At 69.9% G+C, this 57,671-nt stretch carries 47 protein-coding genes and 1 pseudogene (1 of these 48 running past the window's edge); 28 read left to right on the forward strand and 20 right to left on the reverse strand.

Annotated features, from left to right (window positions below):
- Positions 1 to 180 precede the first annotated feature (180 nt).
- A complete protein-coding gene (locus ACIHCL_RS21410) occupies positions 181 to 1,857 on the reverse strand; it encodes a fumarate hydratase (RefSeq protein WP_399863975.1) in 1,677 nt (558 codons plus the stop codon).
- 206 nt (positions 1,858 to 2,063) lie between these two features.
- Here ACIHCL_RS21410 and ACIHCL_RS21415 point away from each other — a divergent pair, with 206 nt between their 5' ends.
- Both ACIHCL_RS21415 and ACIHCL_RS21420 read left to right on the forward strand, forming a co-directional pair.
- Positions 2,064 to 2,723 carry a DUF1707 domain-containing protein gene (locus ACIHCL_RS21415; RefSeq protein ID WP_399863976.1) on the forward strand — a complete coding sequence of 220 codons (660 nt, stop codon included), beginning with the start codon at positions 2,064 to 2,066 and terminating at the stop codon, positions 2,721 to 2,723.
- Positions 2,724 to 2,968: 245 nt separating this feature from the next.
- On the forward strand, positions 2,969 to 3,352 hold the full coding sequence (locus tag ACIHCL_RS21420; RefSeq protein WP_399863977.1) for a WhiB family transcriptional regulator: 384 nt from the start codon (positions 2,969 to 2,971) through the stop codon (positions 3,350 to 3,352).
- 521 nt (positions 3,353 to 3,873) lie between these two features.
- Here the strand turns inward: ACIHCL_RS21420 and glpX are convergent.
- On the reverse strand, positions 3,874 to 4,905 hold the full coding sequence (gene glpX / locus ACIHCL_RS21425; RefSeq protein ID WP_399863979.1) for a class II fructose-bisphosphatase: 1,032 nt from the start codon (positions 4,903 to 4,905) through the stop codon (positions 3,874 to 3,876).
- A gap of 142 nt (positions 4,906 to 5,047) precedes the next feature.
- Here glpX and ACIHCL_RS21430 point away from each other — a divergent pair, with 142 nt between their 5' ends.
- Positions 5,048 to 5,569 carry a DUF4245 domain-containing protein gene (locus tag ACIHCL_RS21430; protein WP_399863980.1) on the forward strand — a complete coding sequence of 174 codons (522 nt, stop codon included), beginning with the start codon at positions 5,048 to 5,050 and terminating at the stop codon, positions 5,567 to 5,569.
- A gap of 248 nt (positions 5,570 to 5,817) precedes the next feature.
- Here the strand turns inward: ACIHCL_RS21430 and ACIHCL_RS21435 are convergent, their stop codons facing one another.
- The 4 genes from ACIHCL_RS21435 to ACIHCL_RS21450 form a co-directional block, all read right to left on the reverse strand.
- Entirely contained in the window at positions 5,818 to 6,408 is a 591-nt protein-coding gene (locus tag ACIHCL_RS21435) for a malonic semialdehyde reductase (protein WP_399863981.1), read from the reverse strand.
- 321 nt (positions 6,409 to 6,729) lie between these two features.
- Positions 6,730 to 6,993 (reverse strand): exodeoxyribonuclease VII small subunit, encoded by a 264-nt coding sequence (locus ACIHCL_RS21440; protein WP_399863982.1) that lies wholly within the window; start codon positions 6,991 to 6,993, stop codon positions 6,730 to 6,732.
- 254 nt (positions 6,994 to 7,247) lie between these two features.
- Entirely contained in the window at positions 7,248 to 8,459 is a 1,212-nt protein-coding gene (gene xseA, locus ACIHCL_RS21445) for an exodeoxyribonuclease VII large subunit (RefSeq protein WP_399863984.1), read from the reverse strand.
- A gap of 182 nt (positions 8,460 to 8,641) precedes the next feature.
- Positions 8,642 to 8,767, reverse strand: a complete 126-nt coding sequence (locus tag ACIHCL_RS21450; RefSeq protein WP_399864219.1) for a hypothetical protein — start codon at positions 8,765 to 8,767, stop codon at positions 8,642 to 8,644.
- Between the two features lie 107 nt (positions 8,768 to 8,874).
- Here ACIHCL_RS21450 and ACIHCL_RS21455 point away from each other — a divergent pair, with 107 nt between their 5' ends.
- Together ACIHCL_RS21455 and ppgK are read left to right on the forward strand one after the other, a co-directional pair.
- Positions 8,875 to 9,858, forward strand: coding sequence for a 4-hydroxy-3-methylbut-2-enyl diphosphate reductase (locus tag ACIHCL_RS21455; RefSeq protein WP_399863986.1), 984 nt, complete (start codon positions 8,875 to 8,877; stop codon positions 9,856 to 9,858).
- Positions 9,859 to 10,147: 289 nt separating this feature from the next.
- Positions 10,148 to 10,918 carry a polyphosphate--glucose phosphotransferase gene (gene ppgK, locus ACIHCL_RS21460; protein WP_399863987.1) on the forward strand — a complete coding sequence of 257 codons (771 nt, stop codon included), beginning with the start codon at positions 10,148 to 10,150 and terminating at the stop codon, positions 10,916 to 10,918.
- Positions 10,919 to 11,099: 181 nt separating this feature from the next.
- Here the strand turns inward: ppgK and ACIHCL_RS21465 are convergent, their stop codons facing one another.
- Entirely contained in the window at positions 11,100 to 11,705 is a 606-nt protein-coding gene (locus tag ACIHCL_RS21465; protein WP_399863988.1) for a DUF6542 domain-containing protein, read from the reverse strand.
- Between the two features lie 686 nt (positions 11,706 to 12,391).
- Here ACIHCL_RS21465 and ychF point away from each other — a divergent pair.
- Positions 12,392 to 13,498 carry a redox-regulated ATPase YchF gene (ychF, locus tag ACIHCL_RS21470; protein ID WP_399863990.1) on the forward strand — a complete coding sequence of 369 codons (1,107 nt, stop codon included), beginning with the start codon at positions 12,392 to 12,394 and terminating at the stop codon, positions 13,496 to 13,498.
- Between the two features lie 47 nt (positions 13,499 to 13,545).
- Complete coding sequence (locus tag ACIHCL_RS21475) at positions 13,546 to 14,637, forward strand: hypothetical protein (RefSeq protein ID WP_399863991.1); 1,092 nt, start codon at positions 13,546 to 13,548, stop codon at positions 14,635 to 14,637.
- Positions 14,638 to 14,922: 285 nt separating this feature from the next.
- Here ACIHCL_RS21475 and ACIHCL_RS21480 read toward each other — a convergent pair whose 3' ends face one another.
- A complete protein-coding gene (locus ACIHCL_RS21480) occupies positions 14,923 to 15,084 on the reverse strand; it encodes an ArsR family transcriptional regulator (protein ID WP_399863993.1) in 162 nt (53 codons plus the stop codon).
- A gap of 3 nt (positions 15,085 to 15,087) precedes the next feature.
- On the opposite strand from ACIHCL_RS21480, the gene ACIHCL_RS21485 reads away from it, so the two are divergent.
- From ACIHCL_RS21485 to ACIHCL_RS21500, 4 genes and pseudogenes are all read left to right on the forward strand, one after another.
- Entirely contained in the window at positions 15,088 to 16,020 is a 933-nt protein-coding gene (locus ACIHCL_RS21485; protein WP_399863994.1) for an MFS transporter, read from the forward strand.
- 153 nt (positions 16,021 to 16,173) lie between these two features.
- Positions 16,174 to 16,524, forward strand: coding sequence for a nuclear transport factor 2 family protein (locus ACIHCL_RS21490; RefSeq protein ID WP_399863996.1), 351 nt, complete (start codon positions 16,174 to 16,176; stop codon positions 16,522 to 16,524).
- Between the two features lie 281 nt (positions 16,525 to 16,805).
- Positions 16,806 to 17,765: a restriction endonuclease gene (locus ACIHCL_RS21495; protein WP_399863997.1), complete on the forward strand. Its 960-nt coding sequence runs from the start codon at positions 16,806 to 16,808 to the stop codon at positions 17,763 to 17,765.
- Between the two features lie 37 nt (positions 17,766 to 17,802).
- Positions 17,803 to 17,958, forward strand: a pseudogene (locus tag ACIHCL_RS21500) (winged helix-turn-helix domain-containing protein); the annotation flags it as partial.
- Positions 17,959 to 18,355: 397 nt separating this feature from the next.
- On the opposite strand, the gene ACIHCL_RS21505 reads toward ACIHCL_RS21500, so the two are convergent.
- The 3 genes from ACIHCL_RS21505 to ACIHCL_RS21515 form a co-directional block, all read right to left on the reverse strand.
- A complete protein-coding gene (locus ACIHCL_RS21505; RefSeq protein ID WP_399863998.1) occupies positions 18,356 to 18,562 on the reverse strand; it encodes a hypothetical protein in 207 nt (68 codons plus the stop codon).
- Positions 18,563 to 18,819: 257 nt separating this feature from the next.
- The gene (locus tag ACIHCL_RS21510; RefSeq protein ID WP_399863999.1) at positions 18,820 to 19,032 is read right to left on the reverse strand and encodes a helix-turn-helix transcriptional regulator; all 213 of its coding nucleotides are present in this window, start codon (positions 19,030 to 19,032) and stop codon (positions 18,820 to 18,822) included.
- A gap of 2 nt (positions 19,033 to 19,034) precedes the next feature.
- Positions 19,035 to 19,313 (reverse strand): hypothetical protein, encoded by a 279-nt coding sequence (locus tag ACIHCL_RS21515; protein ID WP_399864000.1) that lies wholly within the window; start codon positions 19,311 to 19,313, stop codon positions 19,035 to 19,037.
- A 176-nt stretch (positions 19,314 to 19,489) separates the two neighbouring features.
- Between ACIHCL_RS21515 and ACIHCL_RS21520 the strand changes: the two genes are divergently transcribed.
- Positions 19,490 to 21,250 carry an AAA family ATPase gene (locus ACIHCL_RS21520; protein WP_399864001.1) on the forward strand — a complete coding sequence of 587 codons (1,761 nt, stop codon included), beginning with the start codon at positions 19,490 to 19,492 and terminating at the stop codon, positions 21,248 to 21,250.
- A gap of 109 nt (positions 21,251 to 21,359) precedes the next feature.
- Here the strand turns inward: ACIHCL_RS21520 and ACIHCL_RS21525 are convergent, their stop codons facing one another.
- A complete protein-coding gene (locus ACIHCL_RS21525; RefSeq protein ID WP_399864002.1) occupies positions 21,360 to 23,999 on the reverse strand; it encodes a glycosyl hydrolase family 65 protein in 2,640 nt (879 codons plus the stop codon).
- A 385-nt stretch (positions 24,000 to 24,384) separates the two neighbouring features.
- A complete protein-coding gene (locus tag ACIHCL_RS21530) occupies positions 24,385 to 25,482 on the reverse strand; it encodes a threonine synthase (protein WP_399864003.1) in 1,098 nt (365 codons plus the stop codon).
- A gap of 253 nt (positions 25,483 to 25,735) precedes the next feature.
- On the opposite strand from ACIHCL_RS21530, the gene ACIHCL_RS21535 reads away from it, so the two are divergent.
- The 6 genes from ACIHCL_RS21535 to ACIHCL_RS21560 all read left to right on the forward strand — a co-directional run bounded on the left by ACIHCL_RS21535 (position 25,736) and on the right by ACIHCL_RS21560 (position 32,884).
- Positions 25,736 to 27,319 carry a S8 family peptidase gene (locus ACIHCL_RS21535; protein WP_399864004.1) on the forward strand — a complete coding sequence of 528 codons (1,584 nt, stop codon included), beginning with the start codon at positions 25,736 to 25,738 and terminating at the stop codon, positions 27,317 to 27,319.
- A gap of 303 nt (positions 27,320 to 27,622) precedes the next feature.
- Positions 27,623 to 28,375, forward strand: a complete 753-nt coding sequence (locus ACIHCL_RS21540; protein WP_399864005.1) for a GntR family transcriptional regulator — start codon at positions 27,623 to 27,625, stop codon at positions 28,373 to 28,375.
- A gap of 350 nt (positions 28,376 to 28,725) precedes the next feature.
- Complete coding sequence (locus ACIHCL_RS21545) at positions 28,726 to 28,908, forward strand: SPOR domain-containing protein (protein ID WP_399864007.1); 183 nt, start codon at positions 28,726 to 28,728, stop codon at positions 28,906 to 28,908.
- Between the two features lie 94 nt (positions 28,909 to 29,002).
- Complete coding sequence (locus tag ACIHCL_RS21550) at positions 29,003 to 29,413, forward strand: (deoxy)nucleoside triphosphate pyrophosphohydrolase (RefSeq protein ID WP_399864009.1); 411 nt, start codon at positions 29,003 to 29,005, stop codon at positions 29,411 to 29,413.
- Positions 29,414 to 29,695: 282 nt separating this feature from the next.
- Positions 29,696 to 30,124 (forward strand): ATP-binding protein, encoded by a 429-nt coding sequence (locus tag ACIHCL_RS21555; protein WP_399864010.1) that lies wholly within the window; start codon positions 29,696 to 29,698, stop codon positions 30,122 to 30,124.
- Between the two features lie 198 nt (positions 30,125 to 30,322).
- Positions 30,323 to 32,884 carry a SpoIIE family protein phosphatase gene (locus tag ACIHCL_RS21560; protein WP_399864205.1) on the forward strand — a complete coding sequence of 854 codons (2,562 nt, stop codon included), beginning with the start codon at positions 30,323 to 30,325 and terminating at the stop codon, positions 32,882 to 32,884.
- 222 nt (positions 32,885 to 33,106) lie between these two features.
- On the opposite strand, the gene ACIHCL_RS21565 is transcribed toward ACIHCL_RS21560, so the two are convergent.
- The 6 genes from ACIHCL_RS21565 to ACIHCL_RS21590 form a co-directional block, all read right to left on the reverse strand.
- The gene (locus ACIHCL_RS21565) at positions 33,107 to 33,460 is read right to left on the reverse strand and encodes a hypothetical protein (RefSeq protein WP_399864012.1); all 354 of its coding nucleotides are present in this window, start codon (positions 33,458 to 33,460) and stop codon (positions 33,107 to 33,109) included.
- Between the two features lie 197 nt (positions 33,461 to 33,657).
- Positions 33,658 to 35,181 carry a glucoamylase family protein gene (locus ACIHCL_RS21570; RefSeq protein WP_399864013.1) on the reverse strand — a complete coding sequence of 508 codons (1,524 nt, stop codon included), beginning with the start codon at positions 35,179 to 35,181 and terminating at the stop codon, positions 33,658 to 33,660.
- A gap of 242 nt (positions 35,182 to 35,423) precedes the next feature.
- Positions 35,424 to 36,626, reverse strand: a complete 1,203-nt coding sequence (locus ACIHCL_RS21575; RefSeq protein ID WP_399864015.1) for a glycoside hydrolase family 1 protein — start codon at positions 36,624 to 36,626, stop codon at positions 35,424 to 35,426.
- A 282-nt stretch (positions 36,627 to 36,908) separates the two neighbouring features.
- Entirely contained in the window at positions 36,909 to 37,817 is a 909-nt protein-coding gene (locus tag ACIHCL_RS21580; protein ID WP_399864017.1) for a carbohydrate ABC transporter permease, read from the reverse strand.
- Positions 37,814 to 38,806, reverse strand: a complete 993-nt coding sequence (locus ACIHCL_RS21585; RefSeq protein ID WP_399864018.1) for a carbohydrate ABC transporter permease — start codon at positions 38,804 to 38,806, stop codon at positions 37,814 to 37,816. Before ACIHCL_RS21585 ends, ACIHCL_RS21580 begins: the two co-directional genes overlap by 4 nt.
- A 34-nt stretch (positions 38,807 to 38,840) precedes the next feature.
- A complete protein-coding gene (locus ACIHCL_RS21590; protein WP_399864020.1) occupies positions 38,841 to 40,091 on the reverse strand; it encodes a sugar ABC transporter substrate-binding protein in 1,251 nt (416 codons plus the stop codon).
- Positions 40,092 to 40,361: 270 nt separating this feature from the next.
- On the opposite strand from ACIHCL_RS21590, the gene ACIHCL_RS21595 reads away from it, so the two are divergent.
- Positions 40,362 to 41,351, forward strand: coding sequence for an acetylxylan esterase (locus ACIHCL_RS21595; protein WP_399864021.1), 990 nt, complete (start codon positions 40,362 to 40,364; stop codon positions 41,349 to 41,351).
- A 503-nt stretch (positions 41,352 to 41,854) separates the two neighbouring features.
- Here the strand turns inward: ACIHCL_RS21595 and ACIHCL_RS21600 are convergent.
- Complete coding sequence (locus ACIHCL_RS21600; RefSeq protein WP_399864022.1) at positions 41,855 to 42,910, reverse strand: LacI family DNA-binding transcriptional regulator; 1,056 nt, start codon at positions 42,908 to 42,910, stop codon at positions 41,855 to 41,857.
- 560 nt (positions 42,911 to 43,470) lie between these two features.
- Between ACIHCL_RS21600 and ACIHCL_RS21605 the strand changes: the two genes are divergently transcribed.
- The 9 genes from ACIHCL_RS21605 to ACIHCL_RS21645 form a co-directional block, all read left to right on the forward strand.
- Complete coding sequence (locus ACIHCL_RS21605; RefSeq protein ID WP_399864023.1) at positions 43,471 to 45,837, forward strand: ABC transporter family substrate-binding protein; 2,367 nt, start codon at positions 43,471 to 43,473, stop codon at positions 45,835 to 45,837.
- A gap of 735 nt (positions 45,838 to 46,572) precedes the next feature.
- The gene (typA, locus tag ACIHCL_RS21610) at positions 46,573 to 48,477 is read left to right on the forward strand and encodes a translational GTPase TypA (protein ID WP_399864025.1); all 1,905 of its coding nucleotides are present in this window, start codon (positions 46,573 to 46,575) and stop codon (positions 48,475 to 48,477) included.
- A gap of 556 nt (positions 48,478 to 49,033) precedes the next feature.
- On the forward strand, positions 49,034 to 50,677 hold the full coding sequence (locus tag ACIHCL_RS21615; protein ID WP_399864027.1) for an ABC transporter substrate-binding protein: 1,644 nt from the start codon (positions 49,034 to 49,036) through the stop codon (positions 50,675 to 50,677).
- 152 nt (positions 50,678 to 50,829) lie between these two features.
- On the forward strand, positions 50,830 to 51,756 hold the full coding sequence (locus ACIHCL_RS21620) for an ABC transporter permease (protein WP_399864207.1): 927 nt from the start codon (positions 50,830 to 50,832) through the stop codon (positions 51,754 to 51,756).
- Entirely contained in the window at positions 51,749 to 52,699 is a 951-nt protein-coding gene (locus ACIHCL_RS21625) for an ABC transporter permease (RefSeq protein WP_399864028.1), read from the forward strand. The genes ACIHCL_RS21620 and ACIHCL_RS21625 overlap by 8 nt, the downstream gene beginning before the upstream one ends.
- Before the next feature lie 11 nt (positions 52,700 to 52,710).
- Positions 52,711 to 53,769 carry an ABC transporter ATP-binding protein gene (locus ACIHCL_RS21630; RefSeq protein ID WP_399864030.1) on the forward strand — a complete coding sequence of 353 codons (1,059 nt, stop codon included), beginning with the start codon at positions 52,711 to 52,713 and terminating at the stop codon, positions 53,767 to 53,769.
- Positions 53,762 to 54,913, forward strand: a complete 1,152-nt coding sequence (locus ACIHCL_RS21635) for an ABC transporter ATP-binding protein (protein WP_399864032.1) — start codon at positions 53,762 to 53,764, stop codon at positions 54,911 to 54,913. Before ACIHCL_RS21630 ends, ACIHCL_RS21635 begins: the two co-directional genes overlap by 8 nt.
- A gap of 489 nt (positions 54,914 to 55,402) precedes the next feature.
- Positions 55,403 to 57,028 carry an ABC transporter substrate-binding protein gene (locus tag ACIHCL_RS21640; protein WP_399864033.1) on the forward strand — a complete coding sequence of 542 codons (1,626 nt, stop codon included), beginning with the start codon at positions 55,403 to 55,405 and terminating at the stop codon, positions 57,026 to 57,028.
- 183 nt (positions 57,029 to 57,211) lie between these two features.
- Positions 57,212 to 57,671, forward strand: the start of a protein-coding gene (locus ACIHCL_RS21645; protein ID WP_399864035.1) for an ABC transporter permease. 464 nt of this gene lie beyond the right edge of the window; 460 of the gene's 924 nt are visible here — the first part of the coding sequence; the start codon lies at positions 57,212 to 57,214; the stop codon falls past the right edge of the window.

Below are 57,671 nucleotides of genomic sequence, written 5' to 3' on the forward strand. Positions count from 1 at the left end.
GCCCGAACGTGAGTGCGTACGACGGAAGAAGAGGCGGCCGCGTGCGGTGGGAGAGAAAGCGAGTGTGTACGACGGAAGGGAGAGGGCGCACGCGGCGCCCGGGGTGGCGGCGTCACGTGCGCACGCGGGGGCGTACTCCTCCGCGGCCGGGTGTGTGCTCCGTCTGGAGCCGGTGATGGGTCAGGCGAGACCCGGGCCCCGCACCGGAATGCTGGTGAACGTCGGCGCGGCGGCGGGCTCGGTGAAGAAGTCGTTGCCCTTGTCGTCGACGACGATGAACGCGGGGAAGTCCTCGACCTCGATCTTCCACACCGCTTCCATGCCGAGCTCCTCGTACTCGACGACCTCGACCTTCTTGATGCAGTCCTGCGCCAGGCGCGCCGCCGGGCCTCCGATCGAGCCGAGGTAGAAGCCGCCGTGTGCCTCGCAGGCGTCGGTGACCTGCTTGGAGCGGTTGCCCTTGGCGAGCATCACCTTGGAGCCGCCCGCCGCCTGGAACTGCGCGACATAGCTGTCCATGCGGCCGGCCGTCGTCGGGCCGAAGGAGCCGGAGGCGTATCCCTCGGGCGTCTTCGCCGGGCCCGCGTAGTAGACCGGGTGGTCCTTCAGGTACTGCGGCATCTCCTCGCCCGCGTCCAGCCGCTCCTTGATCTTCGCGTGCGCGATGTCGCGGGCCACGACCAGCGGACCGGTCAGCGAGAGTCGGGTCTTGACCGGGTACTTGGTCAGCTCGGCCAGGATCTCGTCCATCGGCCGGTTGAGGTCGATCTTCACGACGTCCCCGGACTCGTCCAGGTGCTCGTCGGTGGTGTCCGGCAGGAACCGCGCCGGGTCCTTCTCCAGCTGCTCCAGGAAGACGCCCTCGGCGGTGATCTTCGCGACGGCCTGGCGGTCGGCCGAGCAGGAGACGGCGATCGCGACCGGCAGCGAGGCACCGTGCCGGGGCAGGCGCACGACGCGCACGTCGTGGCAGAAGTACTTGCCGCCGAACTGGGCGCCGATGCCGATCCTCTGCGTCAGCTCGAAGACTTTCTCCTCCAGCTCCTTGTCCCGGAAACCGTGGCCGGTGGCGGAGCCCTCGGTGGGCAGCTCGTCCAGGTAGTGCGCGGAGGCGTACTTCGCGGTCTTCAGCGCGAACTCGGCCGAGGTGCCGCCGACGACAATTGCCAGGTGGTACGGCGGACAGGCGGCGGTGCCCAGCGAACGGATCTTCTCCTCCAGGAACTTCATCATGGAGGCCTCGTTCAGCACGGCCTTCGTCTCCTGGAACAGGAACGACTTGTTGGCCGAGCCGCCGCCCTTCGCCATGAAGAGGAACTTGTACGCGTCGCCGTCCGTGGCGTACAGCTCGATCTGTGCCGGCAGGTTCGAGCCGGTGTTCTTCTCCTCCCACATGGTGAGCGGAGCCATCTGCGAATAGCGGAGGTTGAGCTTGGTGTAGGCGTCGAAGACCCCGCGCGACAGGGCTTCCTCGTCACCGCCCTCGGTGAGCACGTTCTGTCCGCGCTTGCCCATGACGATCGCGGTGCCGGTGTCCTGACACATCGGCAGGACGCCCGCGGCGGCGATGTTCGCGTTCTTCAGCAGGTCGAGCGCGACGAACTTGTCGTTGGACGACGCCTCGGGGTCGTCCACGATCCGTCGCAGCTGCGCGAGGTGGGCGGGGCGCAGGTAGTGCGAGATGTCGTGCATGGCCTCCGCGGCCAGCGTGCGCAGCGCCTCCGCGGAGACCTTGAGGAAGGTACGGCCATCGGCCTCGAAGGTGGAGACACCCTCGGAGGTCACCAGACGATACGGCGTGGTGTCCTCACCCAGGGGGAGCAGATCGGAGTACGCAAACTCTGGCATTACGGCCATTCCTCACTCGGCAGACGGCGGCTGGCCTCCCTCGGGCAGCGCATCCCCCAGGGTAGGACCCCGCGCGGACGCCGGGGCTGTGAGGTAAGGCTCAGTCCGGACGCCCGCCCGTGGGCCGGGGAGGGAGCGGGGCGTGTGCGGACGCGACACGGCGGGGGCGGTGCAGGGGGTAGTCGCGATCTATCGCGTTTCGGTACCCTGGGGCGGTGGACCTCGAAAAGCATCCCCAGAAGCCCGTAGCTCCGGCCGAGCCGGCCGGTATCCGTGCCTCCGACGCCGACCGCGACCGGATCGCGGACATCCTGCGTGAGGCCATGGCCGAGGGCCGGCTCACCGCCGAGGAACACTCCGAGCGGGTCGACGCGGTCTACCGCGCGAAGACCGTCGGTGAGCTCGAACCGCTGGTGCGGGACCTGCCCGCCCCCGGCGGCGCCCGCCCGGCCGCAGCAGCCGGTATCCCGGACGAGGGGAGCCCGACCGGTCCGGTGGAGAGCCTGGTGGCGGTCTTCAGCAGTTCCACCCGCCGGGGGCGCTGGCGGGTCGGCAACCGCACGAACGCCTTCGCCTTTTTCGGCAGTGTGGAGATCGATCTGACGGAGGCGCTTTTCGGTCAGAGGCTCACGGTGATCAACGCGACCTCCATCTTCGGCAGCGTCGATATCCGGGTCCCGGAGAACATCTCCCTGCGGGGTGGCGGAACCGGCGTCTTCGGTAGCTTCGAGGTCTCCACGCTCGAATCCCCGGACCCCGAGGCGCCCGTGGTCGTCATCAACGGATATTCGGTGTTCGGCAGCGTCGACGCCAAGCCCAAGCGCGGGAAGTTCATCGCGGACCTCCAGAAGCGGCTGCGTAAGCACCTGGGCTGAGAGGAGCTGCGTGGGCCCGCGGGAGAGTGCTTGCGAATTTCCCGTGAAGTCCTCCCGGGCCCCCGCCGTCCGCCTCCGAATCGGCTCCGGAACACCCCGAAATCCCCTTCGAGAATCAGCCATATTCCTGACTGGCCGCCATTGCGCGCCCCGGAACCGGGGCCACTCAGTGCATAGGCGCACGTACAGCGGGTAGGGACTGCTGCATCGTCTTCTCGCTCCGAAGCCGTCGTCAGGAGTAGACCGTGCTGCAACTGCCGCATCAGCCCGTGCAGGCCGCCGCCGTTCCTTCCCAGCGCGTCCCCGCCCGGGAGGACCAGGCTGGCCCCTGGCACTCGGAGGCGGTATGCCGTCGGGACGAGGCCGGGCTGTTCTTCGCTCCGTCGAAGGAGCCGACCGCCGCCAGACTTGCGCGGGAGGAGGCCGCGAAGCGGGTCTGCGCGCGCTGCCCGGTGATGGTCGAGTGCCAGGAACACGCGTTGATCCAGCCGGAGCCGTACGGCGTGTGGGGTGGCCTCACCGCCGCCGAACGCCGTGTGGTGCTCGCCCGGCGCCGGCGGCGCGAGATGGAATTGCAGGCGTCGGCGGCTCCCGCCGGAGCCGCGAGCCACATCGCCGCGGCCGGCTGACGGCGGCTGACGGCGGCGGACGGTTCGGAGAACGCACCACCGGGCGGTCGGCAGAGGCCCCACCCGGGGGCGCACCGGGGCGAGCCCCGCCCGCGTGGCGGACCACCGGCGATCGGGTCCGTGCGATGCCCCCGGATGAACGCTGAACGCGAAGAGGCGCCCCACCGCACACACGGGGCGCCTCTTCGCGTACGTTCCCGGCACTCGGGAATGGGTCCGGGCGGGTCCACGGGCGCGGCCGGCCCCGCCCCACGAGGGGCGGGGCGCGCACACCTGGCGACGGGGACAGAATTCACCGGGCCGGGGCCGTACGGCGAGCCCGTCGGGGCGGGCCGCGTGCGATCCACCGGGAGGATCCGTCGGGGCGGTCCGCCGACCGCCCGTCGGGTCGGACTCGCCCGCGCGGGGCCATGGGGCCGGGACCACCGGGGCGGGCGCACGGCAGGGCGGCGGGTGCACGTCCGCCGGGGCGGAGCCATGGGGTCCGCGGGGACGGGACCGGGTCCGCGGGGGAGGGGAAGCTACTTCGCGCGGTCGAAGTCGATCGCGCTGTAGGCGCGCAGCTTCGAGAGCCGGTGCGTCGAGTCGATCTTCCGGATGGTGCCGGACTTGGACCGCATGACGATCGATTCGGTGGTCGCGGTCTCCGCGCGGTACCGCACACCGCGCATCAGTTCGCCGTCTGTGATCCCGGTCGCAACGAAGAACACGTTGTCGCCGCTGACCAGGTCGTCGGTGGACAGCACCCGGTCCAGGTCGTGCCCGGCGTCCAGCGCGCGCTGCCGCTCGGCCTCGTCCTTCGGCCAGAGCTTGCCCTGGATGATGCCGCCGAGGCACTTTATGGCGCACGCCGAGATGATGCCCTCCGGCGTACCGCCGATGCCCATCAGCAGGTCCACGCCGGTCCCCTCGCGGGCTGCCATGATCGAGCCCGCGACGTCGCCGTCGGAGATGAACTTGATCCGGGCGCCGGTCTCCCGGATCTCCTTCACGATGCCATCGTGGCGCGGGCGGTCGAGGACGACGACGGTGACGTCCTCGGGGGTGGAGTTCTTCGCCTTCGCGACACGGCGGATGTTCACCGAGACGGGCGCGTCGATGTCGACGAAATCGGCCGCCTCGGGCCCCGTGACCAGCTTGTCCATGTAGAAGACGGCGGACGGGTCGAACATGGCGCCGCGGTCGGCGGCGGCCAGCACGGCGATCGCGTTCGGCATGCCCTTGGCGTTGAGGGTCGTGCCGTCGATCGGGTCCACCGCGATGTCGACCTCGGGGCCCGTGCCGTCACCGACGTGCTCGCCGTTGAACAGCATGGGGGCTTCGTCCTTCTCGCCCTCGCCGATGACGACGACGCCGTTCATCGACACGGTGGAGACGAGGGTCCGCATGGCCTTCACGGCGGCTCCGTCGGCGCCGATCTTGTCTCCGCGGCCGACCCAGCGCCCCGCCGCCATGGCGGCGGCCTCGGTGACCCGGACCAGTTCCAGGGCGAGGTTGCGGTCGGGGGCCTCCGGGGAGACCTCAAGCTGAGACGGCAGATGATGCTCGGACATCGGAGCGCACCTTTCTGTACGGCGACGACCGGAAGAGGGTGCATTGACTCTATCGTCAGGTCGACAAAATGAGCAGGCCGGGTCACTTTTGAGCGGTTGACCCGAGCGGTGTAACGATCGCCTCTGATGCGACCATGGGCCCGTGGCTAGCAAACGAGGCAAGCAGACAGTGCGGGGCATGTTCCTGTCGATGGCGGTGGCCACCGGCGCCGCAGGGTTCGCTTACATCTTCATTCCGCACGGTGGGAACGCCAACCCGGTCCCGGCGATCGACTACCGGGTGGAACTCCTGACGGCGCGGCACGCCGCGCCGTACCCGGTGGCGGCCCCGGACGGACTCGCCAAGGACTGGAAGCCGACCTCGGTCAGCTACGACCACGAGAAGGGGAGCAGCTGGCACCTGGGCTTCCTCGACCCGGACGGCAAGTACGTCGCCGTGGAGCAGTCCACGTCGTCCCCGGTGGACAAGTACGTGACCGAGGTGAGCCAGGACGCCAAGGACACCGGGCGCACGCAGCAGGTCGCCGGTGAGGCGTGGCAGCACTGGAAGGGTGACAAGTACGACGCCCTCGTGCGCCAGGACAAGGACACGACCACGGTGGTCACCGGCTCCGCCTCGACGGAGCGGCTGGCGGAGATGGCCGCCGCGCTCAAGGGCTCCTGACGCGTCGAGCGGTCGCACACCTCCCGTGCGTCCCCTCCCCTGGGGTCGTGCGTGTCCCATGCGCCATACGCGTCATGCGCGTCGTACCGGATGCGCATACGCGTACGCCGCTCGGGTCGGGGCGTGCGCGCGATACGCCCGCGGCGCGTGCGGTGGCTGTGGGAGGCCGAACGGCGACACGCATGGGAGGAGGCCCCGGACCGGCGGTGAGGCTGGTTCCGGGGCCTTCTCCATGTCGCGAGGTGCGATCAGACGGTCGTGACGACCTCGTCGTAGGAGAGGCGCGGCAGGCGCGGGAACCAGGCGTCCTCGCCCGGCTTGCCGATGTTGACGACCATCAGCACCTTGTGGTCCCCGTCCAGGAACTCCTTCTCGATGCCCGCGGCGTCGAAGCCGGTCATCGGGCCGGCGGCCAGGCCGGCGGCGCGGACGCCGATGATGAAGTACGCGGCCTGCAGCGCGCCGTTGAGCGTGGCGGACGACTCACGCACCGGGCGCTCGGAGAAGAACGCGTCCTTCGCCTGCGGGAAGTGCGGCAGCAGGGCCGGGAGCTCCTCGTGGAACTCGTTGTCGGTGGCCAGGATCGCGACCAGCGGGGCGGTGGAGGTCTTCGGCTGGTTGCCCTTGAGCATGTGCTGCACGAGGCGCGCGCGGGCGTCGTCGGAGCGGACCAGGACGACGCGCAGCGGCGACTGGTTGAACGCGGTGGGGCCGTACTTGACCAGGTCGTAGATCGCCTGGACCTGCTCGTCGGAGACCGGCTCGTCGGTGAAGGTGTTGGCCGTGCGGGCCTCACGGAAGAGGAGGTCCTGGGCGGTGGGGTCAAGAACGAGGGACATCGTGCGGTATTACCTTCCGGGGTCTGTGCGTGGATCGGGCAACGGAGACCACCGTAAGGGAGAGGTGTATTAACTTTCAACTAAAGTGCGGTGGGGTGATTGGTTCCACACCGCGCGGGTCAATGTGCACGTCAGCGCGAGGGTCGACGTACACGTCCCGTACCCCTGGCACGGCTCCCAGGGGGGCGGGAAGTCCGGGTGGGTCCGAGGCGGGAAAGCAGGGGAAGGGGCCCGGTGCCTCGTCAGGCACCGGGAGCCCGGCCCTTCAGCAGGCACCGGCGTCCCGGTCACCGTCCCGGCCGCCGGAGTGAGAGCGGCGGCTCAGCCGTCGTCCCCCGCCGGCTCGCCGCCGTCCCGAGCCTCGGCCGGCCCGGCCAGGGCCGCGTCCAGCCGTGCGCGGGCGCCCTCCAGCCAGTGCCGGCACACCTTCGCCAGCTCCTCACCCCGCTCCCAGAGAGCGAGGGACTCCTCCAGCGTCGTACCGCCCGCCTCCAGGCGCCGTACCACCTCGATCAGCTCGTCACGAGCCTGCTCGTATCCGAGCGTGCTCGTGGCACCGGTCGTCGCGGTCCCGTCGTCCGTCATGTGCCCCACCCTACGTTCCGGCCCGCCAGGGGCCCTTGTCCTCGTTGTCCGTCATCCGATGTCCGTCGTCGCGATCGAGGGGGCGGCCGTCCGTCATCGCCGTCCGTCGTCCCGATCAGGAGGCTGGCCGTCCGCCGGGGCGCCGCGCCGCCGTCGCGCCACGCCACGGCCCCGTCGCCCGCGCGGGCCTCTGTCGCATTCCGCGGCGCGGCCCTGTCGCGGCCCGGCCGACGCGGGCGCGGCCGGGCCGGGTCTCATTCGGCGACCCGTACCGCGAACTCGCCCCCCGACACCCGTGCTCGGAGCACATCGCCCGCCGGTCCAGCGTCCTCGGGCGTGCGCACCACATGGCCGTCCGCCCGTTGCAGCACCGCGTATCCGCGCTCCAGGGTCGCCGCGGGCGACAGTGCGACCACGCGCGCCCGGGTGTGGGCGAGCTCCGAGTCCGCCCGGTCCAGCAGATGGCCCAGCACCCGTCGGCTCCGCCCGACCAGGGCGTCGATCTCCGACGCCCGTTCGTCCACCATCCGCTGCGGGTGCTCCATCGACGGCCGGGCCAGCGCGTACGCCAGCCCCCGCTCCTCCCGTTCCAGCAGCCCCCGGACACACCGCAGCGCCCGGTCCCGCAGCTGCCGCACCCGGTCCAGCTCCTCGCCCACATCGGGCACGACCTTCTTCGCCGCGTCCGTCGGTGTCGAGGCGCGCAGATCCGCGACCAGGTCGAGCAGCGGGGAGTCCGGCTCGTGGCCGATCGCGGACACCACCGGCGTACGGCACGCGGCGACCGTACGGATCAGCTGCTCGTCCGAGAACGGCAGCAGGTCCTCCACGCTGCCGCCGCCCCGCGCCACGATGATCACGTCGACACCCGGGAGGTCGTCCAGCTCCTTCACCGCCTGGACCACCTGATTGACCGCGTTCACACCCTGCACCGCCGTGTTGCGCACCTCGAACCGCACCGCGGGCCAGCGCCGCCGGGCGTTCTCCAGCACATCGCGCTCGGCCGCCGAGGCCCGTCCGCAGACCAGTCCGATCAGCTGGGGCAGGAATGGCAGCGGCTTCTTCCGATCGAGCGCGAAGAGTCCCTCCGAGGCCAGCGACTTCCTCAGCTGTTCGAGCCGGACCAGCAGTTCGCCGACGCCGACCGGCCGTATCTCCGTGGCCCGTAGCGAGAGCTGCCCGCGGGGCGCGTACCACTCGGGCTTCGCGAGGACGACGACCCGCGCCCCCTCCGTCACCACGTCCGCGATCCGGTCGAAGACCTGCCGGAAGCACGTCACACCCACCGAGACGTCCCGCGAGGGGTCGCGCAGCGTCAGGAAGACCACGCCGGCGCCGGGCCGTCGCGAGAGCTGCGTGATCTGCCCCTCGACCCAGACCGCCCCGAGCCGGTCGATCCACCCACCGATGAGCCGTGACACCTCACCGACGGGCAGCGGAGCTTCCGCGGACGTTTGGAGAGCCATGCGGGTGAGCGTATCCGCCCGCACCGACAACCGGCCGCCCGCGAACCGCCCGCGTCGGTCCCGCTCCCCGTCCCGGCCCAGCCGACCGGGCGCCTCGCGCCGTCAGGCCGGGCGCCGCCCCCACCGCACCGCCGGGACCACCAGCCTCACCCCCAGCCAGCACACCCCCACCACCTGGGTGCTCACGGTCGCCGCGAACCGACCCGAGCGGCAGCCCGTACGCCCCACGGATCGAGCAGCGTGGTCACGACGACCGCGAGCGCCGTCCGCACCCACCGCGACATCGAGGGCACGAGCGCGTTCAGCACGATCGGATCGTGTACGCGCCGGATCGTGTACGGACCGGATCGCGTACGCCCCGGTCCGGCGACCCCACCGATCTTCCACGCGTCCGGTGCGGCCTTACGATGGGCGCATGACTGCCCCGACACCCCGCCGCGTCCTGCTCGCCGCTCCCCGTGGCTACTGCGCCGGCGTGGACCGTGCCGTGATCGCCGTGGAGAAGGCCCTGGAGCAGTACGGCTCCCCGGTCTACGTACGCCACGAGATCGTCCACAACAAGTACGTCGTGCAGACCCTGGAGAAGAAGGGCGCGATCTTCGTCGAGGAGACGGCGGAGGTCCCCGAGGGCTCGATCGTGATGTTCTCCGCGCACGGCGTCGCGCCCACCGTGCACCAGGAGGCGGCCGAGCGGAAGCTCGCCACGATCGACGCGACCTGCCCGCTGGTCACCAAGGTCCACAAGGAAGCCGTCCGCTTCGCGCAGCAGGACTTCGACATCCTCCTGATCGGCCACGAGGGCCACGAGGAGGTCATCGGCACCTCCGGCGAGGCCCCTGACCACATCACGCTGGTCGACGGCCCCGAGGACGTCGCGAACGTCGAGGTGCGCGACCCGTCGAAGGTCGTCTGGCTCTCCCAGACCACGCTCTCCGTCGACGAGACGATGGAGACGGTCGGTGCGCTCAAGGAGAAGTTCCCGCTCCTGGTCTCGCCGCCCAGCGACGACATCTGCTACGCCACGCAGAACCGGCAGACCGCGGTGAAGCAGATGGGCGCGGACGCCGACCTCGTGATCGTCGTCGGCTCCAAGAACTCCTCCAACTCGGTCCGCCTGGTCGAGGTCGCCCTTGGCGCCGGTGCCGGCGACGCCCATCTGGTCGACTTCGCCGACGAGATCGACGAGGCGTGGCTGGACGGCGTCTCCACGGTCGGCGTCACCTCGGGCGCGTCCGTTCCCGAGGTGCTGGTCGACGGAGTCCTGGAGTGGCTGACGCAGCGCGGCTTCGAGGACGTGGAGATCGTGAAGGCGGCCGAGGAGTCCATCACGTTCTCCCTGCCCAAGGAACTGCGCCGCGATCTGCGTGCCGAGGCCGCCGCGCTGGTCGAGGGGAAGTAGCACCGGCGGAGCCGCCGGAACGGCGAAGGAGCACCGGCCGGGCCGCCGGAACGGCAGGGCGGCGGTGCGTGCCCACGCTCGACGGCTGACGTGGCCGAGTCCCGGTGCGCGCTGTACGGAACGCCCGGATGCGCGCCCCGGAACCGGCGCGCGCCCGCGCGCAGCAGCCGAACCCCGGGAGCGGTCGGCCGCCCCGGGAGCAGCCGGGGCGGCGGGAGCCGCCGATTGCCGAACGGCGGCTCCGCGCTCCGGGAAGTGGGCCGGGCTGCCTGCCCGTACCGTTGATTGCATGAGGATCTTCGGCGTGGACATCGGCGGATCCGGGATCAAGGGCGCGCCCGTTGACCTGGAGCGCGGAGACCTGGCACAGGAGCGCTACAAAGTACTCACCCCGCACCCGGCCACGCCCAGCGACGTGGCCGACCACGTGGCCGAGGTGGTCGGGCACTTCGACTGGTCGGGCCCGGTGGGCATCACCTTCCCCGGGGTCGTCACCGACGGGTGCACCCGTACCGCGGCCAACGTCGACAAGAGCTGGATCGACGCGGAGGCCCGCAGGCTCCTGAGCGACCGGCTCGGCCTTCCGGTCACCCTCCTGAACGACGCCGACGCCGCGGGCATCGCGGAGATGGCGTTCGGCGCGGGACGGGGCCGCAAGGGGACCGTGATCATGCTGACTTTCGGCACGGGGATCGGCAGCGCCCTGTTCAACGACGGCAGGCTCGTCCCCAACACCGAGCTGGGCCATCTGGAGCTGGACGGCCGCGACGCGGAGAAGCACGCCTCCACCAAGGCCAAGGAGGACGAGGACCTCGGCTGGAACCACTGGGCGCGCAGGGTGCAGAAGTACCTGATGCACGTGGAGATGCTGTTCTCGCCCGAGCTCTTCATCATCGGCGGCGGAGTCAGCCGCAAGGCCGACAAGTTCCTGCCGCTGATCGAGCACGTCCGGGCCGAGATGGTTCCGGCGGAGCTGCAGAACAACGCGGGCATCGTGGGCGCGGCGATGGCGGCATCGGACGGGGCGACGGCGTCGAACGGGGCTTCGGACGGGGCCTAGAACCGACCGTCGGCCATCGGCCGACCGGTCGGCGGACGTGTGCGGCGCGTGCTCATGCGTACGCGCAGGCCAGAGGCGTCCATGCGCGCACGGGGGCGGTACGCGCCCCGCGCGTGCAGCCGTGTGCACGGCCGAGCCACCGCGTCCCGGGGCGGCGCTTCCCGAGTCACCGCGTCCCGGGTCAGTGCCGGGGGCGGCGCGCTTCTCGTGGGTTCCGGGGCGCCTGCGCGGCGGACGGCCCCCGGCGCTGTCGTCGGCGCTGCCGCATCAGCCGCACCTTCCGGACGGTCGCGATGAGCCCGGCGATGAGCGTGCCGCCGTACAGCCAGCCCGCGTGCACGGCGAGGGCGGTGACGACCGCCATGATCTGCCCGGCGAAACCGCCGTCACCGCCGGAGATCGGGATGACCCCGATGGCGAACGCGATCGGGACGATGATCGGCGCCGTCACCAGGTCGGCGGGCCGCACCCACAGCGCGGTCAGAGCACTGACCGGCAGGAACAGCATCCCGAACACGAACGCCGAACCGTCGAGCAGCAGCGAGTCGAGACAGGCCAGGACGAACATGACGGCGGCGGCGAACAGCCCCGCGCCGATGCCGGTCAGCCGGGGATTGGGCAGCCTGCGGAGCGCGAGAACGACGGGCGGTACCGGTCGGGACCGGCCACCCGGCTTCGCGTCCATCACCCGGTAGACGGTGGCCGCTTCGTCGATGGTGCCCTGCGGGGACAGCGGGGCCTGCTGGGACTGCCCGCGCTGCGGGGGACGTGCTCTTTGCTGCTCCACCGTGACAACGTAGGTCGCCGGGCGGTGGGAAGCGGGTGCGGGACACGCCCTTTGGGTGACGTCGGGGGTGAGTTCGATGCCACACGGCCGAACGGGAACCGGACCGCTCCCCAACGGAACCCGAACCACTCCCCGGGCCGGACCTGCGGTTTCCCGGCCGAAACCCGGCCCGTCCGCGCTCCTCGGCCTTCCGGGCCCGCCCGCGCCTGTCGGGCTCCGGGCCTGCCTGTCGGGCTCCGGGCCTGCCTGTCGGGCTCCGGGCCTGCCTGTCGGGCTCCGGGCCTGCCCGTCGGGCTCCGGGCCTGCCCGTGCTCGTCGGCTTCCGGGCCCGCCCGCGCCCGTCGGGCTTCGGCGCGCGTCCGCCTCCGGGACCGCGCCCGTCGGGCTTCTTCTCTCGTGCCGGCTGAGCCCGGGGCCTGCCCAGCCCCGCCCCCCGTGCGCCGTCCGCCGTCCCCTGGCCCCGGCCCTCGCCCTGTCGGCCGCGGCCCCCGATCGCCGGGTACCGCGGGTGCATAGCCCCAGGGTTCCGGGGCCCTGGCTCTTGGCCCGTTGGCCCCTGGCCCCCGGGACCCGGCCCGTCGGAGCCGGTTGCCCGGTCGGCTGCTCGCCCTCGCCCGTAAACTGGAGAATCGGCCCACCCGGGTCGAGCTCACTTTCGCCCTCCACCCCTTCAGGAAGTCGCCAACGTGTCGCTCACGATCGGAATCGTCGGTCTGCCGAATGTCGGCAAGTCGACCCTGTTCAACGCCCTGACCAAGAACGACGTGCTGGCGGCCAACTACCCGTTCGCCACGATCGAGCCCAACGTCGGGGTCGTCGGCGTCCCCGACCCGCGTCTGCACCAGCTGGCGGAGATCTTCGGCTCCCAGCGGCTGCTGCCCGCGACGGTCGACTTCGTCGACATCGCCGGCATCGTCCGGGGCGCTTCGGAAGGCGAGGGCCTGGGCAACAAGTTCCTCGCGAACATCCGTGAGTCGGATGCGATCTGCCAGGTCATCCGCGCCTTCAAGGACGAGAACGTCGTCCATGTCGACGGCAAGGTCTCGCCGAAGGACGACATCGACACGATCAACACCGAGCTGATCCTCGCCGACCTCCAGTCCGTCGAGAAGGCCATCCCGCGCCTCACGAAGGAGGCCCGCCTCCAGAAGGACAAGGTCGCGGTCCTCGCCGCGGTCGAGGAGGCCCAGAAGATCCTGGAGTCCGGCCAGACCCTGTTCGCCGCGGGCATCTCCGCGGGCACCGAGAAGGGCAAGCTCCTCCACGAGCTGCATCTCCTCACCACCAAGCCGTTCCTCTACGTCTTCAACGTCGACGAGGACGAACTGGTCGACGAGGACTTCAAGAACGAGCAGCGGGCCCTGGTCGCCCCCGCCGAGGCGATCTTCCTCAATGCCAAGATCGAGTCCGAGCTGATCGAGCTCGACGACGACGAGGCCCTGGAGCTCCTCCAGTCCATGGGCCAGGACGAGCCCGGCCTCGCCACCCTCAGCCGCGTCGGCTTCGACACCCTGGGCCTCCAGACCTACCTGACGGCCGGCCCCAAGGAGGCCCGCGCCTGGACGATCAAGAAGGGCGCCACCGCCCCCGAGGCGGCCGGTGTGATCCACACCGACTTCCAGAAGGGCTTCATCAAGGCGGAGATCATCTCCTTCGAGGACCTGATCGAAACCGGCTCGGTCGCCGAGGCCCGCGCCAAGGGCAAGGCCCGCATGGAGGGCAAGGACTACGTGATGCAGGACGGCGACGTGGTGGAGTTCCGGCACAATACAACCTCTGCTGGTAAGAAGTGACTGGATGGTGGGAAGGCCTCTCGGGGAAGTGGTCGTGGACCGACCCGGTGCTTCTACTGGGCTTTGTCACCGTTCTGGTTACCGCGTTGATCCCTGTCGTCTTGTGGTGGTTCGGCGCGAAACAAGCGAAGCGCGACGGTGCGTTGAACGAGCGGCGGACCAAGACTCTGGACCGTCAAGAGCAGATCTCTCGCCGGCAGCGCCGCGACTCGTTGCTTGAGATCGTTGATCGATCCTCTGACGCAACGCATCTGGGGCTTCTGTGGCGCGAGGTTGGAGAGTATGAAGGAGAGGACCGCGAGCTCCTTCTCTCCGTCTTTCGCACCAATGTGGCGCTTGCGCTGCCTGGCTCGTCGAATGGCGTGAAGGTCGCCGATGACCTGACTGACACGGTTGTAGCGCACTACGTCAGTGGGCTCGAGCGGCGCTACGCGGTCGGCACGGGCAGGCACGGGTCCTACCCTGGGCTACTCGACTTTGTGGTGACCGCGAAGAGTCGGCGCGCGAAGATTGAAGCGTTTAAAGTCGTCGCGCTTGTTACCGGTGCCACGTCTGAATATCAGCGCCCAAGCCACGGATTCTACCGGGATCTGGTCAATGCATTACCCGAATCTGCGGGTGGACTTCTCAACGCGGTCGAGAATATCGACTATCGCAGCGCTGGCGGTCTCAGGCTGAATGTTCTCACCGGCACGCTCTTGGCGCTTAAGGACGTTGAGCTGGAACGTTTCCGAGGGCGGCAGTTCATGCAGGTAGATGCGATTCATGAACTGAGATATTCGGCCTCCGTGGCTCTCGCGACCCTGCTTCATCGTGACAACCTTCGATCTTTTGACCGATGGTCACTCGAAGGGTCAACCGAGCCCGTGAGTGCCACAGTCGCTTGGCTCATCAGGGCTGTCGGTTGGCTTGCGGACGTTGACGATCACCTCGCTATGCGGATGATTCAGAACCTGGCTGACGCTATTGAGTCGATACCTGACGCAGACCGACGCTGGGGAACCGACGCCGAAGATGTCCGGCAGGGGTTCGAATCCATAATGCAGAAACAACCGGCACTCTGGGGAATCTATGGATCGGACCTGGAAGCGGCTGCCACGAGTATTGGGGCTTGGAAAGCAAAGACGGGCAAGAAGTAGTCCGACGCCCGCAAGCCGTTGAGAACCCCCGCGATCGTTGAGATCGCGGGGGTTCTTGCTTCTCCCGGGGAAGGCGCGGTGTCGCCGGGCGGCTGGGGTGACCCCCGGGGGGTCAGCACGACGCACTGGCCCCCCGGGGGGTGGCTGCTGCTCCGTCAGATTGTGTGGGGGGCTTTGAGTTTTCCGTCCCTCGTCTGGAGCGCCTGAACATTTTCACGTCGCCGCACGTGCCAATCTCTTGCGGCTGGGTCGGACCAGAAACAGGCCGACGCATGCACGGTTCGCCTACTTCAGGCCGACCCTCGTCGCCTCTCCGGGCGCTGCGCTCAGCAAAGAGGCCAGAAGCCCGGGGAAGCGCGCTTCGAGGTCGCCTGCGCGGAGCTTGACGTAGCAGCGAGTGCCCTCGTCGCGGGTGCGGGTGATGCCGGCGCTGTGCAGCGTCTTCATGTGATGGCTCAGCGTGGACTTCGCTACCGGGGCGTCGCCCCTGATCTCGCGTCGCTGCTCTTCCTGCGGATCACCGCGGGGCTGTCGGCGGCAGCGGTGTCGACCACCGCGTTCGCGGCTGCCGCCGAAAGCGCGCCCGACGGCAAGCAGGGCGCATACCTGTCCCTGGTGACCGCAGGCCTCACCGTCGCGCTGTTCACGGGCGTCCCTGTGGGCACCTGGGTCGCCGGTACGTGGGGTTGGCGCTCGACGTTCCTGTTGATCGCGGCTGTCGCCGCCCTGGTGGCCATGCCGCGCCTGCCCGGATCCGCGCCGATGGCGCTGGGCGCGCGGCTGGCCCCGCTGCGACGCCCGCCGGTGCTGCGCATGGTGGCGGCGATCTTCCTGTGTGGAACCGGCGGGCTGATATTCCATACCTACCTCGACCCCATCTCGGTGCACGCCCTCGGCTCGGACGCACACCTGCCCGTGGTGCTGCTGGTAGTCGGCCTCGTCGGTGTCATGGCCGCCCTGTTGGGCGGCCGTTTGACCGACAGCTACGGTCCCCGCCGCGCCCGCTTGGCGATTCTGGGCGGCCATGCCCTTGCGCTGGCCTTTGTGGCGACCATGGTCGTGGCGGGCGCGTCACTATGGGTGTTCTTGGCCGGAGTGGCCGTGTGGTCGGTGTTCGCCTGGGCGCTCAACCCGCCCATGCAGGCCAGCACGATCGCTGCGGCACCAGAGGCGGCGATGACTGCTGTCTCTCTGAACATCTCCGGTCTGTACCTCGGTACCGCTGCCGCTGGGGCTGTCGGCGGGCTGCTTCTCGACCGCCTCGGCGCAACCGCGATTCCGATCGTCGGTGCGGTCGCCCTGGCGGGAGCCTGGTTGATCGCTGCTCCCTCGGTCAGGACCCGTGCGGAGGCTGGCGATGACCGACAGCCTGCGGCTCTCTGAGTGTGTCGAGTGGCTTCGCGGCGACTTCTCCGATCGTGCGGGGCATCGGTTCTCCTCGTCCTTGACTTCAGGTCGGCCTGAAGTTCCACCCTGGGCAAACTACTCCGACGAGAGGACGAGCCATGACCGTGGACGCGCTCCACCAGGCACTGAGTGCTTTCAACGGAGGCCGACGCGTTCTTCGACCACCTTGCCGACGATGTGGTCCTGGAGCTTCCCTATGGTCCGACACTGGGTCTGCTGGCCCGTGTCGAGGGGAAACCGGCGGTGCGAGCACACCTCTCCGCCGTGCAGGCCGGCGGACTGAGGATCAGCGCCCCGGCCGTCGAGCGGATCGCCGAAGGGCGTTACCTCGTCGAGTACACGGGGGCCTATCGGTCCGCCGACGGGGCTGCCTCGAACGTGCCCATGATCGCCGTGATCGACGCTGTCGGTGTCGGGATCACCTGCATCCGCGAGTACTGGGACACCTTGCTTCTGGCAAGGCTGAACGCCGACGCATAGCCATTGCTGCACTGCGTACCGAGCATGGCACCTCACGGCGAAGAGCCCCGCGACCGCAGCGGTCGCGGGGCTCTTCGCCGCCACGTCAGGAGATCAGCAGGGCTGGCCTGCTTCCTCCCGGGTTCAACGAGCAACTCGCCTACCGATGTGGGTAGTTGGACTCGTGTGCGTGGCTCGCACGCCTTTGCGATGCCGTAAGTGCTTGACCCCGTCGCGCTCTAAGATCCTCGGGCAGCACCGTGGAGCGCGCGGTGGGAGACGAGAGAAGAGGAACGCCGTCCATGTGGTTCGAGGACCCTGGTCATGTCAGTGACGTCACGATTCGTCCTGCGGCGATGACGGTCCTGGCGAAAATGCCCAGCAACCAACGCGCCGGCTGGCAAGCAGCTCTTGAAGAGGCCCGCAAGGACATCCTCGGCAGTGGCACCGTGCTACACACGAGGGAGTACACGGGCACCTACGATCACAAGTACGACTCCTGGAACATGCCGACCAATCTAGGGATCGGTATCTCCGCTGTCGACGACGGCCGCGCCACCGTGCGGCTCGTCCAGTACGGCTTCCAGGGGCTCGACACCATCGGTCAGGTTGTGTCCTACATCAACTGCAGCAGGTTGTTTCACCAGGTGACCGTGGGTGAAATCCTGCCGGCGGGGTCCCGGCCCCGCTACACCTCGGCGGGCTACGACTGCCGTCGGCGCGAGATCGACGAGGCCTACCGCACGCTCAAGAAGGCGTTCGATGCACCGACCGGCCGAGAAGGACGGTACCGAGACCTCCTGCGCCTGGCCGAGTTCCTGAAGGAGCAGGCGAGCGCCCTGAGCCAGCCTGAAGCTGCCCGCACGAACCAGTTGCGCGAGGTGCTCGTCTGGTTCGCTCTGTCCCCTGCCGAGTTCGAACGCGAAGTCGCCGAGCTATGCCGCAAGGACGGCTGCACCCGAGTGCAGGCCGTGGGGAAGGCCGGCGACCTCGGTGCGGACGTTATCGCTCACACCCCTGACGGGCGCAAAGTCGTGATCCAGTGCAAGCAATACCGGGGCAAGGTCAGCAGCCCCGATCTGCAGAAGTTCGCCGGGACCGTATTCCAGATCCACCGCGCAGATGTTGCGCTGCTGGTGACCACGGGGACCCTCACTGCTCCTGCGGCGAGCCTGGCGAAGGCCGCGGGCATCGGCATCGTCCACGCCGACCTGCTCGACCGGTGGGCCAGCGGTCAGGGGACGCCGCCCTGGGACGCCTGAGACGTGCGGACCTGGTCGCCGGACGCGCAAAGCTGGCTGGGGGCTCACCTTCCAGCGTCCGGACAAGCGGGCCGTCGAGCAGGATCCGGAAGCGGTCCGCGTCTGGCACAAGGAGACCTGGCCGACGATCCGGGCCAGGGCGAAGGCGGAGAACGGTGAAGTCCTCTTCGCCGATCAGGTCGGGATCCGCTCGCCCCTCGACGCTCATCGGCCGGCACTCGATCCGCTCCAGGTCGTCCAGCAGTGCCCGGCCGTCTGCGTAGTCGCGGGACTCGTCGGGCTCTTGAGCGGCGGCCCGGCTGTAGCGGAGCCGCCAGGCCTACCTGATGCGGGTGATCCTCGTCGGCACCGTCCAAGCCGTCCTTCGCTGCCCGTGCATCTGCGGTCGGTGCTGCATGACCTCGTCGCCCCAGCCGGGCAGATCGCGGTACCCGACGGGCGAGGTGGGCGGCCGGAACCATTCGCGGGGTTGGTCGTCGGCGACCTCGGAGTCGGTGACGGCCTCCGCGACTACAGCCGGGACGTCACGTCGTCGTGGAGCCGCTTGATGGCGTTCATGGTGAAGCGGATCTCGTCATTCGCAGAGAAACTCATTGCTGCCTCAGCACATTGTGCACTGCCGGCTTGATCCGCGTTGCCAGCCTGTCGATGAGCTCGTCCACGTCCGCGCCGTCGTAGAAGCAGGCGCGGACAGTGAGGTAGTCGAAGGGGATCTGGCGCTCGTCCTGGCTCGATCCGATCACGCGATCCGCTTTGCGCATCGCGGCGCGGGCGACGTTGGTCGGGTTGATGATCAAAGCGGTCCCACCATGACTGCGCCCTTCCGGTAGCCAATGGTGGAGGGGCGTTTGGGGTGCCGGAACACCGCGGAGTTCCGGCACTAAGAACCATCTTGACATTTGACATGATGTCATGTCTCGGACGGTCGAGTTCCGGTTCAACGTCTGAGTTTTTTTACGACGAGAGGGCTGGGACCGCACGTGGGTGCGGTCCCAGCCCTCTCCTCGTGAATTGGGTCGAGGCCGAGCGAATGCCTGCGGCAATGCATTTGGCTTCAGCTCGGTTGCGTGTTTTCCCCCCGAGGGTCAAAGAGGTCCTCGATCCTGCACTCGAAGACCTCGGCGAGGCGAAAGGCCAGTGGCAGCGAGGGGTCGAAGCGGCCGCGTTCGATGGAGATGATCGTCTGGCGGGAGACGCCGAGTTCATCGGCGGGGCGCTGCTGCGACCAACCGCGATCCTGACGGCGTTCGTGAAGCGAGCTCTCCACGGTCAGCCCCGCTTCTTTGCCATGAGGTAGCGAGTAAAGACGCTGAAGAAGGCCACGAAGAGGACTCCGATGAGTGCCCAGACAGCGTCGGACTCGGACCCAGTGATGGCAAGGATCGCAAGGCCGATGCCGGTCAGCATGATCGTGTCGCGAAAAGCGCCCGCCATAGCGGTGTCCAGCCAGGTCGATTCGATTGATTCATCCGACTTGTCGAGCGCTCCTTGCAGGGTCGACCGATCGACGATGATCGCCCGGACCAGGCCGATGAGGCTCCAGGACAAATGCAGCCGCCCGTGAGGCTGTCCGAACCATGGGCGACCTGAGAGCGAAAAAGCTGATCTTCACCGCCCCGGTACCGGGCGAGCGGGGCAGCATGAGCGCGCGACACCCGGGATGCAACCCTCAAGTATCGCTCTCTCAGGTATCACTTGACGGGTGGAACCAGCCTGCGTATCCCATGCGGGCGAATCCTGTACCAACCGACGACAGCAGGGGGATCCGGGTGCCGGGGCCGTCCGTATCACGGAGTTCGATCAAGAAGTGCGAGCAGGCGTGGCTCCAAGGGGTTTCGCAGCTGAGGCTGGGCAACCGGGCCGCCGCGGCCGACGCCTTTCACGCGGCCGTCGCGCACAACCCGCTTGCCGCCGATGCCTGGCTGGGACTCCACGCCACGGGCCGGCTCCAGGGGCAGGCGATCGAGGCCATGCACGGCCAAGCCCAGTCCTACGGGGCCATGCGCACGAAGTTCCGGACGCCGTTGTCCTCTCGGTTCCAGATCGGGGGCTATGTGACCTTCCGCCTGGAGACGCCTCGCGACCTGTGGCTCGCGACGGCGGCGAAGCTCTTGGAGGACGGGCTGCTCGACCAGGCATGGAGCATGCTCTCCCGGGCCGTGCTCGACTGCGACGAGACCCGTTTCGTCTGCGCACGGTACGCCTTCCTGAAGAAGGACTGGCCACTCCTTCTGACGTTTGCCGAGGGCATCCGGGACTCCTTTCTGCGGGACGAGTCGCAGCTCTACGTTGCGGCCGGGCTGATCGCCCAGGACGTCTGCCACGAGGCGCTCAACGTGCTGAAGCCACTCCCGCAGGCACTCGCCGATGAGGCCGGCTTCCTCGGGGAGGTCGCCTATCTGCGTGGCCGTGCGCATGAGTGGCTCGGCCGGGCCGAGGAAGCTCTGAAGCAGTTCCAGACGGCGTTCCGGTACAGCCCCGCCCTGGGCGATGTGGCCCAGCGGGCGAAGGCGGCGGCCCCGCCTGCCGCGCGTGTGCCCGCCCAGGCTGCTGGGGCCGCGCGGGCACAGCGTGAGGACGCCTCCGATGCCACCTTGAGCGAGCAGGAGCGTTCGGCGCTGCTGGACGAGGCGATGGCCGAGCTGGACGCGATGGTCGGCCTCGCCCCGGTGAAACGCCAGGTGCGCAGTCTGTCGGCACAGCTGAGGATGGCGGCGGTGCGCAGGGACCAGGGGCTGGCCGCGGCGCCGGCGCCACAGCACTTGGTGTTCGCCGGGCCGCCCGGCACGGGGAAGACCACGGTCGCCCGCGTCGTCGGCAAGGTCTTCGCCGGGCTCGGCCTGTTGACCCGGGGCCATGTCGTCGAGGCCCAGCGCGTGGACCTCGTGGGACAGCATCTCGGAGAGACGGCGATCAAGACGTCCAAGGTCATCGACGAGGCGCTGGACGGCGTTCTCTTCGTCGACGAGGCGTACGCACTGTCGAATACCGGGTACTCGGGCGGTGACGCCTTCGGCAAGGAAGCCCTGCAGGTGCTCCTCAAGCGGGCCGAGGACGACCGGCACCGCCTGGTCGTGGTTCTCGCCGGGTATCCGAACGAGATCGCCGAGCTCCTGTCCACCAACCCGGGTCTCGCCTCCCGCTTCAATACCCGAGTGGATTTCCCCGCCTATTCGGCCGATGAACTCGTGCTCATCGCGGAGTCGTTCCTGGGAGCCCAGGGGGATGTGCTCACCGAGGAGGCGGGGGTCGCGCTGCGTGCGTCATGTGACCTCGCCGTCTCAACCGGGTTGATCGACCGGCTCGGCAACGGCCGTTTCGCACGGGAACTCGCCCGGAAGGCCGCCGCGGCGCGGGATCTGCGGGTCTACGACCTGCATGGCAGCTCCGGCGTGCCGTCGCAGGGCGAGGTCACCACGCTGCACGTGGGCGACGTCATGGACGCGTACCAGGAGCTCACCGAAAGCACTTCGCCCAGGGAATGACCGAGCCGTCGCAGCCACCTCTCCGGGGGCAGGCCGGTGCGGTCGATTCAGGCGGGGCGACGATGAGGGTGTCGCCGACGAGGGGCACCCGGTTCGCGGCCGCGGTCGCTCATCGCTGTGTGACCCTCAGTTCCCGTACGCCCACCGGCTTCTCCGAGTCCGGTGAGGTGACCGTCAGGCGTACCAGACGGGCCGTGGCTCCCGGGTGGTACGGCCGCCAGCCGGCGCCGGTCACCGAGGTCTCCAGGCGGTACGGGACGGAGCGGGCGTCCGTCCACTCCGGACGGACCGAGGTCACCGGGGCGGCGCGTCCCAGATCGACCGTCAGCGAGCCCGTCGCGCCGTGCGGGGACCAGGAGGTGGCCGGGCTGCCGTCGACGGCGGCCACCGCGTACAGACCGGGGGCTTCGGAACTCGCCGTCACGGGGCGGCAGCGGGCCGCGTCCGTCGTCGCGGCGAGGTCGGGGCGGCGGGTGGGGAGGGTGAGGGTGCCGGTGAGGAGGCGGGGGCCGGTGGGGGTGTGGAGGGTGAACGGGGCGCCCGAGGTCAGCCGGACCGTGGTTGTCAGGGGGCCGATCGCGATGTCGAAGACGCGGCCCCGGTAGCGCAGACCCGTCAGCGTGACGCCCCGTCCGAGCTGCGGTGGCAGCAGCGGGTCGAGCCGTACCCCGTCCTCCCGCAGACGCAGGCCCGTCAGCCCGTGGGTGAAGACCTGGAGGAAGCCGCCCTTGCCGGTGAGGAAGTCCTCCGCGGGCGCCCCGGCCAGCGGGTCCTGAGCGCTCGCCTTCGTGCCGCGCGCCTCGCTGAACAGGGCGTACGGGCCGCGCATGAACGGGCGCACGGAGCGCTGGAGGTAGGTGTACGTCACGCAGCCGGCCTGCCCGATCGCGGCGGCGTCGATCGCGTGGACCGAGTCCGTCATCGCCGGGCCGTCCGGGTCGGTGCGGGGGGCGTAGTAGTCGAGCGTGGCCGCGGCGGCGCCCGGCTCCATCGGCCACTCCAGCGGGTAGATCAGCAGCACCGCATCGGCCTGTTTGATCGTCGAGCCGTTGTAGCCGGCGTGCTGGAGGAACAGCTTCCGTGCCGGGTCGTACGGGATGCGCAGGCCGTCCGCGACCCGTGTCCACTCGGCCGGTGCCGGGTGCCCGAGCAGGTGCGCGGCGCGGGCGGCGTTGCGCAGGGCGGTGGCCGCGACGGCGTTGGTGAAGACCCCGTCGGTGACGTCGTTGCTGTATTCGTCGGGGCCCGCGACGTCCTTCAGCGAATAGCTGCCGTCGCCGTTCGCGGTGGCCCGGGAGATCCAGAAGTCGGCGACACCCCGGAGCAGCGGCCAGCCGCGCCCGGCCAGCCAGCCGCGGTCCCCGGTCGCCAGGTAGTACTGCCAGACGGCGAGCGAGATGTCGCCCTGGAGGTGGATCTGGGTGAGGCAGTGCGGGGGGTCCCAGCTGTGGCACTCGGTCCACAGGTCGCCCCGGCTTGCGCTCGTCCATGGGTAGAACAGGCCCCGGTAGCCGAGCTTGTGGGCGTTGGCGCGGGCGGCGGCACGCGTGCGGTGGCGGTACTCGACGATCGAACGGGCCGGCTCGGGACGGGTGGTGAGCAGCGGCGGGTACATCCAGATCTCGGCGTCCCAGAAGATCAGACCGGCGTAGTCGTCGCTGGTCAGCCCGGCCGGGGCGATGCTGTCGCGGGAGCCGGGGCGGGTGGCGGTGAGCAGTCCGTACTGGGCGGATCGCAGCCATTTCTGGAGGTCGGGGCTGTCCGGTACGGAGATGTCGGCCGCCCATGCCCGACGCCAGGCCGCGGCGTTCTCGGCGAGCACGGCCGACCAGCCGCGCCCGGCCGCGCGCCTCGACGCGGCGCGGGCGGTGGTGTGCGGGGCGGAGGAGGTGAGCGCGGTGTCCACGCCGATGTACTTCTCGACGGTGTACGTGCGCCCGGTGTGGACCCGGTGCGCGCTCGACTGGTGCGCGCCGGTCCGGGGGGTGCCTTCCGCCGCCGGTCCGCCGGCGCGCACCGTCTGGACGATCGCGCCCGCCGTTCGGGTCCCCCGGGTGCGGAACGTGCCGTCCGGCTTCAGGGTGATGCGGCGCGCGCCCCGTGGATCGAGTCGGGCGGTGACGGTCGCGGTGCCGCTCCAGCGCGGGGTCATGCGCAGCCGTACGGCGCCGGTGTGCGGATCGGACCGGTCGGTGAGCACCTCGTACGTGAGGTCCGTCGCGCGCCCGCCGGCCGTGGTCCAGCGCAGCGATGTGCGCACCAGGCCGCAGCGGAGGAACAGGGTCTGGCGGTAGCGCGAGATCCGGCCCCCGGGTGTGTCGGAGCCGTACGTCTCGTCGCCGACGCGTACGTCGAGGGTCGTCCAGCTCGGCAGGGCGGCGATCACCTCGCGGTCGTCGGTGAGGTCCTTCTCGTGTCCGAACAGGCCCGATACGAAGGCGCCGTCATAGCGCGGGGTGAACAGCGGCCAGCCGGTCTTCTCGCCCGGCGCCGCGTATCCCGCGCCCGCGGCGGGCACCCGGTGGCCCAGATAGCCGTTGCCGACGTACGGGGTGTAGCCCCCGGCCTCGCCGAAACGGGTGGAGGAGGGTGCCCACGCGGGGTCGGTGTCGCGGCCGCAGTCGGTGGGGGCGGGCGGGGGCGTCGCGGCCGCGTGGGAGAGGGGTGGCGGCGCTGCGATCAGGGCGCCCGCGACCAGGGAAGTCAGGGCCGCCAAGGCCGTGAGGAGACAGACGCGCGAGAGGCTCACCGTACGAACGTAGGGAAGCGTGCGCCGGGCACCCGTGCACGGCACGCGGCGCGCGGGTGAACGCCGGGGCGGGACGGGGTCGTTCCCGGTGGGGCCGCTCCCGTCCGGTCGGCCCTGACGGGTTCGTTCCCGGACGGGCCGGGCCCGTACCGCCGTGCGGTCGCCGGTACGCGGGTGGCCGCGGGGGCGTGCGCCAACGGGCCGGTGGCGTGGCCGGGAAAGTGTGCCGGGAAGCCCGCGGCATCCGGTGCGGCGCATCGCACGGGTGCTGGATGTACCACGGTGTCCCGGGCGATGCGCCGACGCGGCGAGACGGCTCCCCCGGTCGAACGGGGCCGAGAACCCGGGGAAATGCCGGGCGCGGTGAGCCGGAGAGTCCTTCCGGCTACAGTGCCAGGCCCGTCTTGAGGCCCGCCCCGCACAGCGGTACGACGATCTCGCGGTCCGTCCGGTCGCCGACCGCCGCCCAGCAGGCAGCGCCCGTCGTTTCCACGTAGAACCCGCGTGCGGCCAAGTCCAGTTGGGCCGCGCGGAGCTGATCTTCGGTCACCGTGAGGAAGGTGCCGCCCGATGCGCGTACCGCGGCCAGGACAGCGCGGGCGCGCGGCGGGCGGGGGATGGCGATGCCCTCCGCGAGGGTGGGCGTGGCCGGGGTGTCCGGGGCGTCGAGGAGGTCGTCGGCGCCCGCGTGGAAGGCGGCGGCCAGCGGTGAAACGGCCTCGGCCTGGACGGCGATCAGCGCGGGGCGTTCGCCGATCAGTCCGAGGGCGTGGAGTTCGGCGGTGGCGAGGGCGGCGCCGAGGAGGAGGGTACCGTTGCCGACCGGTACGGCGAGGGCCTGCGGCAGTCGGCCGCCGAGGTCCTCCCACAGTTCGTACACATAGGTCTTCGTGCCGTGCAGGAAGTACGGATTGAAGACGTGCGAGGCGTAGAACGTGCCGGGGGTGTCGGCGGCGGCGCGGGCCGCCCGTGCGGCGGCCTCGCGGTCGCCGGGGACGACCTCCAGGCGGGCGCCGTGGGCCCGGATCTGCTCGGTCTTCTCAGGTGATGTGCCCTCGGGGACGTACACCGTGCAGGGGAGTGAGGCGCGGGCGCAGTACGCGGCGACCGAGGTGCCCGCGTTGCCGCTGCTGTCCGCGACGACCCGCTCCGGCGCCAGACGCCGGGCGAGTTCGGCGAGCATCACCGCGCCGCGGTCCTTGAAGGAGAGCGTCGGCATCAGGTAATCGAGCTTGGCCGACACCGTGCCGGTGAGCGGGACGAGGGGCGTGCGGCCCTCGCCGAGGCTGGTCGTGGGAGAGGCGAGGGGCAGAACCTCTTCGTAACGCCACAGTGAATGAACACGTCCTGCAAGGGAGTTGAGGGAGAGCGGTCCGGCGGGCTCGAAGTCGAGGTCCCAGGGGCCGCGGCAGACGGTACAACACCAGGTCAGGGCGGTCGTGTCGGCGTGTGTGCCGTCCCGCGGGCAGAGGTACGTGGTCATGCCTGTCAGCGTGTCAGGTGTATGGCGGTTGAATGGCGAAGGTATGGCGCACGTCAAGACACCCTTGTGCGAATCCCAGGGATCGGTCAATCTTTCGCTGTCGGTCGGGTCTTCGGATGGCGCCTGATCCGCAGTGCTGTCTTGTCATGCCCATGCTATTTCGAGCCACTCGGCTCGGCCTGTCCGACCCGGTTCCACCTCCACGACCCGTGGACCCCCCACCAGCGCACCGCAATCGAGGAGGATCCCTCAGATGTCAGTGATGCGTCACACCCCCCACGCCCAGCGAAGAGTCGCCGTGGCGAGCGTCATAGCCGGCGCGGCTCTCGTGCTCTCCACCGCGGCGGCGTTCCCCGCCGCCGCGGCCGGTTCGGCGGTGGAAGGCCGGATCGAGAACGCGGGCGCTCCGGGAGCCATCAGCGGCAGCTACATCGTCACGCTCGACGAGTCGGCGGTCGACGCCGGATCGGCGAAGGGCAAGGCCCTCGCCAAGGAGTACGGCGCGAAGATCAAGCGGACCTATCGAGCGGCCCTCAACGGCTACGCGGTCGAACTCTCGGAGTCCCAGGCGAAGAAGCTGGCCGCGAACCCGGCCGTCGAGTCCGTCGTGCAGAACCGGACCTTCAGGATCACCGGAACGCAGCCGTCGCCGCCCTCGTGGGGGCTGGACCGGATCGACCAGAAGAGCCTTCCGCTGAACCAGAGTTACACCTACCCCGACAAGGCGGGCGAGGGTGTCACCGCGTACGTCATCGACACCGGTGTCCGGATCAGCCACAACGACTTCGGCGGCCGGGCCTCGTACGGCTACGACGCCATCGACAACGACAACACCGCGCAGGACGGCCATGGGCACGGCACGCACGTGGCCGCCACCGTCGCGGGCTCGTCGTACGGCGTGGCCAAGAAGGCGAAGGTCGTCGGCGTCAGGGTGCTCGACAACAACGGCTCCGGTACGACCGCTCAGGTGGTCGCGGGCATCGACTGGGTGACGGCGAACGCCGTCAAGCCGGCCGTCGCCAACATGAGCCTGGGCGGCGGGGCGGACTCCGTGCTCGATGCCGCGGTGCGCAGGTCCATCGCGTCCGGCGTCACCTACGCGGTAGCCGCGGGCAACGAGTCGACCGACGCCTCCACCCGGTCTCCCGCGCGGGTGGCCGAGGCCATCACGGTCGGCTCCACGACCAACACGGATGCCCGCTCCAGCTTCTCCAACTACGGCAGCGCGCTGGACATCTTCGCCCCGGGGTCGTCGATCACCTCGGCCTGGAACACCAGTGACAGCGCGACCAACACGATCTCCGGCACCTCGATGGCGACCCCGCACGTCGCCGGTGCGGCTGCCCTCTACCTGGCCGACCACCCGAGCGACAGCCCCGCGCAGGTCTCCGCCGGTCTGGTCGCCGCGGCCGGCACGGGAGTGGTGACGAATCCGGGCACGGGCTCCCCGAACCGGCTGCTGTACGTCGGCAGCGGCACCACGACCCCGCCGGGATCGAAGTTCGAGAACAAGACCATCTACACCATCCGTGACAACTCCACCGTCGAGTCGCCCATCACCGTCTCCGGTGTCAGCGGGAACGCGCCTGCCACGCTGGGCGTGTCCGTCGACATCACCCACACCTGGATCGGCGACCTGAGCATCGACCTGGTCGCGCCCGACGGTTCGGTCCACAACCTGAAGGCGAGGGGCACGGGCGGCAGCAGCGACGACGTGGTCGCCACCTACTCGGTGAACGCCTCCTCCAAGGTGGCCAACGGCACCTGGAAGCTGCGCGTCACCGACCACGCCGCTGGTGACACCGGGCGGATCAACTCCTGGGGCCTCCAGTTCTAATGGCGGGCCATCAGGTCCTGGGTTCGGTGGGGCGGCAGGACGGGGGCTCGGTGGAGCGCCGAGCCGCTGAGGCCTGAGCCGACCCGGGGACATATGAGGGGCGGTCGCGGTCGCGGCCGCCCCTCGCTCTTTGCGCGGATGCATGATGTACGGACGCATGTACGGTTTGTTCCTGCGTATGGCCCCCGTCATGCGGATCGCCGCAACGGATCATCACTTCGAGTGAAACCCTGGCCTTTGCTTGCGATGAGCAACCGACCGTTGTCAATCTGTTGCAGACTGTCAACCTGTTGGGAGAGGCCTGTGACTTTCGGTGAGCAGCCCGCCTATCTGCGTGTTGCGGGCGATCTGAGAGAGAAGATCGTCAATGGTTCGCTGCCGCCGCGTACGCGCCTGCCGTCCCAGGCCCGTATCCGCGAGGAGTACGGGGTGTCGGACACCGTCGCGCTGGAGGCGCGCAAGGTGCTGATGGCCGAGGGGCTGGTCGAGGGGCGCTCCGGTTCCGGTACCTATGTGCGGGAGCGCACGGCGCCGCGCCGGATCGCCCGCTCCGGTTACCGGCCCGCCTCGGGGGCGAGTTCGTTCCGTCAGGAGCAGACGGCGGACGGCGCGCGAGGCACGTGGGAGTCTCGCAGTGAGCAGGTGGCGGCGAGCGGTGCAGTCGCCGAGCGCCTGGGGGTCGAGCCGGGCGACCGGGTGATGCGCACGGACTACACCTTCCGGGAGGCGGGGGAGCCCATGATGCTCTCCACCTCCTGGGAGCCGCTCGCGCTGACGGGGCGTACGCCGGTGATGCTGCCGGAGGAGGGGCCGTTGGGCGGTTGCGGGGTGGTCGAGCGGATGGCCGCGATCGATGTCGTCGTGGACAACGTGGTCGAACAGGTCGGCGCGCGCCCGGGGCTGGCGGAGGAGCTCCTGGCGCTCGGCGGCGTTCCGGGCCACGTCGTGATGGTGGTCGAGCGCACCTTCTACGCCTCGGGGCGGCCGGTCGAGACAGCGGACGTGGTGGTGCCCGCCGACCGGTTCCAGGTCGCCTACCACCTTCCGGTCAAATGACCGGCGCGTATGGGAGGCCGCCCCTGAACGGGGCGGCTTCGGGCCGGGAGCGTGACGACGAGCGGCGACCGCCCTTGTTGTTCGCCACGCCCTGGCAAGCCTGTGGAGGGTGAGCGGGCAGGGGGCCGCGCGGCCGGATCGGCCCGGCCGCGGGGGTGCATCCGCCGGGGGCGCATCCGCTGGGGGTGCGCCCCTCTCGCGTGGCCGGATCAGTACCTCTTTGTGTTATTACGTATCCGTTGAGTAAAGGCTTGGCGTAGGCTCCGGCATATGCGTACTGCGGATTCCTGGAGATCCTTGAAGACGTGCGAGCCGTTCGCGGGAGGGGCGCGATGGTTGGAAGAGGCGCGATGACCGACAGCGGTGCCGAGCTCCCCTGGCTGGTGATACGGCGGGACGACAACGGCAATCGCTACCGCGTCGGCAGGTACGCCACCCGTGGCGAGGCCCAGGAGATGGCCGACAAGCTGGAGATCCACGGCCATGAACAGCTCTACTGGGTGGAGCGCGTCGGTCGGCGCACCCGTCCATGACGTAACGGTGGCGCACCCGCCCATGATGCGCCCGTGGGGCTCCCGGCGCACCTGGCCGCCCAGCGTCCCTGCCCGTGGCGTTACGCTCCGGCTCATGAGCGATCGTGTGGTGGTGGCCGGAGCCGTCTTCGATCAGGGCCGCCTGCTGGCCGCGCGCCGCAGCGCCCCGCCCGAGCTGGCGGGCCGCTGGGAGCTGCCGGGAGGAAAGCTGGAGCCGGGGGAGACCGGTGAGCAGGCGCTCGTACGGGAACTGCGCGAGGAGCTCGGTGTGGAGGCGCGGCCCCTGGAGCGCGTCCCCGGTGAGTGGCCCCTGAAACCGGGGTATGTGCTCCGGGTGTGGACGGTCCGGCTGGTATCCGGGGTGCCCGCGCCGCTCCAGGAGCATGACGAACTGCGCTGGCTCGGGCCCGACGAGATCGACGCGGTCGACTGGCTCGATCAGGACCTGCCCGCCGTCGCTGCTGCGCTGCGCTGCCTGTCGGACAGCGCCTGCGCGGGGGGCTGATGCCGCACCTCTCCCGGTGCGGCGGCCGGGTGTGGCGAGCGCGGGCCGACCGCTGGGGCGTGCGCCGCTGACGTGGAGTCGGGCGGAAGATGGCGCCGTCTCCCGCCGTTCCGGCGCGTGGCGCTCTGCCCGTGCGCCCCTTCCCCTGCGCACATCTGTTCGTGTGCGGGGTCATACACCCGTACGCCCCACGTGCCGATCCAGGCGATAGTTCGCGCTAAATAACGGGTATGTCCTGATTATCCGGCGAAAGCCGGGCGCCCCCGATGCTGGTCTTGGGAAGTGATCGGCGTGATCGACACCGAAGGCGACTGCGCCGAGTGGACCTTTCCCGCCGTGCCCGGTGCGGTGCGAACCGCGCGGCGCGCCGTCCACGAGGCGTTGCGCGGCTGGGGGCTCGACTCGGCCCTCGGGGATGTGACGGTTCTGCTGGTCAGTGAGTTGGTCACCAACTCCTTGCGGTACACATCGGGTCCCATCGAGGTGCGCCTGCAACGCCCCCACCCCAACGGTGACGCCGCGTCCGCCCGCGCCGGACTGCTCGTGGAGGTTTCCGATCCGCTTCCGGATCCGCCCACCGAACGGACGGCCGGGCCCGAGGACGAGGGCGGCAGGGGGCTGCAATTGGTGGCGTGCTCCGCCCGTCGCTGGGGGACCAGGCGTGGAAAGAGCGGTAAGACCGTGTGGTTCGAGCTGGCGCTGCCTGGTTAGGAGTGGGGTGGGACGACGCGCACGGCGATCACCGGAGGTCGAGCAGAACCTGTCCGAAAGGGACTGAGACCGTGCTGTGATCGTGAACGCCGTGTCGGTCGGGGCCGGAGTGCTGAATACTGCGGTCAGGACCGGTCCGGTGTGTGAGCTGGAGGGGACGGTCGCGTGAGCGAAATACCTGGAACGGCGGGCGGCATCGTGTGGCAGAACAGTCCGCCCGGCTCGATCTACGACTACATCAGAGTCGCCTCCTTCTCGATCGGAGCCGACGGCTTGATCGAGCAGTGGAGCCGACGGGCCGCCGGCCTGTTCGGCATCGCCGCTGACGTTGCGGTGGGCATGGACCCGGTCGAGGCGTTCATGCCGGCCGAACTGCGCAGGGACGGCCACCGCCGGGTCGGCGAGATCCTCGACGGGCGGGAGTGGACGGGCCTCGTCCCCTTCCGTATACCGGGGGAGCGGGGGGTGCGCGGACTCGCCGAGCTCTATGTGATGCCGAGCGAGACGAAGACCGGGGAGCGGGCCGCGATCTGCATCGTCGTGGACGTCCGCGCCCTGCGGAGTATCGAGACGGACCTCGCCGCGTCACAGGCGATATTCGGTCAATCTCCTTTCGGCTTCGTGCTGTTCGGCAAGGACCTCACGGTGGTGCGCGCCAACGAGCGCTTCGCCACGGTCTTCGGCGGCCGGGCCGCGGACCACCGGGGGCGCACCGTCGACGACTACCTCTCCCGCTCCGAGGCGGAGCGTCTCACCGCCACCCTGAAGCGGGTGCTGCGGACCGGCACGTCCGTCACCGACCTCCAGCTCGTCGGCCACGCACCCGGCGATCCGGACCATCGCTACTGGTCCATGAACCTCTATCGCGTGCACAGCGGATCGGGCCGCCCCGTCGGCATCGCCGGACTGGCAACGGATGTGACGTCGCGTCATATCGCTGCCCGGGAGGCGGCCAGTGCCCGCCGCAACCTCGCCCTGCTCAACGAGGCCAGCGCCCGCATCGGCAACTCCCTCGACCTGGAGACCACTGCCCGCGAACTCCTCGACGTCGCCGTGCCCGGCTTCTGCGACCTCGCCTCCGTCGACCTCTACCAGGGACTGCTCACCGGAGACGACGCGCCGCCCGGCAGTTGGGACTCGCTCCGCCAGGAGTCCGTCGGCGGCTCCGCCGAACTGCGCCGTGTCGCCCTCGCCAGCGCCGTGTCGGACGCCCTGCCCGCCACCACGGCGGACCCCGCCCGCGCCGGCGACGGCACGCCCGCGCTCGGCTCGGTGCACCGGTTCCCGTACCACTCGCCCTGCGCCGTCGCGCTGCGCACCGGGCATGTGGAGGACGTGCCCGGCGACGACCGGGGTTTCGTCCAGTCGACCCTGGCCGTTCCGATGGTCGCCCATGACACGGTCGTCGGCCTCGTCCAGTTCTCCCGCACCAAGGGCAGCGAACCCTTCGGTGACCGGGACCGGGGCCTGGCCATCGAACTCGCCGCCCGTGCCGCGGTCTGTATCGACAACGCCCGCCTCTACCGGCGCGAGCACGAACGGGCGCTGATCCTCCAGCGCAGCCTGCTGCCGCCCGGTGACCCCGAGGCCGCCGGACTCGACATCGCCTGCCGGTACCTCCCCGGCAACACGGCGACCGAGGTGGGCGGCGACTGGTTCGACGTCATCGAACTCCCCGGCCACCGCACCGCCCTCGTCGTCGGCGACGTGATGGGGCGCGGCCTGCGCGCAGCCGTGGCCATGGGCGAACTGCGCACCGCCGTACGGACCTTGGCGCTGCTGGACCTGGAACCGGCCGAGGTGCTCGCCGCCCTCGACGAGGTCGCCCGGGGGCTTGGCACGCCCGGCCGCGCCACCGGCGCCTTCCCCGGCGGTTCCGGCGGCGGGGCTCAGTGGTCCTCGCGGGCCGCTCACAAGAACCGTGAGGCGGACCTCTCCGAGGTGTACCTGGCGACGTGCGTGTACGCGGTCTACGATCCGGTCACCCGACGGTGCACCTTCGCCAACGCCGGCCACCTCCCCCCGGCCGTGGTCGAGCCGGGCCGGCGGACCGTGATGGTCGACGTCCCGCCCGGCATGCCGCTCGGTGTCGGCGGTGAACCCTTCGAGGAGGTCGAGGTCGAACTGAAGGAGGGCGCCCTGCTCGCCCTCTACACGGACGGCCTGGTCGAGTCCCGCGATCATCCGCTCGACGAAGGGCTCAAGGCCCTGCGGGAAGCGCTCGTCGCACCGCGGCGGCCACTGGAGGACGTCTGCGACCACGTCCTGTCCACCCTCGACACCCGGCACGGCGAGGACGACATCGCGCTGCTCATGGCCCGCATCCGGGGACTCCCGGACGACGCCGTCGGCGACTGGAGGCTGCCTCGTGAGCCCCGCTCCGTGGGCCGGGCCCGCGAACTGGCCCGGCAGCAACTGCTCGCCTGGGACCTCGGCGACCTGGTCGACACCACCGAACTGCTGGTCAGCGAGCTGGTCACCAACGCCCTGCGGTACGGGGAGGGTGAGATCCGGCTCCGGCTGCTGCTCGACCGCACGCTCGTGTGCGAGGTGTGGGACGCGGGCCTGGTCCAGCCGCGTCGGCGCCGCGCGCGCGACACCGACGAGGGCGGGCGCGGGCTCCAACTGGTCGGGATGCTGAGTGCGGGCTGGGGGTCCAGGCGGACGCCGCGCGGCAAGACCGTGTGGTTCGAACTGGCGCTGCCCGACGGGTCGTCGGCCGCCGAACCCACGCTGGAGCAACTGCTCAGCATGTACTGAACAGGGCGTGTTCCCCATGGACCGGCCGCGTACCGGACCGGGTGCGCCGAACGGGTCGGCTGCGCACCGGGCGGGCCGGGCGTGTCCGGAATGGGACGGGCGTGCGCCGGACCTGGCGGGCAGGGAACGGACCTGCGGGGAATGGGCATGCGGGGAATGGATGAGCATCGGGCCGGGCGTTGAACGGCCCGGCGTGAAAGCGGGAACGGCGCCGCGGTCCGTTCAGCGGTCGGCCGGGGGCCCGTGCCCCGATTCCTCGTGCACCCTCTCCGGAGGCCAACCGGCCGTGCCGGGGGTGGTACGGGTGACGGCCCGCCGTCGGCGTCGGGCGCGCGCGTGAAGGGCGGTGGCCACGGTACCCGCGAGGACGGCCAGCGGCACGATCAGGTCCACGGCGCCGGTTGCGCCGAAGTCCCCGGTTCCGGGGGCCGGGGCGCCGGAGGCCGCGGCGTGAGCCGTCCGGGGGAGGGTCGACCAGCACGCCGCCGTCCAGCACACCGCCCACGGCCCGGTGAGTGCGGCCCGGCCTGGTCCGGGCGGGCCGGGTATGCGGATACGCATCAGGAGTGGTGCCACGTTTGTGAGGCTATGTCCGCTGTGTTCTGCCCGCGACCCGGCGGGTGGCGCCGCCGCCCCGGGCACGGCGGCGCCACCCACGACCAGACCGACCGGACCTGCCAAACCGACCAGACCGACCGGACCTGCCGAAACCGGGGTCGGCCCGGCCGCCCCCCCCGGAACCAGGACCCGGCGCCGGGGCTCGGCTCGGTGGATCAGATGGAGAAGCGCTCCTTGGCGAGCAGCGGACGCACCCGGGCCTGGAAGCCGCCCGTCCGGAACGGCTTCTGCAGCAGACCCGGCCGGAGCGCCTGGGCCAGTGCCGCGGCGATCATCCCCTGGTCGAGGGCGAGCACATAGTCGCTGACCCGTCCGGTGCCGACGTTGACGGAGTCCCGGAAGCCGTATCCGGCGTGGTAGGCCCCGAAGTCGCGGTCGAGCGCGCGCAGGTTGGCGATCGCCTCGTCCGGCGCGTAGGGCAGGGCGAGGAACGAGGCGTGCGGGGTGACCACACCGTTGGTGAACGCCGACGGGGGCGGCAGCGGCGCGCCGTCCGTGGTGTACGTGCGGTCGGTGTTGGAGGCGTATCCGTCGACCTGCATGCCGATGGCGTCGACACCGTACTCCTGGTAGCCGCCCTCCGGGATGTTGGAGGGGGAGAAGCCCCAGTACCCGTACTGCGCCTCTGCCATGCCGTGCTCGATCTGACTGCGCACATAACGCTGGTGGTTGAGGCCCCAGGAGCGCGGCGACCACTCCGCCTCCGGCACGAACAGCGGCACCATCAGCGCTTCGAACATGGACCCGCCCCAGCTGGGGACGATCTTCCGGCCCCGGTGGGTGTAGTGCCCCTGCCAGACGCGTACGCCGTCCATGGTGACGTAGGAGCCCTGCGGGTGCTGCTCCTGCTCGTGCTCCGGGAGCATGGTGCGCAGCAGGTGCCAGTAGTGGTCGGCGGGCAGCGAACCGTCCGCGATGCCGAGATAACTGGCCATGCGGGGCTCGGTGTTGAGCGCTCCGTAGTGGTGCCCGGTGGGCTCCCCGGTGTCGGTCCAGAAGCCGCCGCGCAGCTGTCCGGGTCCGGCGACGGGGTCGGCCGCGTCGTACGGCGTGTAGTAGTAGGACCAGTCCGCGGTGGCCAGGATGCGGCCGATGCGGGGGCGCAGGGCGGGTGCGGCGTCGGCGGCGATCCGCAGCCCCGTGACCAGCCAGGCGTTGTCGACGGAGGACAGGAACGGGCGTACCGGGTCGCCGGTTCCGGGCCACTCGGTGATGACCGAACCGTCGTGCGCGTCGTACCAGTTGAGCCAGAAGCCGTGGTGGCGTTCCAGCTTCTCGACGGCCCGGACGGTGCGTTCCAGGCGACGTTCCATCGTGGTGCCGTCGATCACCCCGAGTCCGGCCGCGGCGACCGTCGACCAGAGGCCGCAGCCGATGTTGGTCGGCGAGGTCTGGCGCGACTGGACGGGGGCGCCGGGGCCGCTGACGTCGATCTTGTCGACGGCGAGACCGAAGTCGGTGGTCATCGCTTCCATCGAGCGGTATGTGTCGCGGAACCAGCGCAGCAGCAGCGGCGCGTTCGGGCCGTGCGCGGGCCGGGACGCGGCGGCGCGGGCGGCTGCCGCGCTCACGGGGGACGACGCGGCGGGTGCGGCGTTCGCGGAGGAGGCGGACACGGCGCCGAGGGACAGGGCGGCGGCCCCTGTTCCCGCGGCGGTGAGAAACGTGCGACGGTCCATCGGAATCCTTCGGAGAAGAGCCACCGCCCGTGGGCGGTGGACGGATTTCGTTCGTCGTTCGTGCTGATGGCGCGGGGCGCCGGGGTCGTACGGAACCCGTGCGGGCGGCGCACGTCGGCGGAGCTGGACACGCGCGTCGCCCGCACGGGCGGTGCGTACGGGAACCGGCGGCCGTCAGGCGGCACCGGCCCCCGTACGGGCGGGAGCGCTCTTGAGGCACTCCCGGTCGGGGGAGGCCGAGGTCAGTCGGCGATGCGCGGCAGGGCGCGCGTGCGGCCCATCTCGCCCAGCCAGCGGGCGGACGGCTTGGGCAGCCGCTCGAAGGTCTCCGGGTCCCAGCCGATCAGGCCGAAAGTCGGCTTGTAGGAGCCCCACTCGTAGTTGTCGAGCGCGCTCCAGGCCAGGTAGCCCTGGATGTTCAGGCCGTCCTCCAGCGCGCGGGCGACCTCGTTCAGCGCACCGGTGTAGTAGTCGACGCGACGGGCGTCGTCGTCGGTGGCGATGCCGTTCTCGGTGACGATCAGCGGCATGTCCTCGCCGGCGATCTCCGCGGTGTGGCGCAGGGCGTGGCCGACGGCGGACGGGTAGTACTCCCACTGGGTGAGGGTGCGCTCGGCGTCGCCCGGGGTCGGGATCGGACCCTCGGGGCCGATCTTGGTGCGGGTGTAGGACTGCACACCGATCCAGTCGTCGCCGCGGGCGGCCTCGATGAAGACGTCCTCGCGGGGGTACCGGTAGGCCGCGGTGACCTCCTCGGCGCCGGGCAGGGCCTGGTAGACCTGGTTGGCGATGGTCCAGCCGACCCGGATGCCGGGGTCGATCGCCCGGACCTCCTTGACGGCGGCGTGGTGTGCGGCGATGACGGCCTGGGTGGTCTCGTCGTCGGGGGTCGGCAGGCCTGCGGGCGGGAAGCTGTTGTCGCCGCGCTTGGCCTGGCCCGCCATGACGGCGATCATGTTCGGCTCGTTGATGGTGCAGACGTACGCGACGCCCTCGGCAATGACCGGTGCGCAGGCCGCGACGTAACGGGCGAAGAGCTCGACCGCGCCCTCGGCGGTCCAGCCGCCGCGTGCCTCGAACCACTGCGGCACGGTGAAGTGGTGCAGCGTGATCATGGGGCGCAGCCCGCGTTCGATGGCGCCCTCGACCATGCGGCGGTAGTGGGCGAGTTCGGCACGGGAGAAGCGGCCCTCGGCGGGCTCGATGCGGGCCCACTCGATGGAGAACCGGTAGTCGGTGAAGCCCAGGGAGGCCAGCGCGTCCATGTCCTCGCGCCAGCGGTGGTAGCTGTCGCAGGCGTCCAGGCTGGGCTCCTGGATGTGGGTGCCCGCGGTGTGTTCCTTGACCCACCAGTCGCAGTTGGTGTTGTTGCCCTCGATCTGGTGGGCGGCGGTGGACGCGCCCCACAGGAAGCCTTCGGGGAACGGGACCTGGGTGTGAGTCATCGCGGAATGTCCTTCTGGTGCGTGAGAGGGGTGTGGCCGGCGTATGGGTGTGGGGCACGGCCTCGTACGTTTCGGTGGGGCGGCCGGGCCGGAGGACCGGGTCCTCGGGTCGGGGCCTCGACCCGGCCCTGTGTGCGGGGCCCGGCCGCCCCGGATCGGGGTGCTCCGGAGCGGCCCGTTCGCGTCGGGTGTTCCGGAGCGGGCCGCCCGGAGCGCACTCCGGAGCGGACCTGGTGACGGATGGCCCGGAGTGGTCCTGGTGGCGGGGCGGGGTGCGGGCCGCTACTTCATGCCCGCCGTGGCGATGCCCTGGGTGAAGTGCCGCTGGAGCGCGATGAAGACGGCCAGCACCGGCAGCACGATCAGGAACGAACCGGCCATCAGCACGCCGTTGGAGCCGCCCGCCTTGTTGGGGTCGGTCGCGAAGGTGGCCAGCGCGACCGGCAGGGTGTACTTGTCGGGATCGTTGGTCGCGATGAGCGGCCAGACGAAGTTGTTCCAGGAGCCCAGGAACGTGAAGATCGAGAGCGTTGCCAGGGCGGGCTTCACCAGCGGCATCACGATCCGCCAGAAGATGTACCACTCCCCGGCACCGTCCATCCGGGCCGCTTCCAGCAGCTCGTCCGGGATCGACTGCATGAACTGCCGCATCAGGAAGACCCCGAACGCCCCGGCCGCGAAGGGCAGCACCAGGCCGGCGTACGAGTCGATCAGCCGGAGCTTGCTCATCAGCACGAACAGGGGAAGCAGCATCAGGTTGCCGGGCACCATCAGGGCGCCGAGGACCAGCGCGAAGATCTTGTTGCGTCCGGCGAACCTCAGCTTGGCCAGGGCGTACCCGAGCATCGAGCAGAACACCAGGTTCGAGACGGTGACCAGCACCGCCACGATCACCGAGTTCATGAAGTACAGCGGCAGGTCGAGCTTGTCGAGCAGGCCCCGGAAGTTCTCCAGGGTCCACTCGCTCGGGAGCCACACCGGCGGGCTGGCCGCCAAGTCCCGCGGGGTCTTGAAGGCCGAGACCGCCATCCACAGGAACGGCGCCGACATGACCAGCAGCGCGACGGAGAGCAGCACGTAGACGAGGACCCGGCTCGGGCCGCCCGACCCGCGCGTACCGGTCGACCGGGTGTCCCCGGACTTCTTCTCCGGCACCGTCGGGACGGCGCCCGGTGCACTGGTGGCGCTCATTTCGTGTTGTCCTTCAGCAGTCGGAGCTGCAGCACCGTGATGCCCATGATCACTACGAAGAGGACATACGCCATGGCGCTCGCATAGCCCATGTGGAAGAAGTTGAAGCCCTCGCGGTACATGTTCAGCGAGACGGTGAGCGTGGAGTCCGAGGGGCCGCCCTGGGTCATCACGAACGGTTCCTCGAAGACGTTGAGGTAGCCGATGGTGGTGATCACCGTGGCGTAGAGCAGCGTGGGCCGCAGCAGGGGGACGGTGATGCTCCTGAACTCCTGCCAGACACCGGCGCCGTCCAGCCGCGCCGCCTCCCGCACCTCGGTGGGGATGGCCTGGAGGCCGGCGATGAAGAGCACCATGACCGTGCCGAGGTTGCGCCAGACCGCCATCGCGATCATCGAGGGCATGGCCAGCTTCTCGGAGCCCAGGAAGTCGGGCGCGGTGAGCCCCACTTCGGAGAAGAGCCCCGCGACGAGTCCGTCGCTCGGGTCGAGCACGAACCGCCAGACGACGGCGACCGCGACGATGGTCGTGACCACGGGGGCGTAGAAGCCGACGCGGAAGAAGGTCCTGGCCCGGTCGATGCCGTTGTTCAGCAGTACGGCGATGCCCAGCCCCAGGAAGATCGTGAGGGGGACCCCGACCACCACGAAGTACGCGGTGTTGAACAGCGACTTGAGGAACTTGTCGTCGCTGAACAGCTTGACGTAGTTGTCGAGGCCGATGAATTCCGCGTCCATCGGGTGCGTCACATTGCGCAGCCCGAAGTCGGTGAAGCTCATCACCAGCGTCGCGAGGATCGGGAATGCCATGAAGACGAGGAACAGGACGAGGAACGGGGTGGAGAACAGCCAGCCGGACAGGTTCTGCACGCTCATCGAGCGTCTCCGGCCGCCCCGGCGACCCGCGGGCCCGGTGGCCGGGGACCCGGAGGTCCCCGGCCCGGCCTGCACCGTGGCCGACTCCGCGGCCTTTGTGGTCATGGTGCGCATGGCTCCTGCTTCGCGTACATCACGGGGCCGTTGATCACTTCACGAGGGATTCGATCTGGGACTGGGCCGTCCCCAGCGCGTCCTCGGCCGACGCCTTGCCCTGGGTGACCTTGGCGATGGCCTGGTCGACCTTGTCGGTGATCTCGGTCCAGTTGGACAGCGAGGGCGAGGACTTGGCGGTGTCCATCTGCTTCTTGAAGACCTGGAGGTTGGCGTCGTCGGCGAGGTCGCCGGAGGTCCAGGCCGAGGTGTTGGCCGGCAGGTCCTTGGTGCGCTTGTACCAGTCGGCCTGGCCCTCGGTGTCGGTCAGGTACTCGATGAACTCCGTGGCGGCGGCCTTGTGCTTGCTGTCCTTGGAGATCACCAGGGAGGAGCCGCCGGCCATGGAGACGGAGGATGCGTCGGCGGGCACGTTGGCCACCGCCCACTTGCCCTTGATCTGCGGCTGGCCCTCGTTCAGCAGGGTGACGTGCCAGGGGCCGCCGAAGAACATCGGGACGCGGCCGTTGCCGAAGTCCTTCACCACGTCGTAGCCGGGCTGCACGGACTTGTTGGCGAGGCCCTTGTCGAAGTAGGAACCGTACTCCTTGAGCGCCTTCACGGCCTCGGGGCTGTCGATGACGACCTTGCCCTTGTCGTCGACGATCTCGCCGCCGGCGGAGTAGAGGAAGGAGTAGAAGTTCTGCACCGTGTCCAGGCCGCTCGGCTGGATGGACAGGCCCCACTTGGTCCCGGCCTTCTTCTGGTAGGCCGTGGCGAGGTCCTGCATCTCCTTCCAGTTGGTCGGAGCCTTGGTGACACCGGCCTTTTCGGCCAGGTCGGTGCGGTAGTAGAGGACGCGGGTGTCGACGTACCACGGCACGCCGTACACCTGGCCGTCCACCTCGCCCTGCTTCCAGCCGGACGCGAAGAAGTCCTTCTCGTCGAACTTCTTGGTGTCGACCGGCTCCAGAACGCCGAGCTCGGCGAACTCGCCCAGGTAGCTTCCGCCCATCTGCGCCACGTCGGGCAGGGTGCCGGCGGCGGCGGCGGAGACCAGCTTCTGGTGGGCGACGTCCCAGCCGACCGGGGTGACCTTCACAGTCACGTTCGGGTGGTCCTTGGTGTACTCCTTGGCCACATCCGTGAGCTTCTCGCCCTCGGCGCCCATGGCCCAGACGGTGAGCGTCTGCTTCTCGTCCGCCGCGGCGCCGTCTCCACCGGAACTGCCGCAGGCGGTGACGCCGAAGGTGAGGGCGGCGGCGACGGCGATCCCGACCGAGACGTTTCTGGTGGTGCGGGGCATGGAGGGCTCCTCCTTGAGCGATCCGGATGTATGCGCTGCCTGTAAGCGCATACATCACTCTGCGACAGGAATTCAGGATTCCGCAAGAGGGTGCTGGGTCACACTCGCGCAACGTGCCGGACACCTGAAGGTTCGACTTGGCACGTTAGGTGCACTGTTTGCGAAGTTGGTAATGGAGTGACCGGTTGGCGGGCGAATATGACGGATTGTTCGTGAGGCGTCACGGATAGTGCGATAAGGCGCACCCGCGTCTTCGCTACTGTCGTGGCCATGACTTCGTTCGAACACGATTTCCCCTTCGATCCGACTTATGGGCGCACGCTCGACGAACTGCTCCGCATCCCCGCCCCCGAGGCCCCCGACGACTTCGACGCCTTCTGGCGGAATCGGTACGCGCAGGCGCGTGCGGTCGCCACGGAGCCGGAGCTGGGGCCGCTGGAGGAGGAGCGCGACGGCGTACGGATCCACGGGGTGACGTTCACGTCGGTCGGCGGGGCGCGGCTCGGAGGCTGGCTCGCGCTGCCCGTCGAGGGCGCGGCGGAGCATGGATTCGTCATCGGGCACGGGTACGGAGGCCGTCAGGGGCCCGGCCCCGACGTGCCGCTGCCGCTGCCCCGGTCGGCGGCGATCCTGCCGTGCGTGCGGGGCCTGCCCGCGCGCGGCCTGTGGGAGGGCGTCCCGGACACCTCCGGCGGTCACGTCCTGCACGGCATCGCCTCCCGCGACACCTACGTCATCGGCGACTGCGTGGCGGACCTGTGGTGCGCAGCGTCCGCGCTGAACGAGCTGGTCCCGGAGACGGACCCGGCGGCGGGCGGCCCGCGGCTCGGATATCTCGGCGAGAGCTTCGGCGGCGGGCTGGGCGCGCTGGCCCTGCCCTGGGACGACCGGTTCGGGGCCGGGCAGCTCACCGTTCCCACCTTCGGCAACCATCCGCTGCGGCTCACCCTGCGCTGCGCGGGGAGCGGGGAGGCGGTGCGGGGGTATCACCGCGGGCACCCGGAGGTCACGGAGGTGCTGCGGTACTTCGACGCCGCCACGGCCGCGACCCGGCTGGAGCTGCCCACACTGGTGGCGGCGGCGCTCTTCGACCCGTCCGTGCCGCCGCCGGGGCAGTTCGCCGTCCACAACGCCCTCCCCGGCGCGCGCGAACTCCAGGTGCTGAGCGCGGGGCACTTCGACTATCCGGACGGGGCGGCGGAGACGGAGGAGCTGCGGGCGGCCCGGAGCCGGTTCTTCGGTACCCACCTGAAGGCGTGACGGTCTGCCCGAGAACGTGCCTGAAGGCGTGACGGGGGGCGGGTCCTGACGGGAGTGCCGCGCGTGGGACGGCAGGCGGCGTACGCGCCGGGCGCGCGGACCAGGGCTCGGGCGTACGCATCTGAAGGACCGGAGCGGGCGCCCGGCCCGCGTCGTCCGGGGGAGGGCCCGGCGGGCACGTCGTCCGGGGGAGGGCCCGGGGGCCCCGGACGGGCGGGCCCGGTGTCTCCGGTGCGCCGGACGATCCGCCGCCGGGCGGTGCGCCGGGCGCACGGGGCGAGGCAGTCGTACGGTGCAGGGCTCGCTCGTACGGGCTCGTACGGGGAGGGAGGGGGCGGCGCGCTCCGGGCGCGGGCGTACGCGGTATCGCGGCGCGTACGGGTAGCGGGAAGGGCCCGGTGTACGGGGAGAACCCGGTATACGGCGAGGGCCCGGTGTACGAGGAGGGCCCGGCGCGAGGGCGAGCCGTGGCGGTCGACCGTGGACGGCGCGGGCCGTACCGGTCAGCCGCAGCCGCAGCTCGCGCGGCGGACCACGGACACCGGCAGCATCAGCGAGACGGGCTCGCGCGTCTTGTCGTCCAGCCGCTGCACCAGCAACTCGACGGCCTGTTCGCCGAGCCGGCGGATGGGCTGGCGGACGGTGGTCAGGGGCGGACGCACGATCCGGCTGAGCGGAATGCCGTCGAAGCCGGTCACCGCGATGTCTTCCGGCACCCGCACCCCGCGCCGCTCCAGGGCCCGCAGGGCGCCCACCGCCATCTGGTCGTTCGCGAACAGCAGGGCCTCGGGGCGTTCGCCGTCCCGGTCCAGCAGCGCCTCGGTGGTCCGGGCGCCCTCCGCCTGCGTCATCATCTCGGCCCGCAGGTGCGGCGCGTCCGGGACCGGGAGCCCGGCGTCGCGGCACGCCTCCTGGAAGCCGCGGAACCTGGACTCGGCGTCCGGGGACTCGACCTCGCCGCCGACGAAGGCGAGCCTGCGCAGCCCATGGTCCTCGATCAGGTGGCGAGCCAGTTCGCGCTCCCCGTCGGCGTTCGCGACGACGATGTGGTCGAGATGGTCGATCTCGCGCGGCCCGGCGAGCATCACCACCGGCAGCCGCCGGGAAATCACTTCGAGGTCCTCGGTCGGCACCGTCCGCGCCAGCACGGCGAACCCGTCGACCCGCCCCGCCACCTTCGCGACGAGGCTCTCCGGCCCGCCCTCCAGGGACGCCGCGATCAGCAGCGCGTATCCGTGTCGGCGTGCCGCGCGTTCCATGCCGCGGATGATCTGGTCGGAGTAGAGCATCACCGCGTCGTCGGTGTCGCTGTCCGCCTCCGCGTCGGCCTCGGCGTCCGGGTCGGCGTAGTCGGGGAAGCAGAGGCCGAGTACGCCGGTGGTCCGGCTGGCCAGGCCCCGGGCGTTCCCACTGGGCACGTACCCGAGCCGGCGAGCGGCTTCGAGGACCCGCTCACGGGTCTGGGCGCGCACCGAATCGGGGGTTCGGTAGACGCGGGAGACGGTGGCAATGGAGACGCCCGACCGTTCGGCGACGTCGTACACCGTGGGGGCGCTCACTCGACCGACCGTCCGTTCTCTTCCGTCCGCGCGGATGCACCGCCGGAACGCACCGATCCCTCTATTGAAAGCGCATTCACCCTAATTCGCGCGGTGCGTGACGGGCAAGAAAGCTCGGCTCACCCTGGCGCGTCGGTGAGGCGCGCGGGCGTCGCGCGGGCGCCGGATCCGGTCGACGGCTCGCAGGTCGACACGGGGGGCGTGGGCCGGGTTGCGCGGGGCGGCGGAACACCGGCCGGGGTACGGGTCGAGCGCCTCGGAGGGGCGGAATCCGGAGCGGGGTACGGGGGGTTCGGAGCGCGGGCCGGGTGTGCGCGGGGGCGAACGTCACGGGGTACGGAATCCGGGGCGCGCTCGCGGCGGTCGCGGGCGCGTACCCCGGCGCGTTGCGCTGCGCGGGTGAGCTTGGGGGAGCCGCGCGCCGTGTCTGCGCCGCCTCTTGCGTGGGGGCGTTTTCAGTGGGGGAGCGACAGCAGTGTGATCAGCTGCATATGCCATGACATATGCACCATCCGGCCCCTCGGTGCGGGCGGGCCGGGCCGGCCCCGGAGGTATCAGCCATGTCCCACGTCGGCGTCCCGAGGGGGACGGCACGTAAGCGCCGTTCGCTCGCGCTCCTCACGACGGGTGTGCTGACGCTCCCCGTACTGGCCGGCTGCACCGCCGACGACGACGACGGAACGGCGACGGCCGCTGCCCCCCAGGACATCGCGGCCGCGAGCCGCGGCTCGGTCGCCTCCGGGGGCACGGCCCACTGGGCGATCGACGCCGTGCCCGCCACCTTCAACGCGTTCCAGGCCGACGCCGACGGCTCCACCACCCGCGTCACGGGCGCCCTGCTGCCGACGCTCTTCCCACTGGACGCCCAGGGCAGGCCGCAGCCCGACCCGGACTACCTGGAGTCCGCGAAGGTGACCGAGCGGGAACCCCGGCAGGTGGTGCGCTACAAACTCAACCAGAAGGCGGTGTGGAGCAACGGCCGGGAGATCGGAGCGCCCGACTTCGTCGCCCAGTGGCGGGCGCTGAGCGGCAAGAACTCGGCGTACTGGACCGCGCGCAACGCCGGTTACGACCGCATCCAGAAGATCGAGCGCGGCGCCGACGACCTGGAGGTCCGGGTCACCTTCGCCAAGCCGTACGCGGACTGGCGCTCGCTCTTCTCGCCGCTGTACCCGAAGGAGGTGACCGGCACCCCGAACGCCTTCAACGACGGCGCGCGGACCGCCCTCAAGGTCACGGCCGGGCCGTTCCGGCTGGGCGGCGTGGATCGGAAGGCGGGCGAGGTCACCCTCGTCCGCGAACCGCGCTGGTGGGGCAGAACGGCCAAACTCCGCTCACTCGTCTTCCGCGCCGTCGCCCCGCAGGACCGCGTCCGTGCCCTGACCGAGCACAAGGTCGACGTCGCCGACATCGACGCCGCCACGGCCCAGCGGATCGCGCAGGCGGGCCGCGGCAACGGCCCGAACGGGCAGCCTCCCGCCCAGGGACCCGGCGCCACGGACGGCCCGGCCGCCGCGATGCGTTCCTGGGCGATGGCGCACGGCTCGAACGAGGCGGAGGCGGCCGCCGCGCGGGCGGCCAGGGAGAAGGCCCGGGCCGCCGCCGAGGCGTACACGGCCGAGCAGAACGGGCTGGGCGGGTACGTGGTCCGCAAATCGCTGGAGCCCGCGTACACCCAGCTCGCGCTCAACGGCGAGTCCGGACCGCTCTCCGACGAGCGGGTACGGCGTGCGGTCGCCCGGGCCCTGAACCGGCAGGAACTCGCCGACACCGTGCTCAAGCCGCTCGGCCTGCCCGCCGCACCGCTCGGCAGCCACCTGGCCCTGGCGGGACAGCCCGGATACCAGGACGGCAGCGGCGCACTGGGTGCCGAGGACAAGGAGGAGGCGCGGGCCCTGCTCGCCGACGCGGGATGGACCCGTGAGGGCGCGGCCAAGAAGCCGGGCGGCGCGAAGGCGGGCAGCGAGGCCGAGAAGGACGCCGAGAAGAAGAGCGCCGAGAAGGCCGAGGAGAAGGACGCCGAGAAGACGGAGAAGGACGGCAAGAACGCCGACGGCGGCAAGAACGGTGAGGGCAGGAGCGGCGGCGTGACCGGCACGGACGCCGCCGACGGCCCTTACATCGTGGGGGAGGACGGCAAGTCCGGCGACGCGGACGCGGACACCGGCTCTCCGGTCCTCGCCCCCGCCCCGGTCGCCGCGGCCCACAGCGCCGCCCTGCTGCGGCAGGCCGGGCGACTGACCGGAACCGGGGTCACCGCCGGGGTCGCCGCCCAGGACCAGCACCACCACGGCGGCGCGGCCGGTGCCTACGCCCCCGCCGGGACCGCCGCCCCGGCACCGGAGACCGGCCGCGGCCCGCTCGGGAAGGACGGCCGGCCGCTGAACCTGCGCTTCGTCCTGCCGTCCGGGCCCGGGGCGGAGCCGCTGCGCATGGTCGGCAACAAGATCGTGGCGATGCTCGACTCGATCGGCATCGGCACGACGATCACCAGGGTCTCGGACGACAGCTACTTCCGGGACCACATCGCCGCCGGCGACTACGACCTGGCGCTCTACTCCTGGCCCGCCACGGCCTACCCGGCGACCGACGGCCGCCCGATCTACGCCAAACCGGTGCCGGCCGGTGACGGTTCGCTGCTGGTCGAGCAGAACTACACCCGCGTCGGCACGGACCACATCAACCAGCTCTTCGAGCAGGCGGTCTCCGAACTCGACGAGGGGGCCGCCCGGGATCTGATCAAGCAGGTGGACGCCAGGATCTGGGCCGTCGCCGGGTCGATCCCCCTGTTCCAGCGGCCGCAGCTCGTGGCGACCGACAAGAAGCTGGTGAACGTCGGTGCCTTCGGCTTCGGCGCGCCCCACTACCAGGACATCGGCTTCAAGAGCCCGCAGCCCGCGGGGCCTCCCGCGAACCGCACGGAGTAGCGCTCCCGCGCACCCGACGGGCGGGCCGTCGCGGGCTGTCGAGAGCGGGCCGGTGACGAGCCGCGCAGCGGGCGGGCCGTCGGGAGCCGCGCGGTATGCGAGGAGAGGTACGGGAGGAACGGCAGGTCAAGACGGTTCCGGAAGCTCAGAACTGGCTCAAGTCCCTTGCCCGCCGAGTTCCCCGGTGGGCAAGGTCGTGATCACCCGCTGACCCGGGTGGCCGCTCATTTCCCCCCACCTCCGGGACCCCCGGAACCGGGCGCTGCGGAGCCCCACCTCCACAGTCCCCGAGCCCCGTGTCAGATGTCCCACCGGGGTCCGTGGCCATGTCCTTCGGTGAAATCCGTCGGAAGACATGGCCACGGTGATGCGAACACGAAGCCCGCGCCGTACCGCCGCGCACCGAGGCGTGCACGCCCGGAGGCGCAAGCGACGGGGCGAGGCGCCCGATGCCGCTCGGAGCGGCCGGAGAGCCCCTGCGGCCGACCTGGTCAGCGGGGGCGGACCGGCTGCCGGACGGCGGGTGAGTACCCGGTGCCGAGGCGGGGCGGCGGCCGGTGCGCGCCCGGCGGGGATTCCCGTGCGGCGGGCGGCCGGAGTCCGCCGGGGAAGCCGCTACGGCGTCGGCCCTTTACGATGGTGGGTAGCCGTGGCGCGTACGCCCGGCGGGCGTACGAGGACCCGAGAGCGACTGAGACGCCTGATCCCACGATCCGAGAGAAGCTCAAGCCACACATGCCCACGCGCCATGACATCCGCAACGTAGCCATCGTCGCCCACGTCGACCACGGCAAGACCACCATCGTCGACGGCATGCTCAAGCAGGCCGGTGCCTTCGCCGCGCACCAGCTCGACTCCGTGGACGACAGGGTCATGGACTCGAACGATCTGGAACGTGAGAAGGGCATCACGATCCTCGCCAAGAACACGGCGGTGAAGTACCACCCCAAGGACGGCGGGGACCCGATCACCATCAACATCATCGACACTCCGGGCCACGCCGACTTCGGTGGCGAGGTCGAGCGCGGTCTGTCGATGGTCGACGGCGTGGTGCTGCTGGTGGACTCCTCCGAGGGCCCGCTCCCGCAGACGCGTTTCGTGCTGCGCAAGGCCCTTCAGGCCCGGCTCCCCGTCATCCTGTGCATCAACAAGACGGACCGTCCCGACGCCCGCATCGACGAGGTGGTCAACGAGGCGTACGACCTCTTCCTCGACCTGGACGCGGACGAGGAGCAGATCGAGTTCCCGATCGTCTACGCCTGCGGCCGTGACGGCATCGCCTCGCTGACCAAGCCGGAGGACGGCACCGTCCCGGCCGACTCCACCAGCCTGGAGCCGTTCTTCTCGACGATCCTCCAGCACATCCCGGCCCCGCGGTATGACGAGGACGCCCCGCTCCAGGCCCACGTCACCAACCTGGACGCCGACAACTTCCTGGGCCGCATCGCGCTCTGCCGCGTCGAGCAGGGCGAGCTGCGCAAGGGCCAGACCGTCACCTGGATCCGGCGCGACGGCACGATGTCCAACGTCCGCGTCTCCGAACTGCTGATGACCGAGGCGCTCACCCGCAAGCCGGCCGAGGTGGCGGGTCCGGGCGACATCTGCGCCATCGCCGGCATCCCGGACATCATGATCGGCGAGACGCTGGCCGACCCGGAGAACCCGATCGCGCTGCCGCTGATCACGGTCGACGAGCCCGCCATCTCGATGACCATCGGCACCAACACCTCGCCGCTGGTCGGCCGCGGCGGCACCGGCAAGGGTGCCGAGAACAAGGCGGCCGTCAAGGACCGCAAGCTCACCGCCCGCCAGGTCAAGGACCGCCTCGACCGCGAGCTGATCGGCAATGTCTCGCTCCGCGTCCTCGACACCGAGCGTCCCGATGCCTGGGAGGTGCAGGGCCGCGGCGAGCTGGCGCTGGCCATCCTCGTCGAGCAGATGCGCCGTGAGGGCTTCGAGCTGACGGTGGGGAAGCCGCAGGTCGTCACCAGGGAGGTCGACGGCAAGGTCCACGAGCCCGTCGAGCGCCTGACCGTCGACGTCCCCGAGGAGCACATGGGCCCGGTCACGCAGCTCATGGGCGTCCGCAAGGGCCGCATGGACAACATGTCGAACCACGGCTCCGGCTGGGTCCGCATGGAGTTCGTCGTCCCCTCCCGCGGTCTCATCGGTTTCCGCACCGAGTTCCTGACGCAGACCCGGGGCACCGGCATCGCGCACTCCATCCACGAGGGCCACGAGCCGTGGTTCGGTCTGCTGACCACGCGCAGCAACGGTTCGCTCGTCGCCGACCGTGCCGGTGCCGTCACCGGCTTCGCGATGACCAACCTCCAGGAGCGGGGCGTCCTCTTCATCGAGCCGGGCACCGAGGTCTACGAGGGCATGATCATCGGGGAGAACTCCCGCGCCGACGACATGGACGTCAACATCACCAAGGAGAAGAAGCTCACCAACATGCGCTCCTCCACGGCCGATGTCGCCGAGTCGATCGTGCCGCCGCGCAAGCTCTCCCTGGAGCAGTCGCTGGAGTTCTGCCGGGACGACGAGTGCGTCGAGGTCACCCCGGAGGCCGTCCGCATCCGCAAGGTGAACCTGGACTCCCGCGAGCGCGCCCGCGCCGCCTCACGCGCCAAGCGCTGAAACTCGCCTGCCCGGACCCGGCCCCTCCGCCCCGCGCGGAGGGGCCGGGTCTTTTCGGGAGGCCTGCTCGGTCGGTCTCGGGGCGTTCCTTGACGCCTCGGGGGCTTTCGGGACGAACCGGAGGAACCCCGCGACGGCGTCGGTGCGGACTCGTTTCGACCCTCGGTGCGGCATGTGTTGCGGTGTCAGGAACTGAGAGCGAAGATTCCGCTGATATACAACCCACTTTCATCGATCAGATGTCCGGTTATCGGGCGTCGCTCTCCGGAACATGTATTAACGGTCCGTTTCGGGGGTGTCTGTCTAGGATCGCTTTGTCCGCATTTCGGGTCTACGCGTGCAGTTGATGTTGCCAAAACGAGACCCTTTAGGTGTGGTTTACGGCCCAGCTGTCCTTAATAGTTGGCTCGATGAGCTCGGGTCAATGGGTCACGCACTGTGGGGAGTGCCGACTCACGAGCACACTCGGGGCACTGAACGATCACCGTCAGGGGTGTCGGTGTATCACTCCAGTGCCCTTCTTGTAGTCAAAAGTGGACTCATGAGGAGGAAACCCATGCGTGGTGCCAAGAGCGCCAAGTGGGTCGCGGGAGCGGCAATCATCGCCCTGGGCGTGACCGCTTGTGGCGGCGGGGGCAAGGACAGCGACAGCGGAATGAACTCCGGCAAGGCGGACCCGAAGGGGGTTCTGACCGCCCAGCTCGGCGAGCCGCAGAACCTGCTCCAGCCGGCGAACGCCAAGGAGAGCCAGGGCAGCCGCGTCCTGCGCACCATCTTCTCCGGCCTGGTCGACTACGAGCCCGGCACCGGCAAGCTCGTCTACGTCAACGCCGAGTCGGTCACCCCCAACGCCGACTCGTCCGAGTGGACCGTCAAGCTCAAGCCGGGCTGGAAGTTCCACGACGGCACCACGGTCACCGCCCAGTCCTACGTGGACTCCTGGAACTGGTCGGCCAACGTCAAGAACAACCAGACCAACTCCAGCTGGTTCGAGGACGTCAAGGGTTACGAGGACGTTCACCCGGCGAAGGGCGAGCCGAAGTCCGACAAGATGTCGGGTCTGAAGGTCGTCGACGAGAACACCTTCACGATCACCCTGAACGGCCCGGTCTCGTACTTCGCGTACAAGCTCGGTTACATCGTGTGGGCGCCGCTGCCCGAGTCCTTCTTCAAGGACCCGAAGGCCGCCGGTGAGCACCCGATCGGCAACGGTCCCTACAAGTTCGTCTCCTGGGACCACAAGAAGCTGATCAAGGTCCGGAAGTTCGACGACTACCAGGGCCCGAACAAGGCCAAGAACGGTGGCATCGACTTCAAGAACTACACCACCGCCGAGGCCGCCTACTCGGACCTGCGGTCGGACAACCTCGACTGGATCGAGCAGGTCCCGACCACGTCGCTCACCAGCTACAAGCAGGACCTCGGTGACCGCGCCATCGACGCCGAGTACTCCGCGGTCCAGACGATCGTCCCGGCGTTCTACACCAAGCAGTTCAAGGGCATCGACCCCAAGGTCATCCAGGGTCTGTCGATGGCGATCGACCGCGACACGATCACCAAGACCGTGCTGCACGGCACCCGTAGCCCGGCCGACTCCTTCGTCGCCCGTGGTGTGCTCGGTTACAAGGCCGGCGCCCTGGGCGACGTGACCACGTACGACCCGGCCAAGGCCAAGGAGCTCATCAAGGAGGGTGGCGGCGTTCCGGAGAACAAGATCTGGATCCAGTACAACGCCGACCAGTCCCACAAGCCGTGGGTCGACGCGGTCTGCAACAGCATCCGCAAGGCCACCGGTGTCGAGTGCGTCGGCGACTCCAAGCCGGACTTCCAGGCCGACCTGAACGCCCGCGACAACAAGCAGGTCAAGTCCATCTACCGCAGTGGCTGGGTGCTCGACTACCCGGTCAACTCGAACTTCATGCGCGACCTGTACGGCACCACGGCCGCCGGTAACACCTCGGGTTACTCCAACAAGAAGTTCGACGAGCTCGCCTCGAAGGCCGACAAGGCCAAGACGCTGGACGAGACCGTCAAGCTCTACCAGGACGCCGAGCAGCTCCTGAAGGAGAACCTCCCGGCCATCCCGCTGTGGTTCTACAAGAACAACTCGGGCCAGTCGAACAACGTGTACGGCAAGATCGTCTACGGTCAGGACGGCGACCCCATCTTCACCGATGTCCAGGTGAAGGCCAAGAAGTAAGTATCGGGATCCGAAGGCCGGTCCCGCCGCTTCCTTCACAGGAGCGGCGGGACCGGCCGTAGGCGCGGAGGCCCCGGGGCTTCTCCCCCACACCCCGCGGCGGAGACAACTCTGAGCAGGCCCTCGCCGACCCCTCACGGCATGGAGGCATGATGGGGCGTTATGTCGCACGGCGACTGCTCCAGATGATCCCGGTATTCATCGGGACTACTCTGATTATTTTTCTCATGGTCCACATCCTTCCCGGCGACCCCATCCGGGCGATGTGGGGAGACAAGGCGGCGGACCCCGCACAGGTCGCCTCGCTGCGCCACGAGTTCGGGCTCGACCAGCCCTTGTGGAAGCAGTACGTCGACTACATGGCCAATCTCTTCCAGGGCGACTTCGGCAAGACCTTCGGCGGTCGCCAGGTCCTCGACGAGATGTCCGAGTCCTTCCCGGTGACGCTGCGGCTGACTGCCGTGGCCATGCTCATCGAGATCATCGTCGGCATCGGGCTCGGTGCCTGGGCGGGCCTGCGGGCCGGCAAGGCGGCCGACACCGGCGTGCTGATCTTCACCCTGATCGTCATCTCGATCCCGGTGTTCGTGCTCGGCTTCCTCGCCCGCTTCGTCCTGGCGGACACGCTCGGCTGGGTGGCCCCCAACGTCCAGGACTCCACGAGCTACGCGCAGTTGTTCCTACCGGGCTTCGTGCTCGCCATGCTCTCCATGGCATATGTGGCGCGACTGACCCGCACCACCTTCGCGGAGAACCTCCGTGCCGACTACATGCGCACCGCCATGGCCAAGGGCCTGCCTCGCCACCGCATCATCGGTGTCCACCTGCTGCGCAACTCGCTGATCCCCGTCATCACGTTCCTGGGTACGGACGTCGGCGGCTTCATCGGCGGAGCGGTCGTGACCGAGGGCATCTTCAACGTCCAAGGTGTCGGAAACCTGCTCTTCAAGGCGCTCCAGCAACGTGAGGGATCGACGATCGTCGGTGTCGTCACCGTCTTCGTCCTCGTCATCCTTGTGATCAACCTGCTCGTCGACCTGCTGTACGCGGTCCTGGACCCGAGGATCCGGTATGCCTGACGTGACCGAGACCAAGACCGAGGCGGTGGCGGACGCCACCACCGCTCCCTCGGCTGCGGAGGGGCAGCAGTCTCAGGGCAAGCCGCGAAGCCTCTGGGGTGACGCCTGGTACGACCTGCGTCATCGCCCGATGTTCTGGATCTCCTCGATCCTGCTGCTGCTTCTGCTGATCATCGCCACGTTCCCGGGGCTGTTCACCAGCGTGGACCCGCGTGACGGCGATCTGACCAACCACTTCCTGACCAAGCCGGAGCTGGGGCACTTCTTCCAGCCCGACTGGTTCGGCTACGACGGCCAGGGGCGGTCGATCTACGCGCGTGTCATCTATGGCACCCGCGCCTCGATCATGGTCGGCGTCGGCGTCACCGCGGCGGTCACCATCGTCGGCGGCCTGCTGGGCATGCTCGCCGGATACTTCGGCGGCTGGCTCGACGCGGTGATCTCCCGGATCACCGACATCTTCTTCGGCATCCCCTTCCTGCTCGGCGCGATGGTCGTCCTGAACGCCTTCACCGAGCGCAAGGTCTACGTGGTGATCCTGGCTCTCGCCTTCCTCGGCTGGACCTCGATCTGCCGTGTGATGCGCTCCTCCGTGATCACCGCGAAGCAGGCGGACTATGTGACGGCGGCCCGCGCGCTCGGCGCCGGTACCTCGCGCATCCTCTTCCGGCACGTCCTGCCGAACGCGATCGCCCCGACCATCGTCGTGGCCACCATCGCGCTGGGCGGGTACATCTCGGCCGAGGCGACGCTCTCGTTCCTCGGACTCGGTCTCGCCGACCCGACGGTCTCGTGGGGCATCGACATCTCCGAGGGCAGCCAGGCCATCCGCGACAACCCGCATGCACTGCTCTTCCCGGCGGGAATGCTCAGCATCACGGTCTTCGCGTTCATCATGCTCGGCGACGCGGTGCGCGACGCCCTCGACCCGAAGCTGCGCTGAGGAGGGCGTACGTGACCACCATCGACAAGACAGCAGACCTCCCGGCGCCGCGCGCCGGGGCGTCGGACAGCACTCCGCTGCTCGAAGTGCGCGATCTCCACGTGGAGTTCCACACCCGTGACGGCGTCGCCAAGGCCGTCAACGGCGTGAACTACAGCGTCGACTCGGGCGAGACCCTGGCCGTGCTCGGTGAGTCCGGCTCCGGCAAGTCCGTGACCGCCCAGGCGATCATGGGCATTCTCGACATGCCGCCCGGCAAGATCCCGCAGGGCCAGATCCTGTACCGCGGCCAGGACATGCTCACCATGAGCTTCGAGGAGCGGCGGAAGATCCGCGGCCAGAAGATCGCGATGATCTTCCAGGACGCGCTGTCCTCCCTCAACCCGGTGCTCTCGGTCGGCTACCAGCTCGGCGAGATGTTCCGGGTCCACCAGGGCCTCTCCAAGAAGGACGCCAAGCTCAAGGCCATCGAGCTGATGGACCGGGTCAAGATCCCCGCCGCGAAGGAACGCGTCGGCGACTACCCGCACCAGTTCTCCGGCGGTATGCGCCAGCGCATCATGATCGCCATGGCGCTGGCCCTGGAGCCGGACCTGATCATCGCGGACGAGCCCACCACGGCGCTCGACGTGACGGTCCAGGCGCAGGTCATGGACCTGCTCGCGGAGCTTCAGCGCGAGTACAACATGGGCCTGATCCTGATCACCCACGACCTCGGCGTGGTCGCCGACGTCGCGGACAAGATCGCGGTCATGTACGCGGGCCGGATCGTCGAGACGGCCCCGGTGCACGAGCTGTACAAGCGGCCCGCGCACCCGTACACCCGGGGTCTGCTCGACTCGATCCCGCGGCTCGACCAGAAGGGCCAGGAGCTCTACGCGATCAAGGGCCTGCCCCCCAACCTGCTCAAGATCCCGTCCGGCTGCGCCTTCAACCCCAGGTGCCCCAAGGCGGAGGACATCTGCCGCACCGAGATCCCGGCCCTGGTCCCGGTCTCCGAGCAGGACGGCAGCGAACTGCCCGGCCGCGGCAGCGCCTGCCACTTCTGGAAGGAGACGATCCATGGCTGAGCACGACAAGACGGACGAGACCATGGACGCGACGCCGAACGTCACCGAGGTCGTCGGCAACGAGGCCATGAGCGAGACCGCGGCGGTCGCGGCCATCGACGCGCCGGTGGAACGCGGTGAGCCGATCCTTCAGGTGCGCAATCTGGTCAAGCACTTCCCGCTGAGCCAGGGCATCCTCCTGAAGCGGCAGGTCGGCGCGGTCAAGGCGGTCGACGGAGTCTCCTTCGACCTGTACCAGGGCGAGACGCTCGGCATCGTGGGCGAGTCCGGCTGCGGCAAGTCCACCGTCGCCAAGCTCCTGATGCTCCTGGAGACCGCCACCTCCGGCGAGGTCTTCTACAAGGGCCAGGACATCACCAGGCTGTCCGGCAGGGCCCTCAAGGCCGTCCGCCGCAACATCCAGATGGTGTTCCAGGACCCGTACACCTCGCTCAACCCCCGTATGACGGTGGGCGACATCATCGGCGAGACGTACGAGATCCACCCCGAGGTGGCACCGAAGGGCGACCGCCGCCGCAAGGTCCAGGAGCTCCTGGACGTGGTGGGTCTGAACCCGGAGTACATCAACCGCTACCCGCACCAGTTCTCCGGCGGTCAGCGCCAGCGCATCGGCATCGCCCGCGGCCTCGCGCTCAACCCGGAGATCATCATCTGCGACGAGCCGGTCTCCGCGCTCGACGTGTCGGTGCAGGCGCAGGTCATCAACCTGATGGAGAAGCTCCAGGACGAGTTCAACCTCTCCTACCTCTTCATCGCGCACGACCTGTCGATCGTCCGGCACATCTCCGACCGGGTCGGCGTGATGTACCTCGGCAAGATCGCCGAGATCGGCACCGACGAGCAGATCTACGACCACCCGACGCACCCGTACACCCAGGCGCTGCTGTCGGCGGTCCCGGTGCCGGACCCGGACGCGCGCGCACACCGCGAGCGGATCATCCTCACCGGTGACGTGCCGTCCCCGGCGAACCCGCCGAGCGGCTGCCGCTTCCGCACTCGTTGCTGGAAGGCGCAGGACAAGTGCGCCCAGGAGATGCCGCTGCTGGCCGTGCCCGAGCGCTTCAAGACCTCGGACACGCCGGCCGCGCACGAATCGGCCTGCCACTTCGCCGAGGAGAAGGACGTCGTCGGCGCGGCTTCGTGACCCGGCGCGCCTGACCCGGCGCGTATGAGACGGACGGCCCGGAACCATGAGGTTCCGGGCCGTCCGTCGTGTTCGTCCCGCCGCCGTCGTGCCGGACCGCCCGCCGTGCCCGTCCGCCGTGCCCGGCACCCCGTCGCGTGGGCCACGCTCCGTCACGTCCGGCCTCCCGTCGGGTCCGGTGTTCTGCGCGTGCGGCCGTCCGCCGCGTCGGCACCGGAGCGCACCGTCGACCCGACGTCGCGTCAAGTCCGTGGGTCTCCGGGGGCTCTCCGGGCCCTCCACTCGGCCGTCGGCCCGTCAGATCGCGCTCGGGCCCGTTCGACGCCGCCCAGGCCGCTGCGGCCCCGTCGGACAGGTGACGGATGTACACGTACGGCCGTGGACGAGATGCGTGCACCGTGCCCGGAGGTGATATTGGCCGGTATGTGACACGGAGTGAGAATTCTGTGACACGGAGCGATGTGACCGGGGATGAGGAGGAGACACTCCATGCGCGGAGCCACACGGGCCGGGTGGGTCGCCTGCACGGCGGCCGTCGCCCTGGCGGCGACGGCATGCGGAGGCGGCGAAGAGCTCCGCGGCGGTCCCGACGGAATCGTGAGGTCCTCCTGGGGCGACCCGCAGAATCCGCTGGAACCGGCGAACACCAACGAGGTGCAGGGTGGCAAGGTCCTCGACATGATCTTCCGGGGGCTCAAGCGCTACGACCCGGGGACCGGCGCCGCCACGAACATGCTGGCCGAGCGGATCGAGACCAAGGACAACCAGAACTTCACGATCACCGTGAAGGAGGGCTGGACGTTCAGCGACGGCGAGAAGGTCACGGCCAGATCCTTCGTGGACGCCTGGAACTACGGCGCCGTGCTGAAGAACAACCAGAAGAACGCCTACTTCTTCGGCTACATCGACGGATACCACCAGGTCCACCCGGCGGCCGGCCCCGCCACCGCGAAGACGCTCTCCGGCCTCCGGGTGGTCGACGAACGCACCTTCACGGTCAGGCTGTCGCAGAAGTTCTCCCTGTGGCCCGACACCCTCGGCTACCCCGCCTTCGCCCCGCTGCCCCGGGCCTTCTTCACCGACCACGCCGGCTGGCTGGCCAAGCCCGTCGGCAACGGCCCGTACACCGTCGACTCGTACACCCGGGGCGCCGCGATGAGCCTGCGCAGATGGGATGCCTACCCCGGCCCCGACAAGGCGCGGAACGGCGGTATCGACCTCCAGGTCTACACCGACGGCAACACCGCCTACACCGATCTCATGGCCGGGAACCTCGACCTCGTCGACGACGTGCCCGCCGCGCAGCTGAAGAACGTCAAGGCGGACCTCGGCTCCCGCTACATCAACACCCCGGCCGGCATCATCCAGACCCTGGCCTTTCCGTTCTACGACCGGAAGTGGACCACTCCCGGCGCCGTCAAGGTCCGCCAGGGCCTGTCGATGGCCATCAACCGGGAGCAGATCACCCACCAGATCTTCCGGAACACCCGCACCCCCGCCTCCGACTGGACCTCCCCGGTTCTCGGCGAGCACGGCGGATTCAAGGAGGGGCTGTGCGGAGCGCCCTGCGCGTTCGACGCGGCCCGCGCCAAGAGGCTGATCCAGGAGGGCGGCGGCATCCCCGGCGGCCGGCTCACGATCACCTACAACGCGGACACCGGCTCCCACAAGGAGTGGGTGGACGCGGTCTGCAACAGCATCAACCGGGTGATGGGCAACAACGAGGCGTGCGTCGGCGCCCCGGTCGGCACGTTCGCCGACTTCCGCGGCCAGGTGGCCCGGCAGAAGCCGACCGGTGCCTGGCGGGCCGGCTGGCAGATGGACTACCCGCTGATCCAGAACTTCCTCCAGCCGCTGTACTACACCGACGCCTCCTCCAACGACGGCAGGTGGAGCAGCAAGAAGTTCGACGGACTGGTGGACCGGGCCAACGCCGAGTCCGACCGGGCCAGGGCCGTGGCGACCTTCCAGGAGGCGGAGAAGGTCCTGGCCGAACAGATGCCCGTCATCCCGCTCTGGTACCAGAACGGCAGCGCGGGCTACTCGGAGCGGGTGAGCGATGTGACGCTGAACCAGTTCAGCGTCCCGGTGTACGAGGGGATCCGGGTCAAGTGACCCGCCGAAGGGACGGGCGTTCCTCGGCGCACCGCCCGCCGTTCCCGGGTGCCGGCCCGAAGCCGCTCCAGAACCCCCGGCCGAAGCCGTCCCGGCCCGAAGCCGGTCCGGGCCCCCCGTCCCGGCCCTGAGCCCTCCGCCCCGGCGCCGAGCCCCGCCACCCCGCGAATCCCGGGAGCCCTCATGGGACGTTATGTGATCCGGCGGCTGCTGCAGATGATCCCGGTCTTCTTCGGCACCACCCTGCTGATCTTCCTCATGGTGAACGTGATGGGCGACCCCGTCGCGGGCCTCTGCGGCGAACGCCGGTGCGACCCCGCGACCGCCGCCCGGCTCCGTGCGGAGTTCGGCCTCGACAAGCCCCTGTGGCAGCAGTACGCGACGTACATGGGCAACGTCTTCACCGGCGACTTCGGCACCGCGTTCAACGGGCAGAAGGTCACCGAGCTGATGGGCGGCGCCTTTCCCGTCACGATCCGGCTCACCCTCGTCGCGATCGTCTTCGAGATCGTCATCGGCCTCGGCCTCGGCGTCGTCACCGGACTGCGCCGGGGCCGTCCCGTCGACACCACCGTCCTCGTCCTGACCCTGGTCGTCATCTCCGTGCCGACCTTCGTCACCGGTCTGCTGCTGCAACTCCTCC

It is taken from the genome of Streptomyces sp. NPDC052042 (assembly GCF_044548345.1).
GTDB lineage: Bacteria > Actinomycetota > Actinomycetes > Streptomycetales > Streptomycetaceae > Streptomyces.

Excerpts from the sequence above, each read along its gene's own strand:
- ACIHCL_RS21410 (WP_399863975.1), bottom strand. The coding sequence starts at position 1,857 with ATGGCCGTAATGCCAGAGTTTGCGTACTCCGATCTGCTCCCCCTGGGT.
- glpX (WP_399863979.1), bottom strand. The coding sequence starts at position 4,905 with ATGTCCGAGCATCATCTGCCGTCTCAGCTTGAGGTCTCCCCGGAGGCC.
- ACIHCL_RS21435 (WP_399863981.1), bottom strand. The coding sequence starts at position 6,408 with ATGTCCCTCGTTCTTGACCCCACCGCCCAGGACCTCCTCTTCCGTGAG.
- ACIHCL_RS21440 (WP_399863982.1), bottom strand. The coding sequence starts at position 6,993 with ATGACGGACGACGGGACCGCGACGACCGGTGCCACGAGCACGCTCGGA.
- xseA (WP_399863984.1), bottom strand. The coding sequence starts at position 8,459 with ATGGCTCTCCAAACGTCCGCGGAAGCTCCGCTGCCCGTCGGTGAGGTG.
- ACIHCL_RS21455 (WP_399863986.1), top strand. The coding sequence starts at position 8,875 with ATGACTGCCCCGACACCCCGCCGCGTCCTGCTCGCCGCTCCCCGTGGC.
- ppgK (WP_399863987.1), top strand. The coding sequence starts at position 10,148 with ATGAGGATCTTCGGCGTGGACATCGGCGGATCCGGGATCAAGGGCGCG.
- ACIHCL_RS21480 (WP_399863993.1), bottom strand. The coding sequence starts at position 15,084 with ATGAAGACGCTGCACAGCGCCGGCATCACCCGCACCCGCGACGAGGGC.
- ACIHCL_RS21485 (WP_399863994.1), top strand. The coding sequence starts at position 15,088 with ATGGCTCAGCGTGGACTTCGCTACCGGGGCGTCGCCCCTGATCTCGCG.
- ACIHCL_RS21495 (WP_399863997.1), top strand. The coding sequence starts at position 16,806 with ATGTGGTTCGAGGACCCTGGTCATGTCAGTGACGTCACGATTCGTCCT.
- ACIHCL_RS21520 (WP_399864001.1), top strand. The coding sequence starts at position 19,490 with ATGCGGGCGAATCCTGTACCAACCGACGACAGCAGGGGGATCCGGGTG.
- ACIHCL_RS21530 (WP_399864003.1), bottom strand. The coding sequence starts at position 25,482 with ATGACCACGTACCTCTGCCCGCGGGACGGCACACACGCCGACACGACC.
- ACIHCL_RS21535 (WP_399864004.1), top strand. The coding sequence starts at position 25,736 with ATGTCAGTGATGCGTCACACCCCCCACGCCCAGCGAAGAGTCGCCGTG.
- ACIHCL_RS21545 (WP_399864007.1), top strand. The coding sequence starts at position 28,726 with ATGACCGACAGCGGTGCCGAGCTCCCCTGGCTGGTGATACGGCGGGAC.
- ACIHCL_RS21550 (WP_399864009.1), top strand. The coding sequence starts at position 29,003 with ATGAGCGATCGTGTGGTGGTGGCCGGAGCCGTCTTCGATCAGGGCCGC.
- ACIHCL_RS21570 (WP_399864013.1), bottom strand. The coding sequence starts at position 35,181 with ATGGACCGTCGCACGTTTCTCACCGCCGCGGGAACAGGGGCCGCCGCC.
- ACIHCL_RS21575 (WP_399864015.1), bottom strand. The coding sequence starts at position 36,626 with ATGACTCACACCCAGGTCCCGTTCCCCGAAGGCTTCCTGTGGGGCGCG.
- ACIHCL_RS21580 (WP_399864017.1), bottom strand. The coding sequence starts at position 37,817 with ATGAGCGCCACCAGTGCACCGGGCGCCGTCCCGACGGTGCCGGAGAAG.
- ACIHCL_RS21585 (WP_399864018.1), bottom strand. The coding sequence starts at position 38,806 with ATGCGCACCATGACCACAAAGGCCGCGGAGTCGGCCACGGTGCAGGCC.
- ACIHCL_RS21590 (WP_399864020.1), bottom strand. The coding sequence starts at position 40,091 with ATGCCCCGCACCACCAGAAACGTCTCGGTCGGGATCGCCGTCGCCGCC.
- ACIHCL_RS21595 (WP_399864021.1), top strand. The coding sequence starts at position 40,362 with ATGACTTCGTTCGAACACGATTTCCCCTTCGATCCGACTTATGGGCGC.
- ACIHCL_RS21605 (WP_399864023.1), top strand. The coding sequence starts at position 43,471 with ATGTCCCACGTCGGCGTCCCGAGGGGGACGGCACGTAAGCGCCGTTCG.
- typA (WP_399864025.1), top strand. The coding sequence starts at position 46,573 with ATGCCCACGCGCCATGACATCCGCAACGTAGCCATCGTCGCCCACGTC.
- ACIHCL_RS21615 (WP_399864027.1), top strand. The coding sequence starts at position 49,034 with ATGCGTGGTGCCAAGAGCGCCAAGTGGGTCGCGGGAGCGGCAATCATC.
- ACIHCL_RS21620 (WP_399864207.1), top strand. The coding sequence starts at position 50,830 with ATGGGGCGTTATGTCGCACGGCGACTGCTCCAGATGATCCCGGTATTC.
- ACIHCL_RS21625 (WP_399864028.1), top strand. The coding sequence starts at position 51,749 with ATGCCTGACGTGACCGAGACCAAGACCGAGGCGGTGGCGGACGCCACC.
- ACIHCL_RS21635 (WP_399864032.1), top strand. The coding sequence starts at position 53,762 with ATGGCTGAGCACGACAAGACGGACGAGACCATGGACGCGACGCCGAAC.
- ACIHCL_RS21640 (WP_399864033.1), top strand. The coding sequence starts at position 55,403 with ATGCGCGGAGCCACACGGGCCGGGTGGGTCGCCTGCACGGCGGCCGTC.